Here is a 45973-nt window from a genome sequence, read left to right as displayed (position 1 = left end):
TGACCCAGCTCACCGCTTTCGAGCACACTGAGCCCGACCGCGACCAACGCATCATGCTGGCGCTGGGCCAGGCTGCGCTGGTCGTTGTCGATCTGCGCCTGCGTCGGGGTGCCCGACACACACGGATGCTCGTCATCGGGATTGCACATCCCCGGGGCGGCCCACTTGGCGAAGATCGCCTCATAGATCGCCCGCGCTTGCGGGGTCAACACCGCCTCCAGGCGGCAATTGCCGTCGGGTTGCTGCGGGCCCATGCGCGCCTGGCGCCGGCGCGCGCGTTCGGTGTCATCGGGTTGGGGGCCGTCTTGATCGAGCAGAAACACCAGCCGCGCCGCGGCGTCCTTCAACGGCTTGGGCCCTACCCCGACCGCAATGCGCACCAAATCGGCTTCGACCTGGGCGCGGGTGGCCGCGTCGACCACCGCCGGAATGGCGTTCATGGCCTCCCGAATGACCTTGACGTGTTCAGCGTTGATCGCCCCGTGCGCCTGCGCGATCGCGGTGCAGGCCAGCACCGGGGCCAACGGCTCCCCGGACAACGCCCGCCGCGGCCCCAACGCCGCGGCCTCGTCAAGGCGGCGGCCGGCCTCACCGGTCGAAATCCGCCACCGGGTGGCCAGCACATCACGCCACGACTTGGCGCCCATCTCCTTGGCCGTGGTCTCGGCCTGCAGCCGGGCCAGCAACCCGTGCCCATGAGCGGGCAGTTGGCAGGTCAACGTTTCGACTTCGTCGAGCACCGCCAGCACCTCGGGGCGGGTCAGCGCATCAACAGGCAGCGCGGCCAACGCAGTATGGGCGGCGCGCAGCGCGACGACCACCTGCACCGCATCCGCACTCATCACTCGAACATATGTTCGAATCCTAAGAACTCATCAGTGCAGTTTTGAAGGAAACTCTGAGAAACCCTTGTGGCGCAACGGGTTCAGCTGCTAGCCGGCTAGCCGCCCTGCTCCGCCAGCCACCGGTCAGCGCGGCGCTTCGACGCCCGTGACAGCCAGGCATCCTGGATCAGCTCGGTCAGCTCGGTTTTGCCGATCCTGCGTAAGTCCTTGGCCCGCACCAGAACCGAGGGATGCCCGTCGAACCGGTCGGTGGTGAAAAACGGCGAGTTCGGATCCTGGATGAGCGCCAGCTTGTCACTTTCGGACTCCACCCAGATCATGATCACATCGGCGTACCGCTCACCGGTCTCTGGATCCTCGGCGTCGGGTTGCGGAGTGCGGAAGAACACGAACGACTTGCCACCGACTTGGTAGATCGCGTTTCCCTTGGGCCCTTCGATCCGCGTGACGTGGGGCATCGAACCGGCGATCTCGTGGACGTCGGCGGTGCGGGCCTTGCGGTCAGGCATGGCGCTCCAGGTTGTGCAGCACGACATCCGAGAGGGCGGCATTGTCGACCGTGGCGGTCATGTACGTGCAGAACGGTTGGCGCCGTCGGTCGGTCGGCGAACCCGGGTTGAGCAACCGGAGACCGGTCTTGGCGGTGGTGTCCCACGGGATATGGCTGTGCCCGAACACCAGCACGTCGGTGTCGGGGTACTCCGCGGCCATCCGCGCCTCGCGCCCGGTGGCCGCACCGGTCTCGTGTACAACGGTGAACCGAAGCCCGCCGAGGGTCGCGTCGGCGCGTTCCGGTAGGCGATTGCGCAACTCCGTGCCGTCGTTGTTGCCCCAGCACGCCACCAATCGCTTGGCGCTCGCCTCGAGGTCATCGAGCAACGACGGTTCGACCCAGTCGCCCGCGTGCAGCACGACGTCGGCCTCGCCCACCTCCTGCCATACCCGTCTCGGCAGGTCGCGGGCTCGTCTGGGGATATGGGTGTCGGCGATGAGCAGCAGTCGCACCAGCCCAACCTATCGGTTGGACGCCGGCCGCCATCCCGGCGGAGGGTCCTCTCCCACACGGCCGTCGACAGCCTCCCTGAGCAGATCCGCGTGCCCGGTGTGGCGGCCGTACTCCTCGATCAGATCGCACAGCAGTCGGCGCAGGCTGGCATGCTCGCCATCGGATGATATGACGTGGACCAGTTGATCGAGCCCGCCGTCAGCTAGCGCCGCATCGAGTCTCGCGCGGGACCGTGCCACCGCGTCGTCCCACAACTCGTAGAGATGGTCGGGCGTATCGCCCGCCGCGGAGGTGAATTCCCAGTCGTCGGTGCCGTCCCACGACGACTCCCACGGTTCGCCGAGCGGGTCGCCCTTCAATTTCTGGGCGAACATGTAGTCCTCGTTGATCGCCATATGCTTGAGCAGGCCGCCAAGACTGAGCCCCGAAGCCCCGATGCGCGTTGCAAGGCCGTTTGCATCCAGGTCGTCGGTCTTCCACCGGAATGTCATGCGCAACCGCTCGAGCGCACCGATGAGGTGTTCCACCTCGGTGCCCGCGAGCGGAGGCTCCCATGGGGTGTCGGTCATGTCGACACCGTATGCGGTCAGGCGGGCTTCGTCGGCGCGAAAACCTCGATCACTCCGTTGCTTTCGCGCACCTGGAACTTGGGCAGCGGTGGCGGCGCGACCGGCAACTGGTGCGTGAGGGTCGCGCCTTCCAGCGAGAACGACGTCGAGTGACACGGGCAACGCAACCGGCTATCGGGCGCGTCCAGCCACAGCTTGCAGCCCTGATGCGTGCAGACGCCGGATACCGCTTCCAGCTTGGCGTCGGTGCGGTGAACGAAGCCGTTGACCACCCCGAGGTCGAAGGCCAGCGCGCCGCCCTCGGGAAGATCGCCGGTCTCGCCGATGGCCTGCCACGCTCCCCGATTGGGTTGCAGCTCGCCTTGAGCCTGAAGGGTCGCCTGCTCGGTGACGGTCGGCGCCAACAGGTTGCGGCCGACCACCAATCCTGCCGCCGCCGACGCCGCGGCCACGGAACCGCCGATCACCACTTCGCGGCGCCGTGGAGCCCACCGCGGATGGTCGACGGCCGTTTGCTCTTCTGCCATTTCGGCGGCCAGTCGGCGATGCAGATCGGTGACGAACTCCTCACGGGGCGCATCACTGCCCAACCGTGCGGCCCGCAACTCGATCGCGGTCCTCATCTGCTCGGCTTCGAAGTCATCGGGGCGAGCGTGCTGGGTGCGCTGTCCGCGCAGCAACCCCTCGACGAATCGGCGTACGGTCCGGTTGCTCACGACGTCGCCTCCTCACCGTGCTGCGCCGCCATCCGCAGCGCGCGGTATTGCAACACCTTGGCGTTCGAGACCGTCACCCCCATTTGACTAGCGGCCTCTCGAACCGAAAAGGCCTGCAGGAAGCGCAATTCCAGTATTTTCCGGTAGTTTTCCGGGAGCCGCTGCAGCAACCGACGGACTTTGTCGGGCGCATCGCTGGCGATCAACTCCGGCTCGGGGGCCTCGGACACATCCTCCTCTATCGACGTCACCGGCTTGCCCATCCGTTCGCCCCAATACGACGCCAGCACCGTGCGAGCCGTCATCCGAAGATACTTGCGCACCTCGGGTACGGTCGCCGTAACCCGCAGCGGCTTCAGGGCCGTCATGAAGACTTCCGCGGTCAGGTCCTCGGCGTCTGGCTGGTTGCCGACCTTGCCGTACATCAACCGGTAGACCCAGGTGACGTTGTCGCGGTAGACCGCATCCCAATCCGCGTACACCGCACCCGTCACGGGTTGAAGCCCCGCCACAGGTTGCGGACGGCGCTCCTCACGCTCGCTGCGGATCACTTACGTGGCTACGGCAGGGATGCGGTCGGCGTTCATCCTGGCGTCGAACGAATATGTCCCAGCACCGACAATGAGCAGGAAAACGCTGCCGCACAGCATGGCGATTTCGAGGCGGCCCTCGTGGAAGAAGTCCCAGAAGCCGCCTTCCTTCGGATACAGCGGAGCGTGGCCCCACAGCAGCGGCACTTTGGTGATTCCAAGCGCGCCCAGCATGTCAACAATCATCGGCAGCGTCGCGAGCCGTGTCAGCAGACCGGCAAGAATCATTGCGCCGCAGCCGAGTTCGGCGATGCCATCCAGGTAGGCGAAGAACGTGCCGCCCGGGATGCCTGCCTTGATGAATCGCCCGGGACCGAGTGCGTCGGGCCGCAGGAACTTGAGTACCCCTTCGCCGGCGAAGATCAGGCCGACGTAGAGCCGGATGAGCACCACGGCGCCTGACGCGCGCGTGGCGGTGAACTGGTTCAGCGTCATGCCAACAGATAGCGGCCAGGGTTACACCGTTGCCGAATTGTCAGAAACGCCCAGTTCAGTGCGGTGGGTGGGATACTGACGATCGATGGCCCAGTTGCCGCGGACGCAGTATGCAAAGGGCCCGGGGGGAGACATCGCCTTTCAGGTGGTCGGCGACGGACCGATCGATCTGGTGGTGGTTCCGGGCTGGTTCTCCCACGTCGACATGCTCTGGCATCACTCGGGATCGGCGTCGTTCATCGGGGACTTCGCGTCCTTCTCCCGCGTGATCCTCTACGACAAGCTCGGGACGGGATTGTCGGATCCGATAGACCGCGTGCCGACGCTGGAAAGCCGCATCGACGACTTGCGCGCGGTGATGGATGCCGCGGGCAGTCAGCGTGCGGCGCTGTTCGGCTTCAGTGAGGGCGGTCCGATCGCCATGCTGTTCGCCGCGACGTACCCGGAGAAGGTGCAGGCCTTGGTCCTCTACGGCACCTACGTCAGCGGGTCAGGCGCCGACGACGGTTCGCCGGGCCGAGCGAAGTGGATCAGGTTGATGAACACGATTCGGCCGACGCTCGACCGGTGGGGTGGCGGTCAAACCATCGACTGGGCGGCGCCCAGCCTGCAGCCCAGCTCGCAGTACCGGGCAGGCATGGGCGCGCTGGAACGGGCAGGCATGAGTCCCAAGATGGCCCGACTGACGTTCGAAGCCGTGCTCACCCAGGTCGACGTCACGGATGTGTTGCCGAGCGTGCGCGTGCCGACGCTGGTGTTGCACCGCAGGGACGAGGCGATTCCGGTGGAGTTCGCCCGCGAGATCGCGGCGCAGATTCCGTCCGCGCGGCTGGTCGAACTGGACGGCGTCGACCATCTTCCCGCGGTGGGCGACATCAAGTCCATCACGGGCGAGGTCGAGCAGTTCCTCACCGGGCATCGGCACGCGCCGCCACCCGACCGGGTGCTCGCCACGGTGTTGTTCACCGACATCGTCGATTCGACGCGGCAGGCGGCCGAACTGGGCGACCGAGGCTGGCGTGAGGTGTTGGGGCGGCACGACGAGCTGACTCGCGAGACGCTCGGCTGCTTTCATGGCCGGGCAGTCAAACACACCGGCGACGGATTCCTGGCGACGTTCGACGGCCCCACCCGCGCCGTCCGGTGCGCGACCACACTCGTCGAACGGATGCCGCAGATCGGCATCGAAATCCGCACCGGTTTACACACCGGCGAGTGTGAGGTTCGCGGTGACGACATCGGCGGTATCGCCGTGCACATCGGCGCGCGAATCGCCGCATTGGCTCGAGGACGCGAGGTGTTGGTGTCGCGCACGGTGAAGGATCTAGTCAACGGCTCCGGCATCACGTTCGCAGACCGCGGCACTCACGTGCTGAAGGGCATCCCTGCGGAATGGCAGTTGTATGCACCCGTCGGCGAACACGATCCCGCCGAGACGGCATTCGATCGAAATTGATTGTGTGCAGAAAGATTCAGAGGTGGGAGTAGGCAGACGTACACAGCGAGTTACTACCCGCAGGGCTTCGACATTCCGATCTCCTCGCTGTTCTTGGGGAGCCGTTATCTTCGTCGCCATCGTCGCGTGTTGTCTTGTCACGTGCAAAGCGAACGAGTCGTTGCGCCGACATCTACGAAGGCCCTGCGGAGTTATGGGCGATCCACGCAGTTTCTCGGCCATCGGGAGACAGCTGCGATGAGGAGATGGGTGGCTTCGCGGGAATGAGGGAACGCGAGCAAGAACAACTCTCTTCGCGCAAAATTACAACCCTTTACCGAGATAGACCCCGGCGGCCGAACTATGAAGGAGTTCGACATGTCAAACGATACGTCCTGACGCTCTCGCCCGCTGCGACGAGAAGGTTAACGTATTTGGCACCGCTGGCTTAGCGAAAAGGCGAGGGACGATATGAAACGCATCGCGGCCCTGATCGGGTCATTTCCACTTTGCGCTGCGGTGCTCTTGGCGTGCGGCGGAACAAACGAGTCACCGCCCTCACCTACTCCCGCAAGTCCGAACGCGCAGTACTCAATTCCACGAGTGCCGTCCCCATCGGCGCCAAGTCCCCCCGGCGCTCAAGAGGCCGCCAGTTCGATCGTTATTTCCAACATGGCGTTCGCCGTGCCGTCGTCTGTCAAACCCGGTGAGCAGCTGACCATCGTGAACAAGGACGACCCGAACCACACCGTCACGGCCGACGAGAACAACCTATTCGACATCCGGATATCCGGGGGTGGCGGCATCGAGATGTTCACCGCTCCAGCGACGCCCGGAACCTACCCATTCCACTGTAAGTACCACGCCAACATGCATGGATTGCTGACAGTCCAGTAAGCCGCCCGAAGGCGTCGCAAGGTTCAAGCAGTGCGCCACCCCTCCGATGCGGTGCATGACGTTGCCGAAGAACAAGATCTGCCATTTCCTCCACGTGTTGCATCCCGGCGACATCACCGAGGAGGAGGCCGAGACCATGGCGGCGGTCCTCCAGCGGGCCTATGACCGCAAGTACACAGGCGTCGTCGACATCAGCTCGGCGCGCAGAAGTGGAACGCTTCGACGCTGACCGCGTCCTACTAGTTGTTCGCCCCGCCACCGATGTCCTATGGCGGGGCAGAACTCGTTTTGCTTCAGCGCAATTGGGGGTAGGTATCAGCCCAGCGGGGGTTGTCGAATCTTGGCGGAGGCGGACGACCCCTGCGAGGCGAACGCCGGGCAGCAACCACGATCGTTGAGCGAGCAGCGAAGGCTCGGCGTTCGTCGCCTCGGCCAACCGCTGCTCGATCCAGACTTGCTAGGTGACTCAGCTGCGCCCTGGATGTCACATCGGTCGCGTACCGCCGCGGAACGGGTGCTCGGCATGCGCAGAAGAAACCGAAGCGTGACCTGAGCGAGGGAACATGCCCATCATGTTCGAAGGTGCTGACCCCAAAGCCAGACGGCTGCCCGCGGCCGCATATCAACGCAAAGACCGGGAAGCACTGCCCTGGAAGCGGAGGCCCGCCCGTTGAGGGCCCAAAGCAGAGGCCTGACAATCGCCGCGTCGGGTCCTCGACCAGCGTCCCCGACAGTCAGCGGCGGTCTACCGACCCTGGGTCGGCGGCACCGGTAGCCAGCTTGAATTGTCGGTGCCCGCCGATACCCTCCCGCCATGCGGCCTGCAAGGTCGGGTATTCGTCAATCGCGACGGTGGATTGATGAGCCCTGCGAACATGCGTCGCGCAGTGCGAACAGCGTTGCCAGATGACCTGTCCTGGGTGACTCCGCACAGCTTCCGTCGCACTGTCGCCAGTGTGGTGCGCGACGCGCACGGCCCCGCGGCGGCTCAGCAGCAGTTGAGTCACGCCAAGCTAGCCACCACAGAAGCCCACTATCTGCAGCGCCAGACGAGCGGCCGTGACGTGCGCGAATCGCTCGATAGGTTCGCCGCAGGGGAAAGTGGAGCGGAAAGTTTCAACTGTGGGCGTGTCGCAAATATCGCTTCCCGCATTTCCGCCGGAAGTTGGCGCGCCCGAAGGGATTCGAACCCCTAACCTTCTGATCCGTAGTCAGATGCTCTATCCGTTGAGCTACGGGCGCAGTGTTGTCGAACTTATTCAGTTGTGCGGCCGACGCAGTCAGCCACGGCGGAGGCGAGAGGATTTGAACCTCCGGTCGCCTTTGAGGGCGACAACTCATTAGCAGTGAGCCCCATTCGGCCGCTCTGGCACGCCTCCTGACGTTTACCGCCGATCCGACAGCGTACACAGGGGCCACAGGCGAAGGCAAAGCGCAGGTAAGCCACCCATAAACTGGTCAGGTGACCGCCCGCCTTCGCCCCGAACTCGCCGACCTGCCCGCCTACACTCCGGGTAAGACCGTGCCGGGTGCGATCAAGATCGCAAGCAACGAGACGGTGCACGGTCCGCTGCCCAGCGTGCGGGCCGCGATCGACAAGGCCGCCGACAACATCAACCGCTACCCGGACAACGGGTACGTCGAGCTGAGGGACCGGCTGGCCAAACACGTCGATGTGGCACCCGAACAAGTCTCGGTCGGCTGCGGATCGGTCAGCCTGTGCCAGCAGCTGGTCCAGATCACCTCGACCGTCGGCGACGAAGTGCTGTTCGGCTGGCGCAGCTTCGAGATCTATCCGTTGCAGGTGCGCACCGCGGGCGCGACGCCCGTGCAGGTGCCGCTGACCGACTACACCTACGACCTCGACGCGATGCTCGCCGCGATCACCGACCGCACCCGACTGATCTTCGTGTGCAATCCGAACAATCCAACCAGCACTGTCGTCGACCCCGATGCGCTGGCCCGGTTCGTCGCGGCGGTGCCGTCGCATATCCTCATCGCGCTCGACGAAGCGTACGTGGAGTACATCCGCGACGGGCTGCTGCCCGACAGCTTCGGGCTGGTCCGCAAGCACAGCAATGTCGTTGTGCTGCGCACTTTTTCGAAGGCCTACGGGCTAGCCGGGCTACGAATCGGCTACGCCGTCGGCGACCCTGACATCATTACCGCGCTCGCCAAGGTTTACGTGCCGTTCACCGCGACCAGCATCTCGCAGGCCGCGGCCATCGCCTCACTGGACGCCGCCGACGAACTGCTGGCCCGCACCGACTCGGTTATCGCCGAACGAACCCGCGTCACAACCGCATTGCGCGATGCCGGATACACCGTGCCGAACTCGCAGGCGAACTTCGTCTGGCTGCCGCTGCCAGGACGAGCGCAGCAATTCGCGAACGACTCTGCCAACGACCGCGTTATCGTCCGCCCCTATGGCGACGACGGCGTGCGTGTCACCGTCGCGGCGCCGCATGAGAACGACGCGTTCCTGACCTTCGCCAAAGGCTGGAACAGCTAGCGCGGCGTGCGGCCGGTGTAGGCGACCAACCGATCCATGGCACCGGCGTCGGCGGCCACATCGACCGGATCGTCGAAGCCGGCGTTGCTGCGACCTGCGGGCGTGATGATCGTCTTGGCCAGGCCGAGCACATAGTCGGACAACGAATCCGGCGCGTCCACCTCACGCCCGGTCGCCTTCGCGTAATCCCAAGCGTGGACCAGGAATTCCAGGGACAAGATGCCCGCCATCATCTTGGCGGGCGCCTCCCCCGTCTGGAACGGCACGGTGCCGTCGAGGCCGCGCCTGTGCCACGCGTCCAGAGCGGGCCGCGCTGCCAGGACCACTTGACGTTCGACCGAATCCGAATTGTCACGCTCGGGCATCTCGGCGCCGGCGGCGCCGCCGATCACCGTGATCGAGTTGAGAAGATGGTCCGTCAACTGAGCAACGTTGAACTCGCGGCACGGCGTCTGCTTCGACTCGTCTTCTTTGGCGAGCCCGTGCAGCACGTGTTCCAGCACCGCGAAAGCCTTCTCGGCGCTCCGCAGTTCATCGGTCGGCGGTGAGTCGGGTCCAGGGCGCAAATCGTCGGGCATGCGCCCCACGCTACGACGCTGCACCGCATATCGTTGCCGGGATGAGGACGCTCGTTTTGGTGGCAGGAGCCGCGCTGATGGTCGCCGGCCTGACCGCCGGGTGCCAGCGCACCACGCCCGGCACCGTCGCGATGACCACCGAACCGGGCCCGCCCATCGCATCGCCCACGCAAGCCCCGCAAAGCACCCTGCCCGGCTTGCCCGGCATCCCGTTGCCCAACATCCCATTACCCAACATCCCGTTGCCCGGCTTGCCGGGAAATACCGATGTTCCCGAAGTGCCTGCACCGCCCGATGCGCTCACAATGAAATGCGACGACTTCAACAAGCTCGACGAGGCCACTCGACTCGCCGTGATCCGCGCGATCCTGGCGCAGGAGAACAACCCGCTGGGCCCCAACGGCGAATCGGTCGGGCAGATGCTCGTCGAAGCCGCGTGTCAGTTCCTGCCCTCGGCAACCGTCAGCGAGGTGCTGATGGGTACGCCACCGAGGTGACTGGCTAGCCTCTTCAGTTCATGGGCAAATCCTATGAAGCCGTCACCGTCGACATCGAGAACCACGTCGCTCAGGTGACGCTGGTCGGTCCCGGCAAAGGCAACGCGATGGGACCGGCGTTCTGGGCCGAAATGCCCGACGTGTTCGCCAGCTTGGATGCCGATCGCGACGTGCGGGCGATCGTGTTGACCGGCGCCGGCGATCACTTCAGCTACGGGTTGGACTTGCCAGCGATGGGCGGTTCGCTCTCAGAGGTGCTCGGCGGCGGCGGGTCGGCCAGGCCGAGGGCGGACTTCCACCAGACCATCCTGCGGATGCAGGGCGCGGTCAACGCCGTCGCCGACTGCCGCACCCCGACCATCGCCTCCATCCACGGCTGGTGCATCGGCGGCGGTGTCGACCTGATTTCGGCGGTCGACATCCGCTACGCCAGTGTGGACGCGAAGTTCTCGGTGCGCGAAGTCAAGCTGGCCATCGTCGCCGACGTCGGAAGCCTCGCGCGGTTGCCTCTGATCCTGAACGACGGGCACCTGCGCGAATTGGCGTTGACGGGGAAGGACATCGACAGCCGCCGCGCCGAGAAGATCGGCTTGGTCAACGACGTCTACGCCGACGCCGAGGCTTCGCTGGCCGCGGCCCACGAGACGGCGGCCGAGATAGCTGCCAATCCGCCCCTTGTGGTCAACGGCGTCAAGGACGTGCTCGACCAGCAGCGCATCGCCCGCGTCTCGGAAAGCCTGCGCTACGTCGCGGCATGGAATGCGGCTTTTCTGCCTTCTAAAGATTTGACAGAGGGGCTTCAGGCAATGTTTGAAAAACGCAAACCTGAATTCACTGGCGAATAATTGTCCCACGTTCTACCTGCGAATACACTGAGAACCGTCGTTGAATTAGCCCTGCTAGAAAATATCGTGTTTAGTGTCACTTTCGCGCTCCGTAATTGAATCATTGACCGCGCTGCGTCGTATTGGTGGGTATGACGGATACAACCCATTCCATCTCATTGGACGACATCGCGGGGCGCACCGGCGCCCCGCACATCGCGGGCACCGGCGTGGCTCTGACCACCAACCGGTACGACCAAGAAGAAGTAGCTCGCGTACTCACCAGCGGCCTCGGGCCAGAGTTCGCCCGATTCGCACAAACCAGTGGCGTGCAGACCCGCAGTCTGGCGCTACCGCTGTCCCGCTACCCCGAACTGACCGGATTCACCGAAGCCAACGAGGCCTATATCAAGGTCGCCCTCGAATTGGGCGGTCAGGCCGTGCGTACGGCGCTCGATGCGGCGCACGTCACCCCCAGCGAGGTGGACGCCATCGTGATGGTGTCCAGCACCGGCGTCGCGGTGCCGACCATCGACGCGCGGTTGGCGTCGCGGGTCGGATTCCGGCCGGACATCAAGCGCATCCCGCTGTTCGGGCTCGGCTGCGTGGCGGGCGCGGCGGGAATGGCCCGCGTCCACGACTACCTCCGGGGCTTCCCCGGCCACGTCGCGGTGCTGCTGTCGGTGGAGCTGTGTTCGCTGACGCTGCAGCGCGATGACATGTCGATCCCCGCGCTCATCGGAGCGTGCCTGTTCGGAGACGGCGCAGTCGCCGTCGTCGCCACCGGCGCCGACCGCGTACCGGTGGCCCCGACGGCGTATCCGGGACCATCGGTGCTTGCCACCAGAAGCAGGTTGTTCCCTGACACCGTCGACGTGATGGGGTGGAACGTCAGCTCCAACGGTTTCGGCCTGGTGATGTCCCGCGACGTACCTGAGATGGCCGACAAGTATCTCGGCGATGAGGTCAACAGCTTCCTCGCCGACCACGGGCTGACCACGGACGACATTTCAACGTGGATGTGTCACCCCGGCGGTCCCAAGGTGCTCGATGCGATCGAGCGCGCCGTCGGTTTGCCGCCGGAAGCCGTTGTGCACAGCCGAGAATCCCTGCGCGAGAACGGGAACTTCTCGTCGGCCTCGGTGCTCGACGTCCTTCATCGCACGATCGCGACGCGGCCTGTGGAAGGGTCGCTCGGCGTAATGCTGGCGATGGGGCCGGGATTCAGCTTCGAACTGCTTCTGATGGGCTGGTAGGAAGCGCCATGTACTACCTGTTCATCCTGGCCATCGCGGGGGAGCGACTTGTCGAGCTCGTGGTGTCCCGGCGCAATGCGAACTGGTCATTTGCCAACGGCGGCAAGGAATTCGGCCATCGTCATTATCCGGTGATGGTCGGCATGCACACCTTGCTTCTCATCTCGTGCATCGTCGAGGTCGCGGTGCTGCACCGACCATTCCTGCCATGGTTGGGCTGGCCGATGGTAGGTGTGGTAGCGCTCAGCACCGTCATGCGGTGGTGGTGTGCCGCGTCGCTCGGCAAGCACTGGAATCCGCGGCTGATCGTCATTCCCGGTGCGGTGCTGGTGAATCGCGGGCCGTACCGCTTCCTGCACCATCCCAATTACATGGCGGTGACCGCGGAAGTGGCGGCGCTGCCGCTTGTGCACTCGGCGTGGCTGACCGCGATCGTGTTCACCATCGCGAACGCGCTCGTGCTCAATGTGCGGATCCGGACCGAGAACTCGGCACTGGGTTACGCGTGACCGGCGTCCAGCCCAGTTCCGCCTTCGCCTTGGCGTTGGACAGCGGCAACCAGGTGTCCCCGAACGCAACTGCCCCGTAGGGTGAGACGAGGGCGAACACCCGACGCGGAATCGGCAACGGCCTCGGCCGGTGCAGTTCGGCGGACATCTCGCGAATGTAGTCACCAAACGACTGCGGCCGGTCGTCGACGATGTTGTAGATCTGGCCGCCGCGGCCCTTGTCCACCGCGGCAGCCGTGGCCTTCGCGACGTCGTCGATGTGAATCCACGACACGATCCCCGTGCCGGTCACCGCGGGCATCGCGCAGAGCTTCACCAACCGGGTGAACAGCTCGGTGTGCGGCACCTGGTCGCCGTAGAAGGCGCCGTAGCGCAACACGATTCCTTCGGTGGCGCTGTGCTGGCCGGAAGTCAGCACGGTCCGCTCCATGCCGCGCAGCGCCTCGAGCATGGCTTCCCCGCCGGGTGGCGGCGGACCGGGATACGGGTCGGACTCGTCCATCAAGGGAGGACCGGTCGAGGGATAGCCGTAGGCGAAGATCACCGATTCCGCGACGAACCTGTGCGCCCCTGCGCGCTGGGCCGCGGTCACCAGATTCGGTACGCCCCGACCCCACAGAGCCCGCGCCGGTTCGAAGTCCTTGACTCGCATGGGCCCTCGCTTCGGCAGCGTGGTCAGCAGGCTGATCACCACGTCGGGTCGGATCGCGGCGACGACGGCGTTGATCTGATCGGCGTCGAAGACGTCGGCCACCACCGGCCGTGCACCTGCCTGCTCGATCTGCGAAGTCTTGGCTGCCTGGCGGGTCAGCCCGACGACGTCGTGGCCGCGGGCGATCAACTCCTTCAGCAGCGGACGGCCGGGCACGCTGGTCGCGCCTGCCACCAGCACGCGCATCAGCGCTTCTCTTCGGCGACGCTGGCGCGCAACGCAATTGCCAGGAACGCGGTGGTCACCACTAGAGCCGCGGCCTCCAGCCAGCCGATTGATTCGCCCGCGGCGTGGTGTGGGTCGATGATGTGGCTGAGCGCGTGCAGCGCCCAGTGCACTGTGGCGAACGCAAGGGCAGGTACCCGCCACGACGGCCAGCGCAGCGCGGCAAGCATCATGAGTCCGAGCGGCAACTCGAACGAGGCGTTGTCGAAAATGTAGTGGTCGTTGCGAGCGCCGAAGTTGCCCAACGTGTCGAAGAACGCCCCGGGCGCGACGAGCATGAAGACCCCGAAGACCACCGAGTACAGCCCGAACACAACCAAAACCACGTCGACGTAGCGGGTTCTTGTGCGGATGGGTGTGGTCGTCATAGGTTCACGCTAGATCCTCACTGGCCTCAGTAAGGCACCACTTCGATGACAATTTCGGGTACCAATTCCGGTCCGGCCGGTCCGGAGCTTCTGGTCGAACTCGATCGCGCCGCGCCCGAACCGCTGCACCGCCAGCTCGTCAACGGTCTGCGTGACGCCATCCGCGCGGGTCGCCTGGCGCCGGCGACCAAACTGCCGTCGAGCCGGGTGCTGGCCGCCGACCTCGGCGTCTCGCGTCGGCTTGTCGTTGACGCGTACAGCCAGTTGGCGGCCGAAGGGTTCCTGCTCAGCAGGCATGGTTCCGGCACACGGGTGGCGGCTGTCGAATCCGCCGCCGAAAACAAGCGCGACCCCGGCGAGCGCGCGAGGCCCTACAAGATCGACTTCGCACCCGGATCGCCGGATCTCGGCAGTTTTCCGCGCCATGCCTGGCTGCGGGCGCTGCGACAGGGCCTCGGGGAGATCGAGTCGCATGCGTTGGGCTACGTTGCGCCACAGGGCCTTCGCTTGGCGCGCGTTGCCGTCGCGGACTACCTGCGGCGCACCCGCGGTGTACTCGCGGACCCTGAGCACATCGTGTTGTGCTCGGGCGTGACCCAGGCCATCGCGCTGCTGGCCTCCGCGCTGTCCGACCATACCGTCGCGATGGAGGATCCCGGATTCTGGCTTCATCGAACGGTGTTGCAACACAACGGAATCGATCCGATTCCGGTCTACGTCGACGGCGATGGCCTCGATGTCGAGGCATTGTCGGCGACGGATGCCACCGCGGTGCTGACGACGCCGGCACATCAGTCGCCGACGGGCGTGGTGCTCTCCCCGGCACGACGCACGGCGCTGGTGCAGTGGGCGCGCGCCGGTCACCTCGTCATCGAAGACGACTATGACGCCGAATACCGGTACGACCGCGCTCCGGTCGGCGCGCTACAGGGCATCGCGCCCGACCGGGTGGTGTATGTGGGCTCGACGAGCAAGACGTTGGCACCGGGCCTGCGGATCGGATGGATGGTGTTACCCGCGGATCACGTCGGGGCGGTGACGTTTGCGAAAGGCCTCGCCGACACCGGCAGTTCGGTGATGGATCAGATCGCATTCACCGGACTGCTGACCTCGGGCGGATACGACAGGCATCTGCGGCAGATGCGCCGCCGCTATCTGGCCCGCCGAAATGCGTTGTTAGAGGCGCTGTCTGAGCATCTGCCGGAGGCAACGGTGCTCGGCGCGGCCGCCGGTCTGCACCTGACCGTGCGGTTCCCGGATCGCATCCGGACCGCGGAGTTGGTCGATCGCGCCGCCAGAATGCAGGTCCGTGTCGAGGCGCTGGCACCCTGCTACGCCGACCCCGACTCGGCGCCGCCGGGTCTGATACTCGGCTACGCGAACCTGACGGAGTCTCAAATCATGGCAGGAGTGCAGGCCTTGGCACTGGCCATGAGGTGACATTGACGAATTGTTGCTGACGGGATTTTCGCAAGCGCAAATTTCTGCGGAGCGGTGGCGGAGGGATTTGAACCCCCGGACGGTGTTAGCCGTCTCTCGCTTTCAAGGCGAGTGCATTAGGCCGCTCTGCCACGCCACCGCCGACAAGAGTACGGGGTGGACGTGGTTGCGCCGCAAAATGGGCTAGACGCGGCCGAGCTTGGCCGGCGGCGCGCCCGCCTTCAGCGCGACACTGATCCGCCGACAATTCTCGCCCATCGCGGCGATCTGCGGGCGAGACAATCTGCCGAGGAAATGCGTGCGTACCCCCTGGCCGTAAGTGAGCATGGCCTCGGCCACCGCGGTACGCCCGTCCTCAGTGATCGACGCCAGTACTCCGCGGCCGTCGTCCGGGCTCGCGCCGCGGCGTACCAGACCCTGTAACTCCAGGCGCCGAATCTGCCGGGTCACGCGGCTCGGCAATGACATCAGCGCGTCGGCGAGGTCCCCCATTCGCGCCGACCCCGTCGCGGACTTGTCCAAGATGTCGAGCAGCCGCACGTCGTTCAGGGTCAAGTGATGTGCGTCCACCAGCGACCGGTTCAGGGTCGCATACATTCGCAGCGCTGAGTCGAGGAAGTTTTGCCACGACCTCTGTTCAGCGATATCTAGACCAGGCATATCACTGGCAGTGCGCCCGGCAATCATCCCCTCCATTTCGCTATAGTAAAGCAGGCAAGCATAGCTCCGTAGGGGAAACCTAGACTGTATTCAGTCCGTAGTAGGGTTGAGCCGATGCGTGCGATCGTGGCGGAGTCAGCCGATCAACTCACCTGGCAAGAAATCCCCAGCGTCACCCCTGATACCGGTGAAGTCCTCATCAAGGTTAGTGCGGCAGGGATCAACCGTGCCGACCTGTTGCAGGCCGCCGGCAACTATCCACCCCCTCCCGGGGCCAGTCAGACCCTCGGTCTCGAGGTGTCCGGAACGGTCGCGGAGGTCGGTGACGGGGTCACTCAATGGGCGATCGGGCAACAAGTCTGTGCTTTGCTGGCGGGCGGCGGCTACGCCGAATTCGTCGCTGTCCCGGCCGGCCAGGTGATGCCGATTCCCGGCGACGTGTCACTGCATCACGCCGCCGGATTGCCCGAAGTCTCGTGCACCGTGTGGTCGAACCTGATCATGACCGCGGGCCTGTCGGCCGGCCAGTTGTTGCTGATCCACGGCGGCGCCAGCGGCATCGGCACACACGGCATCCAGGTGGCTCGCGCGCTGGGCGCCAGGGTGGCCGTCACTGCCGGTGCACAGAACAAACTCGACCTGTGCGCAGAACTGGGCGCCGACCTCACCATCAACTATCGCGACGAGGACTTCGTCGAGCGGGTGCGCGATGAGGGCGGCGCCGACGTAATCCTCGACATCATGGGTGCCAAATACCTCGACCGAAACATCGACGCGCTGGCCACCGACGGTCGGTTGGTGATCATCGGCATGCAGGGTGGTGTGAAGGCCGACCTCAACATCGGCAAGCTGCTCGGCAAGCGTGCGGGCGTCATCGCCACGGCGCTTCGGTCACGTCCGGTCAGTGGCCATGGCAGCAAGAGCGACATCGTCACCGAAGTGGTCGCCAACGTCTGGCCGTTGATCGCCGACAGTCAGGTACGTCCGATCATCGGTGCCGAGTTTCCGATCGAAGAAGCCAAGGCCGCGCACGAGCTGTTGGCCTCGGGTGAGGTGTCGGGGAAAATCGTTCTGCGCGTTGAGGATTAGCCGTCGGATCAGCCCAGCGAGGCAAGAGCGCGCACCAGCTGGTCGACCTCGGCGGTCGTCGAGTAGTGCGCCAGCCCGACGGTCACCGCGCCGCCGATGTCGTTGACCCCGATGACATCCAGCACCCGAGAGCTGACATTGGAGATTGCCAGCACGCCGTTGTCGGCCAGCCGCTGCACCACCTTCTCAGCGGGCACGTCGGTGACCGCGAAGCTCAGCACCGGGATGTGAGTTTCCGGTCTGCCGATCACCATCACCGTCGGTAAGGATCGCAGCGAGGTGAGCAGATAGTCGAACACTCGGTTCATGTAGGTCGACGCCGACTGCATCGAGACGGAAAGACGTTGCCGCCGTGACCCCTGCGCGGACTCGTCGAGGCCGGCGAGATACTCGATGCTGGCGACAACGCCTGCAAGCAAGCCGAATTGGTGGGTGCCCACCTCTAGCCGCGCCGGGCCGGTGGCATACGGGTTCAGCGATACCGAGCCGAACGAATTGATCAGTGACGGGTCGCGGAACACCAGCGCGCCGATCGGCGGACCGCCCCATGCCATGGCGTTGACCGCGACCACATCGGCGTCGATCTCGTGGATGTCGATGAGTCGGTACGGCGCGGCGGCGGAGTGATCGACGACCACCAGACCGCCGACCTCGTGCACCAGCTTGGTGACGGGACGCAATTCCGTCACCGTGCCCAACGTCGACGAGGCCGAACTGATCGCGACCAGACGGGTGGGCGCAGAGATCAGGCCCTCCCACTGCCAAGCGGGCAGCTCGCCGGTCTCGATGTCGACTTCTGCCCACTTCACCTTGGCGCCATAGCGGTTCGCGGCGCGCAGCCACGGCGCGATGTTCGCCTCGTCGTCGAGGCGCGTCACCACCACCTCATAGCCGAGACCGACGCGGGACGACGATGCGTCCGCCAGCGAGGTGAGCAGGACCGCGCGGTCGGCGCCCAGCACCACTCCCCGCGGATCGGCGTTGATCAGATCGGCAACCGCCTGGCGTGCGGCGTCCAACAGTGCGGCGCTGCGTCTTGCCGACGGATGTGGCCCCACGGGGGTCGGCATCGAACCGCGGAACGCAGTCGAGACCGCTCTGCCGACGGTGTCAGGGAGAAGCATGCCGTGCTGCGCATCGAAGTGCACCCAGCCATCGCCCAACGAGGGGTGCAGACCGCGCACCCGGGCGACGTCGTATGCCATGCCAGCCCACCTTAGAGCGTCTGTGAGTTCATGAACCGAGACGATTTTTGCGGATGCCCGGCCGCGCCCTGTCGCTGCCCATGCCGTGCCCGGACCGAGTCACCTGGGCAGCCATACTAGTCCAGTGAGCTTGGGGTTCGGAGTGCTAATCGCACTGTCTTTGCTGGTGATCCCCGGCGCAGTCGTGGCACGCGTCAGTCGGCTAACTTGGCCGACGGCCGTCGCGGTCGGCCCGGCCCTGACCTACGGCATTGTGGCATTGGCCATCGTGCCGTTTGGCGCACTTGGCATCCCGTGGAACGGGTGGACGGCGTTGTTTGCTCTGGCCGTCATGACGGGCCTCGCGTACGGTTTGCGGGTCGCGCTGGCCCGTGTTCGCGACGTCGACGCCGAAGCGCGGGCGGCGAGTCGCGGGCCCGCATTGGTGGTGGCCGCAGGTGTGCTGTTAGGCGCCTTCTTGATCGGGTTGGCGGCGGTTCGCGGCATGCCGAACTGGCAGTCGATTCCGAGTAACTGGGATTCGGTCTGGCACGCGAACACCATTCGCTTCATTCTCGACACCGGTCAGGCCTCGCCGACCCACATGGGCGAGCTGCGCAATGTCGAAACACACGAGGCGCTGTACTACCCCTCGACGTTCCACGCGCTGGCCGCAGTGTTCAGTCAACTGTCCGGCGCCGCACCCACGACCGCCTACACGCTGAGCTCACTGGCCGCCTCGATCTGGCTGTTCCCGGTCAGCGCCGCCGCTCTGACGTGGCACCTGTTGCGCGGCCGAACCGATCAGTCACGCGCCGCGGGAGCCGCGGCCGCCGCGGCCGCGCTGTCGGCCTCGTTCACCGCCCTGCCCTACGTCGAGTTCGACGTCGCGTCGATGCCCAATCTCGTCGCATACGGCCTCGCCGCGCCGAGCATGTTGTTGGTGGTCTCAGCGCTGCGCCACCGCGACCGCATTCCTCTCGCGGTGCTGGCCCTGCTGGGGGTGTTCTCGGTGCACATCACGGGCGGCGTGGTGGCGGTCCTGTTCGTCGCGGCGTGGTGGCTTTTCGACGCGTTGTGGCATCCCGTCCGCGGACGCGTCGCCGACTTCGTGAACTTGTTGATCATCGCGGTACCGACGTTGGCGCTGCTGCTGCCGCAATTCCTCGGCGTGCTGCAGGAGGCCGAGATCATCGCGGGGCACGCGTTCGTCACGCACGAAGGCAAGAAGCGGGGCCTGATCGACGCCGTCGTGCAGCACACCCGCCACCTCAACGACTTCCCGATCCAATGGGTGCTGATCATCCTGGCGGCCGTCGGGGCGCTCGTGCTGATCGCGCGGCGAGTGTGGTGGCCGCTGGCGGCGTGGGCGCTGTTGGTGGTGGCGATCGTGCATTCGTCGGCGCCGTTCGGTGGGCCGATCGGCGCGCTCACCGGGAAGTTCAGCGATCTGTTCTACAGCGATCCGCGGCGGCTGTCGGCGGTGATCACGATGCTGCTGGCGGCGGCGGGCGGCATCGGGGTGTTCACACTGGCCTCGGCCGTGGTGGCGGGCGCTCGCAGGGTGATCGCGAGGGGAAGCCCACGGGCCTGGAGCGCGGCGACGGCCGCCATCGTGGCGACCGTCAGCATCGGCATCGGGCTCGCGTATCTACCGCGGGCCCAATTTCTGTTCGGCGAGAAGTACGACCGGGTGATGGTCGACGCGAAGGACCTGCAGGCCTGGTCGTACCTGGCCACCCTGCCGGGAGCCCGTGACACCTTGATCGCCAACGCGAACACCGACGGCACGGCGTGGATGTACGCCGTGGCCAACCTGCACCCGCTGTGGACCCACTACGACTATCCGGTGCAGCAGGGGCCGGGTTACCACCGATTCATCCTGTGGGCCTATGCCGATGACGCCGACAACGATCCACGCGTCGCCGAGGCGGTCAAGGCGCTCAACGTGCGCTACGTGGTCACCAGCACACCGGTCGTCCGCGGGTTCGTGATGCCCGACGGGCTAGTGTCGCTAGATAGGTCACGGTCGTGGGAGAAGATCTACGACAACGGCGAGGCCCGAATCTACGAATGGCGCGGGAACTAGAGGGAACGCAGAGGCAATGACTGCAAACACCGACGACGACAACATCGAGATCATCAGCGGCGATTCCGGCGATGAGGAGAGCGACAACAAGTCGCTGACCGACCTCGTGGAGCAGCCCGCGAAGGTGATGCGCATCGGCACCATGATCAAGCAGCTGCTTGAGGAAGTGCGCGCCGCACCGCTGGACGACGCCAGCCGCAACCGGCTGCGCGAGATCCACCGCACCAGCATTCGCGAACTCGAGGACGGGCTGGCGCCGGAACTGCGTGAGGAGCTCGAACGGCTCACGCTGCCGTTCACCGAAGACGGCGTGCCGTCCGACGCCGAACTGCGTATCGCTCAGGCGCAGCTCGTGGGCTGGCTGGAGGGGTTGTTCCACGGCATTCAGACCGCGCTCTTCGCACAGCAGATGGCCGCCCGGCAGCAGCTGGAGCAGATGCGCGGACAAGGCGCTCTGCCGCCCGGTGTCGCTGTCCCCGGCCAGCGCGGCGGCGGGACCGGTCAGTACCTGTAGCTCGGCGTGGTTCACATCGAGACCCACAACGCGTGGGTGGAGTTCCCGATCTTCGACGCGAAGACGCGCTCGTTGAAGAAGGCGTTTCTCGGCAAGGCCGGCGGCGCTATCGGGCGCAACGAGTCCAACGTCGTGGTCATCGAGGCGTTGCGCGACATCACGATGTCGCTGGAATTGGGCGATCGGGTCGGTCTTGTCGGCCACAACGGCGCCGGGAAGTCGACGCTGCTACGACTGCTGTCGGGAATCTACGAGCCCACCCGCGGGGTGGCCTCGGTCACCGGCCGGGTGGCACCGGTGTTCGACCTCGGCGTCGGCATGGATCCGGAGATCTCGGGTTTCGAGAACATCATCATCCGCGGGTTGTTCCTCGGTCAGACGCGAAAACAGATGCTGGCCAAGGTGGACGAGATAGCGGAGTTCACCGAACTCGGCGATTACCTGTCGATGCCGCTGCGCACCTACTCGACCGGTATGCGGGTGCGGTTGGCGATGGGCGTGGTCACCAGCATCGACCCCGAGATCCTGCTACTCGACGAGGGTATCGGCGCAGTCGATGCCGACTTCCTGAAGAAGGCCCAGACGCGGCTGCAGAGTCTGGTCGAACGATCCGGAATCCTTGTGTTCGCAAGTCATTCCAACGAATTCTTGGCGCGGCTGTGCAAGACCGCGATGTGGATCGACCACGGCACCGTCAAGATGACCGGCGGCATCGAGGAGGTGGTCGGCGCCTACGAGGGGCCGGACGCCGCGCGGCACGTTCGCGAGGTGCTGGAAGAGAACTCCCGTGAGCGGGCGCATGACTGAATTCGTGTGCACCGTGGTGGTCACGCATCGGCGCCCCGACGAACTCGCGAAGTCACTCGAGTCCGTTTCCGCGCAGACGCGGGCACCCGACCATCTCGTGGTGGTGGACAACGACGACGATCCGCGGGTGCGCGAGATCGTGAACGCCCAGCCAATCGCATCGACGTATCTCGGTTCGCGCCGAAACCTCGGCGGCGCAGGCGGGTTCGCATTGGGCATGTTGCATGCGCTCGCGTTGGGCGCCGACTGGGTGTGGCTGGCCGACGACGATGGGCGGCCCGCCGACTCCGAAGTGCTCGGCACTCTGCTGGCGTGTGCTTCGACGTACCGGCTCGCCGAGGTGTCACCGATGGTGTGCGACATGGCGGATCCACAACGGCTGGCTTTCCCCTTGCGCCGAGGACTGGTGTGGCGTCGACGCGCAAGCGAATTGCGCACAGGCACCGAGGATCTGCTTCCGGGGATCGCATCGCTGTTCAACGGCGCGCTGTTCAGGGCATCGACGCTGGAAGCGGTCGGCGTTCCGGATCTTCGGTTGTTCGTGCGTGGCGACGAGGTAGAGGTGCACAGGCGGCTGCTGCGCTCCGGGCTGCCGTTCGGGACCTGCCTGAACGCGGTCTACCTGCATCCGCACGGCAGCGACGAGTTCAAGCCGATTCTCGGCGGCCGAATGCACACGCAGCATCCCGACGACGCGTCGAAGCGGTTCTTCACCTACCGCAACCGTGGCTATCTGATGTCGCAACCGGGGATGCGAAAACTATTGCCACAGGAATGGATCCGGTTCGGCTGGTATTTTCTGGTCTCCCGGCGTGACCCAGCAGGACTGTGGGAGTGGATTCGGCTGCGGCGCCTGGGCCGCCGCGAAAGATTCGAGAGGCCGACACAGTGACGTTCACCGACGCGGCAGCGCAGTCGCGCACGATGAGCCGCGCATGGGGCGATCTCGTCGCGGGCTTCACCAAGCGCGAGTTGTGGCTGCATCTCGGCTGGCAGGACATCAAGCAGCGCTATCGACGTTCGGTGCTGGGCCCGTTCTGGATCACGATCGCGACCGGTACCACCGCCGTCGCGATGGGGTTGCTGTATTCGAAGCTGTTCAAGCTGCCACTCGAGGAGCATCTGCCTTACGTCACGCTGGGCCTGATCATCTGGAATCTGATCAACGCCTCGATCCTCGAGGGTGCCGAGGTGTTCGTCGCCAATGAGGGGTTGATCAAACAACTTCCGACTCCGCTGAGCGTGCACGTCTACCGCTTGGTGTGGCGGCAGATGATCCTGTTCGCCCACAACATCGTCATCTTCGTGATCATCGCGATCATCTATCCGAAGCCTTGGAAATGGACCGACCTGGCGGTCATTCCCGCGCTCGGCCTGATCGTGCTGAATTGCATATGGGTGTCACTGTGTTTCGGCATTCTGGCCACTCGTTACCGGGACATCAGCCCACTGTTGTTCAGCCTCGTGCAGTTGTTGTTCTTCATGACGCCGATCATCTGGAACGAGAAGACGCTGCAGCAGCAGGGCGCCGGCTCCTACGCCAGGATCGTCGAACTCAACCCGCTGCTGCATTACCTCGACATCGTCCGCGCGCCGTTGCTCGGCGCCGATCAGGAGTTGCATCACTGGGTGGTGGTCATTGTGCTGACCGCGATCGGCTGGATCCTTGCCGCGATGGCGATGCGTCAGTACCGGGCGCGCGTGCCGTACTGGGTCTAGACGCGACTCGGTTCCCACGCCGTAGGCCGGGGGATCCATCGGGGAACGTGATGCCGATACTCGTCGTAATCGGCGCCGAAGCGTCGGCGCAGGTGCGGCTCCTCGACGGTCCGGATCGCGATCAGCACGCAGGTGAAGAAGAACGCGAACCAGCCGAACAGCCATGGCGATGCCGTGGCGATCGCGGTGCCGAGTTGAATGCCGAACACACCCGTCATCATCGGGTTGCGGACGTGTCGATACGGGCCGCGGACGACCAGCTTCACCGGTGAGCCGATCGCCAGGGTGCCTTCACCGACGCGGTCGAACAGCACGACCGTCCACACCAACATGGCGACGCCCGCGGCGATCAACAGGCCACCCGCCGTGGCCAGCGCGAGACCTCTGGCAGTGCTCAAGTTCGGCGCATGAACGCCGGCAGCCGCCGCGATGGCCCACGGTATGAAAACCGTCATCATCGCGGGCGCCAGTAACACCGAAAGCAGATGCCGCCACCACAGTCGTCGACGTGCCATCGTCGCTCCTTCTTCAACAGTCGCTGAAGAAGACGCTACTCCTGGCGTCGGACAAACGTCAACAGGCGTTGAAGTACGCTGCTGGCCATGGCGGAGAGCCGGCGAACCGGCCGATGGCGCACGGGCCAGCTGAGCAAGCAGCGCATCCTGGAAGTCGCGCGCGAGCACTTCACACGCGGCTACGAGCAGGCCACCGTGCGCGGAATCGCCAGCGATGCAGGCGTCGACGTCGCGATGGTCTACTACTTCTTCGGCAACAAAGAAGGGTTGTTCACCGCCGCGGTGATCGACATCCCGGAGCATCCTTTGCACCAGCTGCCCAGCCTGCTCGACGACTCCCCGGACGGGATCGGTGCGCGTCTGGTCCGGCGCTTCATCGAGCGCTGGGACGCAGGCGACGCGTTCGAACCGCTGCTTACGGTGTGGCGCTCAGCGGCGGATCAACCGCTGGCGCGCAAGCTACTTCACGACACGTTGGCAGGCCCGGTCGCCGACCGGGTGGCGTCCGAGTTCGGCGTCGACGATGCGGTGCTGCGTGTCGAACTTGTCGCATCGCATTTGATGGGGCTGGCATTCGCGCGCTACCAGTTGCGGATCGAACCGATGGCGTCGGCGGGGATCGACGACCTCGTCGCATGGGTGGGCCCGACGGTGCAGCGGTACCTGACGGGTCCGGCATGTGGGTGAGCCGACCTAGCTCCCAGGCACTTCACAGGATGCTCGGCCGTTGTGCAGGCATGAGTATCCCGCCATACGAACCACCGAAGTCCCCTCCGTCGCCCGGCGTCGGTAACACGCTGCTGTGTCCGAAGTGCGCAGGCGTCATGAAGACCTACGAGCGCAATGGCATCCACCTGGAGCAATGCGACACCTGCCGCGGCATCTTCCTCGACTTCGGCGAGCTCGAGGCGCTCACTCAAATGGAGAACCGGTTCGTGCAGAGCGCGCCGCCACCACCGCCTCCGGTGCAGCACGGCTATGACTACGGCCCGGGCTGGGGCCATCGCGGCAGCAGGCACTACCGCAAGCAGGGCTTCGGCAGGCTGTTCTTCTCCAGCTAGAGCATCCGCTGGCACGCGGCGCGCAGCATCCCGTCGTCGGGGTGATGCGCGGCCGCCTGGATGACCGCCGCGCGTGCGAACGGTTCGAGGACCGGCCACGGGTCACCGTCCGGTACCGCACAGCCACCGGCCCGGCGATATTCCTCCAGGAACTCGACCCAGTCGTCGTCGGGGATGAGCCCTGCGGCCCAGAATCCCGCAGGCCGAGCAAGGTCCCACGCCGGATCGCCGACACCGAGGTCGTCGACGTCGATCAGCACCCACCTTCCCGCGAGCCTGCCCAACTGGCCGAGATGCCAGTCACCATGCACCAGCGTCGACGGCCGATCTGGTGAGCCTGCCCGCCACGCCTGAGGCGGCAGCTCAGCCGCGAGACGCCGGACGACGGCGTCACCGGTGCCACGCAGCATGCGCCGCAGCCGCTGGGGCCAGCCGTGGGGCAGCCGCGCCGTCATGGTTTCGCGGTGCAGCCGTGCCAGCAGTCGGGCCGCCTCTCCCCACGGAGCACCTTCCGGTTGCGGCACAACGGTTTTCACCCTCAGCCAGCGAGTGCGCCACCGAGCGCCCACCCGTTCGGGCGTCACGTCAAGCGGAGATAGCAACGGCTCAGACGCGGCCGCGATGCGGAGCCGGGTGGTCAGAAGACGCGGGTCGGTTCCCGGCCGGTGCAGCTTGTGCACCACGTCGCCGTCGATGACGATCTCCGCGCCGGACCGGGTCTGCACCCCTCGACCATCACATACGGCAAACTGTCGCCGTGAGCGATCGCCCGCCTGCATTTCCGTTCTGGCTGCGGTCGTCGCTGTGTCTGATGGCGTCGGCGGTCTTTTTCGTACTGCTTCTGGCCCTGGCCTACAACATCCGCGAAGGCGGCGATGCGGTGTGGCTAGACGGCGTGGTCGCTCAACACGTGCACCCACACATTGCACCGCACAGGACAGAGCTGGCACTGAAGCTGACCCAGGTGGGATCGCCGATTTTCGTTGTGCCGGCGGCGTTGACGGCGGCGATGATCAGCGCGGTCGTGCGTCGATCGGTCTGGACGGGGATCGTGGTGGTCACCACGGTCGGGTTGGTGGGAATCGGCAGCACTGTCGGCAAGCAGATCATCACGGCCGCCCATCCGCAGGGCCCAGCTCATCTCACCGAGCACACCTTCCCGTCCGGCCACGTCTCCGCGGCCGTGTCGCTGTTCGGCGTCGCGGCGATCGCGTTCGGCACGAAGCCCCGCCACTTTCTCGTCTGGCTGGGCATCGCCGCCGTCGCCGCGGTCGTCGCCGCGACGCGCATCTACCTCGGCGTCCACTGGTTCTCGGACACGTTGGGCGGGGTGTTCCTCGGGTGCAGCGCGGTGTTCGCCGCCGCGGCGTTGTTACCCGCCCGAAAACCTGATCCGCCTTAGTGCTTGGGCAGCGGCAGCCGGGTGGTGACCCCGATGCGGTTCCAGGCGTTGATGGTCAGTGCCATCGCGATCACCTGACCCAGTTCGCGGTCCGAGAAGGCCGCTGCCGCGCGGGCATACACCTCGTCGGAGACATTGCGGCGGGTGAGATCGGTCATTTCCTCCGTCAGCGCCAGTGCCGCCTGCTCCTGCTCGGTGTAGACGCCCTCGGCCTCCTGCCAGGCGGGTAACAGCGTCAACTTCTGCTCGCTGATCCCGCGCTTGCGGGCGTCGGTGCTGTGCATGTCGAGGCAGAACGCGCAGTGGTTCATCTGCGACGCGCGGATCTTGATCAGCTCGGCCAGATCCGGATCGAGGTCCTTCGATGCCGCGGCGTTCAGCGTCACCATCGCCTCGTACACCTCGGGCGATACCCGGTTCAGGTTGATCCTGCGGCTCATCGGCGCGGCGGTTCCAGGCGGATGGTCACGTTGATCCGATTCCACGCGTTGATGGTGACCGCCATCGCGATGACCTGCCCGAGCTCGCGCTCGGTGAAAACCGCTGCGGCCCTTTCATACACCTCATCAGGGACGTGGCCGTTATCGAGTTCGGTGACGGCCTCGGCCAGCGCCAGCGCCGCCCGCTCACGCTCGCTGAACATATCGCCTGCCTCTTCCCAAGCCGCCAGCACGTCGAGCTTCTGGTCGCTCACCCCGTGCTTTCGCGCGTCGCGCATGTGCATGTCAAGGCAGAACGCGCAGTGATTGATCTGCGACGCCCGAATCTTGATCAGCTCACCCAGTTCGGCTTCGACGTCTTTGGAGGCCGCCCTGCTGAGCGCCATCATCGCGTCGTACAACTCCGGCGACGTCTTGTAGATCTTCAGCCGGTTCGGGGGCAGGTTGTCGAGTGTCTCCGATGTTTCCGATGTTGTTGGTATGCCTCCCACGCTAAAACCGAAAGTCCCATCTGCGTGGTTCAATTCCGCTATGGTTTCATGGGCCAATTCCGGCAGCCGTGATCTCCACTTGGACCTTCGGCAAACCATCACCCCCGGCGCCCGCGGCGCGCGAGAACTGCTGATCAACGCCCTGCGAAACGCGGTCCGAACCGGTCGCCTTGCACCCGGCACGATGCTGCCGCCGTCGCGCGACCTGGCTGGCGATCTCGGATTGGCCCGCAACACGGTGGCCCAGGCGTACGCCGAACTGGTCGCCGAGGGGTGGCTGACGTCCCGGCAGGGAGCAGGCACCTGGGTGGTCAACGTCAGAGGCACCGGCACGCCCGCCATCCCTCGTGGCGTTCGGGTCGTCCCGACCCACAACCTGATGGCCGGTTCCCCCGACGTCTCCGAATTCCCCCGCGCGTCATGGCTGGCCGCGACCCGCCGGGCCCTCGGGAGTGCGCCCACGGAAGCGCTGCGGATGGGCGACCCGCGCGGGCGGCCCGAACTCCGCGAAGGTCTCGCCGAATACCTCGCACGGGCCCGCGGCGTGCGCACCTCGGCGGAGTCGATCGTGATCTGCGCCGGTGTCCGGCACGCGGTCGAACTGCTGACGCGGGCCGTCGGCGGATCGATCGCCGTCGAGGCGTATGGGCTGCACATCTTCCGCGACGCCATCGCCGCGCTCGGGGTATCGACCCTGCCGATCGGCCTTGACGAAAACGGCGCAGTCGTAAGCGATCTGGACGCACTCGAGGTCGCGGCCGTACTGCTCACTCCGGCCCACCACAACCCCCACGGCGTTGCTCTGCATCCGTCCCGGCGCACCGCCGTCATCGAGTGGGCGCAGCGCACCGGCGGTTACGTGTTCGACGACGACTACGACGGCGAATTCCGATACGACCGTCAGCCGGTCGGCGCGCTGCAGGCGCTGGGCCCTGACCGCGTCGCATACATGGGATCTGCAAGCAAAAGCCTGGCGCAGACGCTGCGGATCGGTTGGATGGCGCTGCCAGAAGACCTCATCGAGCCGGTGCTCGAAGCCGGGGGCGGTCAACAGTTCTACGTCGACGCGTTGAACCAGCTCACCATGGCCGACTTCATCAGCAGCGGCCAGTACGACCGCCACATCCGCAGGATGCGTACCCGATACCGACGACGCCGCGACGCCCTCGTCGACGCACTGAGCGGCTTCGACGTCGGGATCAGCGGCCTCGCCGCGGGCGTCAACTTGCTGCTGACCCTGCCCGACGGCAGCGAGCACGAGGTGCTGCGCCGCGCCGGGGAGGCCGGAATCGCCCTGCAGGGCTTGTCCCGGATGCGCCATCCGCTGGCGGGTGAGAACGTCCCCGGCCGCGACGGGATCGTCGTCGGTTTCGCCGCACCAGCCGAGCACGCGTTCGCCGCGGCCGTCGAGGCGTTGTGCGCGGTGCTGAGGGCCAGCAGCTTGGCTGGCTAAGCTGCCCGGGTGGCCGAGCCCCTGATGTCCTCCAGCCTGACGCTGAAAACCCAGGTGTGGCGCTTCCTCGTCACCGGCGGCGTCGCAGCGGTCGTCGACTTCGGGCTGTACGTGCTGCTCTACAAGGCGGTAGGCCTGCAGGTCGACGTGGCCAAGGCCATCAGCTTCGTGTTCGGAACCATCACGGCATACCTGATCAACCGCCGCTGGACGTTCCAGGCCGAGCCCAGCGCTACCAGGTTCGTCGCGGTCATGGTGCTCTACGCCGTGACCTTCGCGGTACAGGTCGGACTGAACCACTTCTGCCTTCATCTGTTCGACTACACGGCGTGGGCCGTACCCGTGGCCTTCGTCATCGCCCAGGGCACCGCGACTGTGATCAACTTCATCGTCCAGCGGGCGGTCATTTTCCGGCTGCGCTGAGCCGTGGGCGCCAGGCGGTACCCTCGTCACGATGTTTGAGACCAGGACCCAGCGACTCACCGGCTGGGCTCGCACCGCGCCGAGCGTCGCGCAGGTGCTGTCGACCCCGGACCCCGAGGTGATCGCCGAGGCGGTGTCGCACGCGTCGGACCGTGGTGCCCGCGGCGTCATCGCGCGAGGGCTGGGTCGCTCGTACGGCGACAACGCCCAAAACGGTGGCGGGCTCGTCGTCGACATGACCGCGCTGAACCGCATCCACACCATGGACAGCGACACACACCTGGTGGATGTCGACGCCGGCGTCAATCTGGACCAACTGATGCGCGCGGCGCTGCCGCTCGGACTGTGGGTGCCGGTGCTGCCGGGCACCCGCCAGGTCACCGTCGGGGGCGCGATCGCCTGCGACATCCACGGCAAGAACCACCACAGTGCGGGCAGCTTCGGCAACCACGTTCGGTCGATGGACCTGCTCACCGCCGACGGCGAGATCCGCCAACTCACACCCGACGGTCCCGAGTCGGAGTTGTTCTGGGCGACGGTCGGCGGCAACGGCCTGACGGGCATCATCCTGCGGGCCACCATCTTGATGACGCCCACCGAGACGGCGTACTTCATCGCCGACGGCGACGTGACCTCCGGCCTGGACGAAACCATCGCGTTCCACAGCGACGGCACCGAGGACAACTACACCTATTCATCGGGATGGTTCGACGCGATCAGTGCGCCGCCGAAGCTCGGCCGCGCCGTGATCTCCCGCGGCTCGCTGGCCACCGTCGATCAGCTGCCCAAGAAGCTGCAGAAGAATCCGCTGAAATTCGATGCGCCGCAGTACTTCACGACCCCCGATGTGTTCCCCAGCGGACTCGGCAACAAGCTGATTTTCGGGACCATGACCGAAGTGTGGTACCGCATGGGCAAGACCTATCGCGGCAAGGCCCAGAACCTGACGCAGTTCTATCACCCGCTGGACATGGTCGGCGAGTGGAACCGGGCTTACGGCTCAGCGGGTTTCGGCCAGTACCAGTTCGTGGTGCCGACCGAGGCCGTCGAGGCGTTCAAGGGCATCATGTACGACATCCAGAAGTCGGGTCACTACTCGTTCCTGAATGTGTTCAAGCTCTTCGGGCCCGGCAATCAAGCGGCGCTGAGCTTCCCGATTCCCGGCTGGAATGTCTGTGTCGACTTCCAGATCAAGCCGGGCCTCAATGAGTTCCTGAACGAACTCGACCGTCGCGTGCTGGAGTTCGGCGGCAAGCTGTACACCGCGAAGGACAACCGCACCACGGCCGAGACCTTCCACGCCATGTACCCGCGAATCGACGAGTGGATTGCCGTGCGCCGCAAGGTCGATCCCGACGGTGTGTTCGCATCCGACATGGCCCGACGCTTGGAGCTGCTCTAGATGGTGCTTGACGCCGTAGGCAACCCCCAGACCATTCTGCTGCTCGGCGGCACGTCCGAGATCGGGCTGGCCATCTGCGAGCGCTATCTACGTAACGCGCGTGCCCGCATCGTGCTGGCCGACCTGCCGGATCATCCCGGCAAGGACAAGGCCATCACGGCGATGAAGGAGGCAGGCGCCAAGTCCGTCGAGTGGATCGACTTCGACGGTGTCGACACCGAAAGCCATCCGAAGGTCATCGACGCGGCTTTTTCAGATGAAGCCGGGGGCGGCCCCAGTGACATCGACGTGGCCATCGTGGCGTTCGGCCTGCTTGGCGATGCCGAGGAGCTGTGGCAGAACCAGCGCAAGGCCGTACAGATCGCCGAGATCAACTACACCGCAGCGGTTTCCGTCGGAGTGCTACTCGGTGAAAAGATGAAGGCGCAGGGCTTCGGTCGGATCATCGCGATGAGCTCCGCCGCCGGTCAACGGGTCCGGCGGTCGAACTTCGTCTACGGGTCCACCAAGGCCGGTCTCGACGGCTTTTATCTGGGCCTCGGGGAAGCATTGCGGGAGTTCGGGGTTCGGGTGCTGGTGATCAGGCCCGGACAAGTGCGCACCAGCACGACGATCGCGCACTGGGAGGCGACGGGCAGCAAGGAAGCGCCGTTCACCGTCGACAAGGAGTACGTCGCCGAGTTGGCGGTCACGGCATCGGCCAAGGGCAAGGAACTGGTATGGGCGCCGGGGGCGTTCAGGTACGTGATGATGGTGTTGCGACACATTCCGCGCCCCATCTTCCGCAAGCTCCCCATCTGATGCGCGGCGCGCTGGCCGGGGAGCCGCGCCGGCGGCGACAATGGGCAGTAGCCGGCCAGATGGCGGTGGCGGTCGTCGTGGCGGTGCTCGTTGCGGTGATCTCGCTTACCGCGATTTCGCGGGTCGAGTGGCCTGCCTACAACTCGTCGAACCAATTGCACGCATTGACGACTGTTGGTCAATTCGGTTGCCTCGCGGGGATATTCGCCAGTGGCTGGCTCTGGCGTAGTGGCCGGCAGCTACTGGCCAGAGCCGCGGCCCTTGTCTTCTCGGCCGCCTTCGCGGTGGTCACGTTGGCGATGCCGCTTGGGGCCACCAGACTCTATCTGTTCGGCATCTCGGTCGATCAGCAGTTCCGCACCGAGTATTTGACCAGGCTCGCCGACACGGCAGGTCCACACGACATGACCTATTACGGTCTGCCGCCGTTCTATCCGCCGGGCTGGTTCTGGGTCGGCGGCAGGCTTGCGGCGCTGACCGGCACGCCGGCATGGGAGATGTTCAAGCCGTGGGCGATCGTCTCGATCACGATCGCCGTGGTGCTGGCTGTTGTGTTGTGGGTCAGCATGATCCGCTTCGAGTATGCGCTGATCGTCTCGACCGCCACCACGGCGGCCGCGCTGGCCTACTCGCCGACCGAGCCGTATGCGGCGATCATCGCCGTGTTGCTGCCGCCGGTGTTCGTGCTCGCGTGGTCGGGCCTGCGGGGTGCAACACGAAGCGGCGGGTGGGCGGCCGTCATCGGCACCGGCGTGTTTCTCGGCGTCGCGGCGCTCCTGTACACCCTGTTGTTTCTTTACGCCGCTTTCACGCTGGCCATCATGGGTGTCCTGCTCGCCGCTGGCCGCAGACGTCTGGAACCGGTGCTGCGACTGGTCGTCATCGCGGTGATTTCCGGCGCGATCGCGCTCATCGGCTGGGGCCCGTACCTGATTGCCGCGGTCAACGGGCATCCGGCGGATTCCGGCACTGCGCAACACTATTTGCCGTCGGCGGGCGCGCAACTCGAGTTCCCGATGCTGCACTTCACGTTGCTCGGCGCGCTGTGCATGCTCGGCACGCTGTGGCTGGTGGTCTATGCCCGCACCTCGACCCGTGCCGGTGCATTGGCCATCGCGGTGCTGGCGGTCTACGCCTGGTCGCTGTTGTCGATGCTGACCACCCTGCTGGGCACCACCTTGTTGTCGTTCCGGCTGCAGCCAACGCTGACGATCCTGCTGACGGCGGCGGGCGCGTTCGGGTTCATCGATGTCACCCGCGCGCTTGCCGCCAGGGTCAGGCCGCAGAACTCGCGGCGCGTCGTCGCAGCCGCGGCCACCGTCGGCGCAATCGGCGCGCTGACATTCAGCCAGGACATCCCCGACGTGCTGCGCTCCGACATCGTCGTCGCCTACACCGACACCGACGGCCACGGCCAACGCGCCGACCGCCGGCCGCCAGGCGCCGAGCAGTACTACCGCGAAATCGACGACAAGATCCTGCGGACCACCGGGCTGCCTCGCGACGAGATCGTCGTGCTCACCGCCGACTACAGCTTCCTCTCCTACTACCCCTATTACGGGTTCCAGGGGCTGACGTCGCACTACGCCAATCCGCTCGCGCAGTTCGACCAGCGTGCAAAGGCCATCGAAGGCTGGGCCACGCTGGGCAGCGCCGACGAGTTCATCACCGCCCTGGACAAGCTGCTGTGGAAGCCGCCTACCGTGTTCCTGATGCGCCGGGGCGCCAACGACACCTACATCCTGCGGCTGGCCTCGGACGTCTACCCGAACCAGCCGAACGTCCGCCGCTACCACGTGACCCTCGACAAGAAGCTGTTCGACGACCCGCGCTTCGACGTCTCCACCGTCGGGCCCTTCGTGTTGGCGATCAGGACGGAGCCCGGAAAATGAGCCTCGAAACTGCGGTTATTGAGCGGCTCACTCACACTTTCGCGCAGAAAGCGCAGTCTCGCGGAAGCGTGGAGCCGTGATGGCCACGGAAGCGCCGCCGCACATTGGCCAATTACCATCAAGCCCCGTGACCGCTGCGGGCAACCATCGCACCGCCCGCCTCATTGCGATCGTTGCCGGGCTACTCGGCGCGGCGCTGGCGATCGCCATCCCGCTGCTGCCGATCACGCAGACCACCGCGAAGCTCAACTGGCCGCAGAACGGCGTGCTGTCCAGCGTCAACGCGCCGCTGATCGGATACGTCGCCACGGACCTGACCATCTCGGTGCCCTGCAGCGCGGCTGCAGGTTTGACGGGTCCCGGGAAAACAGTGCTGCTTTCGACCGTGCCTAAGCAGGCGCCCAAGGCCGTCGACCGCGGCCTGTTGATCGAACGGGTCAACAATGACCTGCTCGTCATCGTCCGCAACACTCCTGTGGTCAGTGCGCCGCTGAGCCAGGTGCTCAGCCCCGCCTGCCAACGGCTCACGTTCACCGCGCACGCCGACAAGGTCACCGGCGAATTCGTCGGCCTGGTGAAGGGTCCCGACGCCGACGACGACGCCGGCAAGCCGTTGCGCGGCGAACGCAGCGGGTACGACTTTCGGCCGCAGATCGTCGGCGTCTTCACCGATCTGGCAGGGCCCGCGCCGCCGGGGCTGAGCTTCTCGGCGACGATCGATTCCCGCTACAGCAGTTCGCCGACGCTGCTGAAGATGCTGGCGATGGTCGTCGGTGTCGCGATGACGGTCATCGCGCTCGGCGCGCTGCACGTGCTGGACATCGCCGACGGCAGACGGATCAAGCGTTTCCTTCCGCGGCGCTGGTGGTCGATATCGGGATTGGACGGGTTGGTGGCCGCCGTCCTGGTCTGGTGGCACTTCGTCGGCGCCAACACCTCTGACGACGGCTACATCCTCACCATGGCCCGCGTCTCCGAGCACGCCGGCTACATGGCCAACTACTACCGATGGTTCGGCACGCCGGAAGCACCGTTCGGCTGGTACTACGACCTGCTGGCGCTGTGGGCGCATGTCAGCACGAACAGCGCGTGGGTGAGGTTGCCCACGCTGGTGATGGCGCTGGCGTGCTGGTGGCTGATCAGCCGGGAAGTCATTCCGCGGCTGGGCCGCGCCGTGAAAACCAGCCGAGCGGCGGCGTGGACCGCCGCGGGCATGTTCCTCGCGTTCTGGCTGCCGTTGAACAACGGGCTGCGACCGGAACCCATTATCGCGCTTGGCATCCTGTTGACCTGGTGCTCGGTCGAGCGTGGCGTGGCCACCAACCGGATGCTGCCGGTGGCGATCGCGATCATCATCGGTGCGCTGACGCTGTTCTCCGGGCCGACGGGCATCGCGGCTGTCGGCGCCTTGCTGGTGGCCGTCGGGCCGCTGAAAACGATTGTTGCGCGGCATACTTCGCGATTCGGCTACCTGGCTCTGCTGGCGCCCATCCTGGCCGCCTGCACGGTGACGATCATCCTGATCTTCCGCGACCAGACGCTGATCGGCGAGATCCAGGCCAGCACCTTCAAATCCGCGGTCGGGCCCAGCCTCAGCTGGTTCGACGAACACATCCGCTACGAGCGGCTGTTCACCACCAGTCCCGACGGTTCGGTGGCCCGCCGATTCGCGGTGCTGACGCTGCTGCTGGCATTGGCGGTGTCGGTGGCAATGGCATTGCGCAAGGGCAGGATTCCCGGCACCGCGCTCGGACCGAGTCGGCGCATCGTCGGCATCACGATCATCTCGTTCTTGGCGATGATGTTCACCCCGACCAAGTGGACGCACCACTTCGGGGTGTTCGCCGGGTTGGCTGGTTCGCTGGGCGCACTGGCCGCGGTGGCGGTCACCGCCGCGGCAATGCAGTCCCGGCGCAATCGTGCGATGTTCGCCGCCGCGGTGCTGTTCGTGATGGCGTTGTCGTTCGCGACCGTCAATGGCTGGTGGTACGTCTCCAACTTCGGTGTGCCGTGGTCGAATCAGTTCCCCGAGTGGCATTTCGGCTTCACCACATTCCTGCTCGGCCTGTCCGTGGTGGCCCTGCTGGTGGCGGCGTGGTTCCACTTCGCCGGCCGCGACTCGTCTCGGCCGGCGACGCGTCGATGGCAACGAATTGTGCAGTCTCCGTTGGCGATTGCCACCTGGATCCTGGTGGTGTTCGAGGTGCTGACGTTGACGTTGGGGATGACCGAACAGTTCCCCGCATGGAGTGTCGGTCGATCCAACCTCGAGGCGCTGACCGGCAAGACCTGCGGGCTGGCCAATGATGTGCTGGTCGAGCAGGACCCCAATGCCGGACTGCTGACGCCGATCGACACACCAGTGGGTGAGGCGCTGGGCGCCGTCACCGCGCAAGGCTTCGGCCCCAACGGGATTCCGGCCGACGTTTCCGCCGACCCGGTCATGGAGTCGCCAGGCACCTCGAATTTCGCGGATACCGAAACGGGCACCATGACCGCCAACGAGGCGGGCACCGAGGGCGGTACCACCGCCGCGGCAGGCGTGAACGGATCGAAGGCCCGACTGCCGTACAACCTCGATCCGGCCAGCACCCCGGTGATGGGCAGCTGGCGCGCGGGCACCCAGCAGCCGGCGGCGCTGCGCTCGGCGTGGTACCGGCTGCCGCCCCGAGACCAGGCGGGGCCGCTGCTCGTCATATCGGCGGCAGGCCGCTTCGATCCCGGCGAGGTCGTCGTGCAGTGGGCCGACAGCAACGGGCAGCCCGCAGGTTCGGTCGGGTTCGCCGACGTGGGTTCGGCCCCGGCCTGGCGCAACCTGCGCGCACCGCTTTCGGCGATTCCGCGCGAGGCCACCCAGATCCGGTTGGTGGCCACCGACGACGACCTGAACCCGCTGCACTGGATGGCCGTCACACCGCCGCGGATCCCGCATCTGCGCACCCTGCAGGACGTGGTCGGCTCGCAGGACCCGGTGCTGCTCGACTGGCTCGTCGGCATGGCGTTTCCCTGCCAGCGACCGTTCGATCACCAATACGGCGTCATCGAGGTGCCCAAGTGGCGCATCCTGCCGGACCGGTTCGGCGCGGAGGCCAACTCGCCGGTGATGGACAACCTCGGCGGCGGACCGCTGGGCATCACCGAACTGCTGCTGCGACCGACCACCATGCCGACCTATCTGAAGGACGACTGGTTCCGTGACTGGGGCGCGCTGCAGCAGCTCACGCCCTACTACCCGAACGCGCAACCGGCCCGGCTGGATCTCGGTTCGGCAACTCGCAGCGGACTCTGGAGCCCGGCGCCGCTGCGTCATTAATTCCGTCGCCTACCATCGAGCCTCGTGCCTGCCCACCGCATTGCCCGGCTGATCGCCGTCATCGCAGGCATCTTGGGCGTCGTGTTGTGCGGGCTCACGCCGCTGCTCCCCGTCAACCAGACCACCGCGACGATCACGTGGCCGCAGGCGCCCGGCCCCGACGGGCTGGTCAGCGACGTCACCGCCCCGCTGGTGTCCGGCGCTCCGCAGGCACTCGACATCTCGATCCCCTGCCAGGCGATCGCGACCCTGCCCGCCAGCGGCGGCGTGGTGCTGTCGACCAATCCGTCGGCAGGCATCGAGGCGACCCGCAACGGACTATTCGTCACGGCCAACGCCACCTCCGTGGTCGTCGCCTTCCGTGACTCGGTGGCCGCGGTGGCGCCGAGGGCCGCGGTCGCGTCCGGCGCGTGCCGCACACTGCACGTCTGGGCCAACCCCGGCAGCCTCGGAGCCGACTTCGTCGGCATTCCCGGCGCCACCGGCACGCTGGCCCCTGAGAAGAAGCCCCAAGTGACGGGCGTGTTCACCGACCTCAAGGTGGCCGCTCAACCCGCCTTGTCGGCGCGCATCGACGTGGACACCAGGTTCATCACCTCACCGTCGGCGTTGAAGCTCGCCGTGATGCTGTTGGGCGTCCTGTGCGTGATCGCGTCGATCGTGGCGCTGGGATTACTCGACCGGCGCTCTGGCCGCCGCCTGCGCGCCGCCTGGCGACGGTTCTGGCGGGTGGGCCCGTCGACATGGATCGTCGACATCGGCGTCGTCGGCACGCTGGTGCTCTGGCATCTGATCGGCGCGATCTCCTCCGATGACGGCTACAACCTCACCATCGCCCGGGTGTCCGCCGACGCCGGCTACGCCGCCAACTACTACCGCTTCTTCGGTGCGACGGAGGCGCCGTTCGACTGGTATCAGTCGGTGCTCGCGCACATGGCCGCGATCAGCACGGCAGGCGTGTGGATGCGGGTGCCCGCCACGCTGGCCGCCATCGGCACGTGGCTGATCATCAGCCGCTGGGCGCTGCCGAGGCTGGGCAGGCGCCTGGCAGGCAACCGGGTGGCGGTGTGGACGGCGGGCGCGACGTTCCTGGCGGCCTGGCTGCCGTTCAACAATGGCCTTCGCCCCGAACCGCTGATCGCGTTCGGTGCGATCGCGGCGTGGGCGCTGATCGAGAATGCAATCGCCACCCGCCGGTTGTGGCCCGCCGCCGTCGCGATCGTCATCGCGGTGTTCAGCGTGACGCTGGCACCGCAGGGCCTGATCGCCTTGGCGCCGCTGTTGGTCGGTGCGCGGGCCGTCGCCAAAGTGGTGCGCAGTAGGCGTGTGGTGGACGGACTGGCGGCCCAGTTGGCTCCGCTGGCTGCCGCGTTGTCGCTGATCTTCGTGGTGGTGTTCCGCGACCAGACGCTGGCGACCGTCGCTGAATCGGCCCGCATCAAGTACAAAGTCGGGCCGACCATCCCTTGGTATCAGGACTTTCTGCGCTACTACTTCCTGACCGTCGAGGACAGCGCGGACTCGTCGCTGACCCGACGCTTCGCCGTGCTGGTGCTGTTGGTCTGCTTGTTCGGCATGCTGGCGGTGCTGCTGCGCCGCCGCGGTGTCCCCGGCATGGCGACAGGGCCGGTGTGGCGGTTGGTGGGTGCGACGGCGGTGGGTCTGCTGCTGTTGACGTTCACCCCGACGAAGTGGGCCGTGCAGTTCGGTGCGTTCGCGGGTCTGGCGGGCGCACTCGGCGGGGTGGCGGCGTTCGCGTTCGCGCGGGTCGGGCTGCACAGCCGACGCAACCTGGCGCTGTATGTGACCGCACTGCTGTTCGTATTGGCATGGGCCACATCGGGTATCAACGGCTGGTTCTACGTCGGCAACTACGGGGTGCCGTGGTTCGACAAGCAACCGGTGATCGTCGGGATACCGGTGACCGGCATCTTCCTGGGCCTGGCGATCGTGACAGGCCTGCTGGCCGGCTGGCTGCACTTCAGGATGGACTACACCGGGCACACGCAGGTCGCCAACACCCGACGCAACCGCGTGTTGGCGTCCACCCCGCTGCTCGTCGTGGCGATCATCATGGTGGTGCTGGAAGTGGGTTCGATGGCCAAAGGCGCTGCGCAGCGCTATCCCACCTACACCACGGCCAAGGCCAACATCGACGCTGCCGTCTCTGGCCTTTCCAACAACAGTTGTGCCATGGCCGACGACGTTCTCGTCGAACCCGACGCGAATGCCGGCCTGCTGCAACCTGTTCCGGGGCAGCGGTTCGGCCAGTACGGTCCGCTCGGTGGCGAGAACCCGGTCGGGTTCACGCCCAACGGTGTCAGCGACACGCTGGAGCCCGCCGAGCCTGTCACCGCGAACCCCGGCACCGTGAACTCCCCTGGTTCACCCAACGAGCCCAACATCGGCATCGGGTACGCGGCGGGCACCGGCGGCGGTTACGGGCCCGTGGGAGTCAACGGATCGAACGCCTTTTTGCCGTTCGGCCTGGACCCCAAACGCACCCCGGTCATGGGCAGCTACAACGAGAACACCGTTGCGGCCAAGGTCACTTCGGCGTGGTATCAGCTGCCGCCGCGCACGCCGGACCGTCCGCTGGTGACGGTCGCCGCCGCGGGCGCGATCTGGTATTACGAGGAGGACGGCTCCTTCAACTACGGCCAGTCTCTCAAGCTCGAATGGGGCGTGCACCGGCCCGACGGCAGCTACCAGGCCCTGGGTCAGGTCCAGCCGATCGACATCTTCCCCCAAAAGGCTTGGCGCAACCTGCGTTTCCCGCTTGCCCTGGCACCACCAGAGGCCAACGTCGCACGCATCGTCGCCGACGATCCAAACCTGTCCACCGACCAGTGGTTCGCGTTCACCCCGCCGCGGGTGCCTGTGCTCGAGACCGCGCAACAGCTACTAGGTTCGCACACACCGGTGTTGATGGACATCGCCACCGCGGCGAACTTTCCATGCCAACGCCCGTTCTCCGAACACCTTGGCGTTGCTGAACTTCCGGAGTACCGCATCCTGCCGAACTTCAAGCAAGTGGTGGTGTCGTCGAAACAGTGGCAGTCCGCCGAGGGCGGCGGACCGTTCCTGTTCATCCAGTCGCTGTTGGGCACCAGCACCGTGCCGACCTATCTGCGCAATGACTGGTACCGCGACTGGGGCTGGATCGAGCGGTACAACCGCGTCGTGCCGGAGTCGCAAGCCCCCAATGCGGTGATCGACCAAGGCGCGAAGCGGGTGTTCGGCTGGAGCCGCAGTGGACCGATCAGGGCCTTGCCATGACGGGGGCCATGAGCGACATCAGGGTCGCGCGCTGGACGGCGACGATCGCGGGCCTGATCGGGTTCATCCTCTCGGTCGCCACGCCCCTGCTGCCGGTCGTGCAGACCACCGCGACATTGAACTGGCCGCAGGGCGGCCAGTTGAACAATGTGACGGCACCGCTGATTTCGCAGGTACCGGTGACCATGACCGTGACGGTGCCGTGCGAGGTGATCCGCACCATGGCCCCTGCCGGCGGGACGGTGCTGAGCACCGCGCCGAAGGACGGCAAACAGGCCGCGTTGCAGTCGCTGTTCGTCAACGTCAACCGCCAACGCGTCGACATCACCGACCGCAACGTGGTGGTCGCCAGCGTGCCGCGGGACAAAACGGCAGGCTGTCAGCGCATCGAGATCACCTCGTCGGAGGCGGGCACGTTCGCGACCTTTGTCGGGCTCACCGATCCGAAGACGGGCGCGGACCAGCGGTCGGGGTTCACCGACCCCAACCTGCGCCCCTCGATCGTCGGCATCTTCACCGACCTGACCGGACCCGCACCGCAGGGACTGAGTGCATCGGCCGTCATCGACACCCGGTTCTCCACCAAACCAACGGCTTTGAAGTTGACCGCGATGCTGCTGGCGATCGTCTCGACGATCATCGCGCTGGTCGCGTTGTGGCGACTGGACCGGCTCGACGGTCGCCGGATGCAGCGTTGGCTTCCTCAGCGCTGGCGCACGTTCTCCAGCACCGATGTCGTGGTCATCGGCGGCTTCGTGGTTTGGCACGTGATCGGCGCGAACTCCTCCGACGACGGCTACATCCTCCAGATGGCCCGCGTCGCCGGGCACGCCGGATACATGTCGAACTACTTCCGCTGGTTCGGCAGCCCAGAGGATCCGTTCGGCTGGTACTACAACCTGCTGGCGGTGATGACCGGCGTCAGCGACGCGAGCATCTGGATCAGACTGCCCGATCTGGTCTGCGGAATCGTCTGCTGGCTCTTGCTTTCCCGCGAAGTGCTGCCGCGACTCGGCCCAGCGGTAGCGGCCAGCAAGCCCGCGGTGTGGGCCGCCGGGCTGGTGTTGCTGGGGGCGTGGATGCCGTTCAACAACGGCCTGCGTCCAGAGGGGCAGATCGCCACCGGCGCGCTGATCACCTATGTGCTGATCGAACGGGCGATCATCTCCAGCCGGATGACGCCAGCGGCATTGGCGATCCTGACGGCCGCATTCACGTTGGGCATCCAGCCGACCGGGTTGATCGCGGTCGCCGCGCTGCTGGCCGGCGGCAGGCCGATCCTGCGAATCCTGGTGAAACGACACCGGATCGTCGGCACCTGGCCGCTGGTTGCGCCGCTGCTTGCCGCGGGCACCGTGATCCTCACTGTGGTGTTCGCCGACCAAACGCTGGCGACGGTGCTGGAGGCCACCAGGATTCGCACCGCGATCGGGCCGAGTCAGGCCTGGTACACGGAGAATCTGCGCTACTACTACCTGTTCCTGCCGACGGTCGACGGTTCGCTCTCGCGTCGGTTCGGTTTCTTCTTCACCGCGCTGTCGCTGTTCGCCGCAATGTTCATCATGTTGCGCCGCAAGCGGGTTCCCGGGGTGGCGCGCGGCCCGGTGTGGCGGTTGATGGGCGTCATCTTCGGCACCATGTTCTTTCTGATGTTCACCCCGACCAAATGGGTGCATCACTTCGGTTTGTTCGCCGCGGTGGGCGCGGCGATGGCCGCGGTGGCCACGGTACTGGTGTCGCCTGCCGTGATGCGGTGGTCACGCAACCGGATGGCGTTCCTCGCCGCGGTGTTCTTCACGCTGGCGCTGTGTTTCGCCACCACCAACGGCTGGTGGTACGTGTCGAGTTACGGCGTGCCGTTCAACAACGCGACACCGAAGATCGTCGGGCTCACAGTCAGTTTCATCTTCTTCCTGCTGTTCGCCGTCACCGCCATCTACGCCACTTGGTTGCACTTCGTGGCCCGCGACCACGGCGAGGGCCGCATCGCGCGGGCGCTGACCGCGGCACCGGTCCCCGTTGCGGCGGGGTTCATGGTGCTGGTCTTCGTCGGGTCGATGACAGCAGGCATCGTGCGCCAATACCCGACCTACTCCAACGCGTGGGCGAATCTGCGCGCGTTCACCGGCGGCTGTGGGCTGGCCGACGACGTGCTCGTCGAACCCGATTCCAACGACGGGTTCCTGACCCCGATGCCAGGCAACTACGGTCCGCTCGGCCCGCTCGGAGGCGACAAGCCGGTGGGCTTCATTCCCGGTGGCGTACCGGAAAAGATTGTCGCCGAGACCATTCGGCAGAATCTGCCGCAGCCGGGCACCGACTACGACTGGGATCACCCCATCAAGCTCAAGACGCCCGGCGTCAACGGGTCCACAGTGCCGCTGCCGTACGGCCTCGACCCGGGCCGAGTCCCGCTGGCCGGCACCTACGTCGAGGGGCCGCAGCAGCAGAGCCGGTTGGCCTCGGCGTGGTATCGACTGCCCACGCCTGACAACGCGCATCCGCTGGTGGTCATCACCGCGGCGGGGACCATCACCGGCGACAGCGTCTTCAACGGCCGGACCGAGGCCCAGAAGGTCGAATTGGAGTATGCGCGGCCGGGACCGGACGGCACGCCGGTGCCCGCGGGCAGGCTGGTGCCCTACGACCTCGGCCCGATTCCGTCGTGGCGCAACCTTCGGTTCCCGCGGTCACAGATTCCGGCGGATGCGGTCGCGGTCCGGGTGGTGGCGGAGGATCTGTCACTCACGCCAGGCGATTGGGTCGCGGTGACACCGCCACGGGTGCCGGAGCTGCGGTCGGTCCAGGAGTATGTCGGCTCGACACAGCCGGTGCTGATGGATTGGGCTGTCGGACTTGCCTTCCCGTGCCAGCAGCCAATGCTGCACGCCAACGGGGTGACCGAGATTCCGAAGTTCCGCATCACACCGGACTACAACGCGAAGCGCAAGGACACCGACACCTGGGAAGACGGCCTCAACGGCGGCCTGCTCGGCATCACCGACCTACTGCTGCGCGCGCATGTGATGGCGACGTACCTGTCCAACGACTGGGGACGCGACTGGGGTTCGCTTCGCAAGTTCGAGATGACGCCGGACGCCAAGGCTGCCCAGCCCGCTCAAATCGACTTCGGCACCGCCACCCGTAGCGGGCTCTGGAAACCCGGCAAGATCCGCATCGGAGCCTAGTGGCGCACCAAATCCGGCTCGGCAGCGCGGCCCTGACCCGCGTAGTCGAATCCGGTGTCGAGAGCGGTTTGCGAATCGCGTTGCAGACTGGGTCGTTCAGGTCGACGGGTTGACGGTGCTGGTTGACACCGGCGTCGGCAATGACCGCGAGCCCCGGGATGACACCGTTCGATCATCTGGACACCGACTTCGTCGCATCGCTTCACACGGCGGGCATCGACCCGGCAGCCGTTGACGTCGTCATCGATACGCACCTGCACTCCGACCACGTCGGGTGGAATCCGATGCGCCGTGATGCCGCCTGGGTGCCGACATTTCCCAATGCCCGCTATGTCATGCCCGAAGCCGACTACCGGTCCTTCCATCCGGACAACGCGGCCAACTGGCCCGCGCCGCACACCGAGGCGGAGACGGGTGCTGACAGAGGCGTCTCGGCGGCGGGCCGCGGTGATTCCGGCACCCTACCCGCGCCATGGCGGCGCCACAGCTGGAGTTGCCCGCGATCTGAGCGTCGCCGTCAGCAACCGAGTTGTTCAAAAACGCTGACGGCGTCGTAAATGCTCTGCTACTAGTAATAGCGGCTACTCGATAATTACGCCACGCAGCAAACGATTATTGGCTGCGTTATGTGGTGTTGCGGGGAGGTATTAATGCTGCAGTCAAGAGAAGTACCACAAACGCCTCACGTGAAACTGAAACCTGCTCGCACTTTCGATCAGGCCGCCGTCGAAGCCGCGATATTCGACTTGCTGGTGGCACTTGGCGAGGATCCCTACCGCGATGGCCTGCGGGATACTCCGGCCCGTGTCGCCCGCGCCTACCGCGAGACGTTCGCCGGCCTGTATGCCGAGCCCGACGACGTGTTGACCACGATGTTCGACGAACAACACGGCGAACTCGTGCTAGTCAAGCAAATTCCGATGTACTCCACATGTGAACATCACCTGGTTTCTTTCCACGGAGTCGCCCATGTTGGCTATCTTCCCGGCGACGACGGCATGGTCACCGGATTGTCGAAAATCGCGCGCTTAGTGGACTTGTACGCCAGGCGGCCTCAGGTCCAGGAACGGCTCACTGGGCAAATTGCCGACAGCTTCATGCGCAAAATGAACCCCCGCGGCGTCATTGTCATCGTCGAGGCCGAACACCTGTGCATGGCGATGCGCGGCGTCCGGAAACCAGGGGCCGTGACGACCACCTCCGCGGTGCGCGGTCAGTTCGCCACCGATCCGGCGTCGCGTGCCGAGGCTCTGCACCTGCTGCTTCGCCAGTGATCTCATGACCTGCGCGCCGACAGAGAGCCCCCCGCTCCGGGCGATGCGGGCAGTGTGGTCGATGATGGTCGGCTTCTTCCTCATCGTCGTCGACTCGACCGTGGTCACGGTCGCCAACCCGGTCATCAAACAACAATTCAGCGCCTCCTATGACGCGGTGATCTGGGTGACGAGCGCCTACCTGTCGGCTTTCGCGGTGTTGATGCTGCTCGGCGGACGGCTCGGAGATCGGTTCGGACCGAAGAACGTGTACCTGGCCGGCCTTGCCGTGTTCACCGCGGCGTCGGTTTGGTGCGGCACGGCCGGATCCATCGGGCTGCTGATCGGAGGACGGGTCGCCCAGGGGGTAGGCGCCGCGCTGATGACACCGCAGACCTTGTCGGCGATCACCCGGACCTTTCCACCCGAACGGCGCGGCATCGCGATGAGCATCTGGGGCGCCACCGCAGGGATCGGGATGTTCGTCGGCCCCTTGGCCGGCGGCGCCCTCGTGGATTCGTTGGGCTGGCGGTGGATTTTCCTCGTCAACGCCCCGCTCGGCCTCATCGGCCTCGGTCTGGCCGCGCGGGCGGTCCCTGCGATACCCGGTCGACCTCACCGGCTGGACCCGTTCGGTGTGGCATTGTCCGGCGTCGGCATCTGCCTGATCGTGTTCGGATTGCAGGAGGGACAGCACCACGGTTGGGCGTCGTGGATTTGGGGCGTGATCGCCTGCGGCCTTGCCGTGATCGTCGTGTTCATCTTCTGGCAGCGCGTCGGGCACCATGAACCGCTGATTCCGCTGACGTTGTTTTCTCACCGCGACTTCGGCTTGGCCAGTGCCGGCGTCGCGATGATCAGCTTCACGGCCATCGCGTGTGCCATTCCGCTGATGTTCTACCTGCAAGAGGTGGGCGGACTCCCGCCGATCCGTTCGGCACTTGTCACCGCGCCGATGGCGATCGCGACCGGGGTACTGGCCCCCGTCGTCGGACGCCTTGTCGACCGCGTGCCGGTTCGCCCGATCATTGGACTCGGCTTCGCGATACTCACCATCGCCTTGCTCTGGCTTGCGGCGGAAATGACCCCCGGCACGCCGCCATGGCAGTTGATGCTACCCCTGGCCATGATGGGCGCCGCAGGTGCAATGGTGTGGGAACCGTTGGCAGTCGCGGCATCTCGGACGTTGCCGGCCGAGCTTGCGGGTGCGGGCTCAGGCGTCTACAACACGGTCCGGCAGATCGGGGCCGTGCTCGGTAGCGCCTGCATCGCCGCGCTGATGGCCTCGATGTCCCTCAGAGAATCGATGATCTTGCCGGCCGTTGTCGCGGCGCTGGGCGCGATCACCGCAGTGTTTCTCGTCGGCCACCGGTCACCCGAAGCCAGCGTGGTGACACACCCACCCGGAAGAAATGTGAGCGCCGCACTATGACCGCTGTTGCCGGCAAGTCCTATTCGGCTTCGTATGAGACTGAGACGCTCACCGACGACGCACTCCGCGACATCTTCGCCTACCCCGAAGACCTCAGCCGACCGAGATTCCGCGCGAATTTCATTGCCAGCATTGACGGCGCGGTGACACTC

Annotated in this window: 46 protein-coding genes, 3 tRNA genes and 1 pseudogene (1 of these 50 only partly in view); 31 read left to right on the top strand and 19 right to left on the bottom strand. The window is 65.9% G+C overall.

Annotation, left to right across the window (positions count from 1 at the left end; all coding sequences use genetic code 11):
* From ACGFK1_RS28840 to ACGFK1_RS28810, 7 genes are all read right to left on the bottom strand, one after another.
* Positions 1-842: DUF222 domain-containing protein (locus tag ACGFK1_RS28840; RefSeq protein WP_393437760.1), on the bottom strand; the 842-nt coding region annotated here is incomplete at its 3' end.
* A gap of 98 nt (positions 843-940) precedes the next feature.
* A complete protein-coding gene (locus ACGFK1_RS28835) occupies positions 941-1354 on the bottom strand; it encodes an MmcQ/YjbR family DNA-binding protein (RefSeq protein ID WP_393437757.1) in 414 nt (137 codons plus the stop codon).
* Entirely contained in the window at positions 1347-1850 is a 504-nt protein-coding gene (locus ACGFK1_RS28830) for a metallophosphoesterase family protein (RefSeq protein ID WP_393437755.1), read from the bottom strand. Before ACGFK1_RS28830 ends, ACGFK1_RS28835 begins: the two co-directional genes overlap by 8 nt.
* A gap of 9 nt (positions 1851-1859) precedes the next feature.
* The gene (locus tag ACGFK1_RS28825; protein WP_393437752.1) at positions 1860-2420 is read right to left on the bottom strand and encodes a DUF664 domain-containing protein; all 561 of its coding nucleotides are present in this window, start codon (positions 2418-2420) and stop codon (positions 1860-1862) included.
* A gap of 17 nt (positions 2421-2437) precedes the next feature.
* The gene (locus ACGFK1_RS28820; protein ID WP_393437749.1) at positions 2438-3136 is read right to left on the bottom strand and encodes a Rieske (2Fe-2S) protein; all 699 of its coding nucleotides are present in this window, start codon (positions 3134-3136) and stop codon (positions 2438-2440) included.
* On the bottom strand, positions 3133-3684 hold the full coding sequence (locus ACGFK1_RS28815; protein ID WP_393437782.1) for an RNA polymerase sigma factor: 552 nt from the start codon (positions 3682-3684) through the stop codon (positions 3133-3135). Before ACGFK1_RS28815 ends, ACGFK1_RS28820 begins: the two co-directional genes overlap by 4 nt.
* Positions 3685-3687: 3 nt before the next feature.
* Positions 3688-4161, bottom strand: a complete 474-nt coding sequence (locus ACGFK1_RS28810; RefSeq protein ID WP_393437746.1) for a DoxX family protein — start codon at positions 4159-4161, stop codon at positions 3688-3690.
* Positions 4162-4246: 85 nt separating this feature from the next.
* Here ACGFK1_RS28810 and ACGFK1_RS28805 point away from each other — a divergent pair, with 85 nt between their 5' ends.
* From ACGFK1_RS28805 to ACGFK1_RS28790, 4 genes and pseudogenes are all read left to right on the top strand, one after another.
* The gene (locus ACGFK1_RS28805; RefSeq protein WP_393437743.1) at positions 4247-5617 is read left to right on the top strand and encodes an adenylate/guanylate cyclase domain-containing protein; all 1371 of its coding nucleotides are present in this window, start codon (positions 4247-4249) and stop codon (positions 5615-5617) included.
* A gap of 450 nt (positions 5618-6067) precedes the next feature.
* The gene (locus tag ACGFK1_RS28800; protein WP_393437740.1) at positions 6068-6493 is read left to right on the top strand and encodes a cupredoxin domain-containing protein; all 426 of its coding nucleotides are present in this window, start codon (positions 6068-6070) and stop codon (positions 6491-6493) included.
* Positions 6494-6548: 55 nt separating this feature from the next.
* On the top strand, positions 6549-6722 hold the full coding sequence (locus ACGFK1_RS28795; protein ID WP_393437737.1) for a hypothetical protein: 174 nt from the start codon (positions 6549-6551) through the stop codon (positions 6720-6722).
* Between the two features lie 589 nt (positions 6723-7311).
* Positions 7312-7689, top strand: a pseudogene (locus tag ACGFK1_RS28790) (site-specific integrase); the annotation flags it as partial.
* On the opposite strand, the gene ACGFK1_RS28785 reads toward ACGFK1_RS28790, so the two are convergent.
* Positions 7660-7735, bottom strand: a tRNA-Arg gene (locus ACGFK1_RS28785). The pseudogene ACGFK1_RS28790 and the gene ACGFK1_RS28785 sit on opposite strands and share 30 nt — an antisense overlap.
* Positions 7736-7783: 48 nt before the next feature.
* A tRNA-Ser gene (locus tag ACGFK1_RS28780) sits at positions 7784-7872 on the bottom strand.
* Positions 7873-7955: 83 nt separating this feature from the next.
* On the opposite strand from ACGFK1_RS28780, the gene hisC reads away from it, so the two are divergent.
* On the top strand, positions 7956-9005 hold the full coding sequence (gene hisC / locus ACGFK1_RS28775; RefSeq protein WP_393437734.1) for a histidinol-phosphate transaminase: 1050 nt from the start codon (positions 7956-7958) through the stop codon (positions 9003-9005).
* Here hisC and ACGFK1_RS28770 read toward each other — a convergent pair.
* The gene (locus ACGFK1_RS28770; RefSeq protein ID WP_393437731.1) at positions 9002-9583 is read right to left on the bottom strand and encodes a TIGR03086 family metal-binding protein; all 582 of its coding nucleotides are present in this window, start codon (positions 9581-9583) and stop codon (positions 9002-9004) included. The genes hisC and ACGFK1_RS28770 overlap by 4 nt on opposite strands.
* 41 nt (positions 9584-9624) lie before the next feature.
* On the opposite strand from ACGFK1_RS28770, the gene ACGFK1_RS28765 reads away from it, so the two are divergent.
* The 4 genes from ACGFK1_RS28765 to ACGFK1_RS28750 all read left to right on the top strand — a co-directional run bounded on the left by ACGFK1_RS28765 (position 9625) and on the right by ACGFK1_RS28750 (position 12669).
* Positions 9625-10080: a hypothetical protein gene (locus ACGFK1_RS28765; RefSeq protein WP_393437729.1), complete on the top strand. Its 456-nt coding sequence runs from the start codon at positions 9625-9627 to the stop codon at positions 10078-10080.
* Between the two features lie 20 nt (positions 10081-10100).
* Complete coding sequence (locus tag ACGFK1_RS28760; RefSeq protein ID WP_393437726.1) at positions 10101-10925, top strand: crotonase/enoyl-CoA hydratase family protein; 825 nt, start codon at positions 10101-10103, stop codon at positions 10923-10925.
* 131 nt (positions 10926-11056) lie between these two features.
* Positions 11057-12160 (top strand): type III polyketide synthase, encoded by a 1104-nt coding sequence (locus tag ACGFK1_RS28755; protein WP_393437723.1) that lies wholly within the window; start codon positions 11057-11059, stop codon positions 12158-12160.
* An 8-nt stretch (positions 12161-12168) separates the two neighbouring features.
* The gene (locus ACGFK1_RS28750; RefSeq protein WP_393437720.1) at positions 12169-12669 is read left to right on the top strand and encodes an isoprenylcysteine carboxyl methyltransferase family protein; all 501 of its coding nucleotides are present in this window, start codon (positions 12169-12171) and stop codon (positions 12667-12669) included.
* On the opposite strand, the gene ACGFK1_RS28745 is transcribed toward ACGFK1_RS28750, so the two are convergent.
* A complete protein-coding gene (locus ACGFK1_RS28745; RefSeq protein ID WP_393437717.1) occupies positions 12623-13567 on the bottom strand; it encodes an NAD-dependent epimerase/dehydratase family protein in 945 nt (314 codons plus the stop codon). The genes ACGFK1_RS28750 and ACGFK1_RS28745 overlap by 47 nt on opposite strands.
* Positions 13567-13974 carry a hypothetical protein gene (locus tag ACGFK1_RS28740; protein ID WP_393437714.1) on the bottom strand — a complete coding sequence of 136 codons (408 nt, stop codon included), beginning with the start codon at positions 13972-13974 and terminating at the stop codon, positions 13567-13569. Before ACGFK1_RS28740 ends, ACGFK1_RS28745 begins: the two co-directional genes overlap by 1 nt.
* Before the next feature lie 45 nt (positions 13975-14019).
* Here ACGFK1_RS28740 and ACGFK1_RS28735 point away from each other — a divergent pair, with 45 nt between their 5' ends.
* Positions 14020-15414 (top strand): PLP-dependent aminotransferase family protein, encoded by a 1395-nt coding sequence (locus ACGFK1_RS28735; RefSeq protein ID WP_393437711.1) that lies wholly within the window; start codon positions 14020-14022, stop codon positions 15412-15414.
* Positions 15415-15466: 52 nt separating this feature from the next.
* Here the strand turns inward: ACGFK1_RS28735 and ACGFK1_RS28730 are convergent.
* Together ACGFK1_RS28730 and ACGFK1_RS28725 are read right to left on the bottom strand one after the other, a co-directional pair.
* Positions 15467-15553: transfer RNA gene (locus tag ACGFK1_RS28730), tRNA-Ser, on the bottom strand.
* A gap of 44 nt (positions 15554-15597) precedes the next feature.
* Positions 15598-16110, bottom strand: a complete 513-nt coding sequence (locus ACGFK1_RS28725) for a MarR family winged helix-turn-helix transcriptional regulator (RefSeq protein WP_393437709.1) — start codon at positions 16108-16110, stop codon at positions 15598-15600.
* Between the two features lie 78 nt (positions 16111-16188).
* Here ACGFK1_RS28725 and ACGFK1_RS28720 point away from each other — a divergent pair, with 78 nt between their 5' ends.
* A complete protein-coding gene (locus ACGFK1_RS28720) occupies positions 16189-17163 on the top strand; it encodes an NAD(P)H-quinone oxidoreductase (RefSeq protein WP_393437706.1) in 975 nt (324 codons plus the stop codon).
* Between the two features lie 8 nt (positions 17164-17171).
* Here the strand turns inward: ACGFK1_RS28720 and ACGFK1_RS28715 are convergent, their stop codons facing one another.
* Positions 17172-18368, bottom strand: coding sequence for a cysteine desulfurase-like protein (locus ACGFK1_RS28715; RefSeq protein ID WP_393437703.1), 1197 nt, complete (start codon positions 18366-18368; stop codon positions 17172-17174).
* Positions 18369-18492: 124 nt separating this feature from the next.
* Between ACGFK1_RS28715 and ACGFK1_RS28710 the strand changes: the two genes are divergently transcribed.
* From ACGFK1_RS28710 to ACGFK1_RS28690, 5 genes are read left to right on the top strand one after another with little or no spacing between them, the layout of a single operon-like run.
* Positions 18493-20436 carry a DUF6541 family protein gene (locus tag ACGFK1_RS28710; RefSeq protein ID WP_393437700.1) on the top strand — a complete coding sequence of 648 codons (1944 nt, stop codon included), beginning with the start codon at positions 18493-18495 and terminating at the stop codon, positions 20434-20436.
* Between the two features lie 16 nt (positions 20437-20452).
* Positions 20453-20950, top strand: coding sequence for a bacterial proteasome activator family protein (locus ACGFK1_RS28705; RefSeq protein WP_393437698.1), 498 nt, complete (start codon positions 20453-20455; stop codon positions 20948-20950).
* 6 nt (positions 20951-20956) lie between these two features.
* Positions 20957-21757 carry an ABC transporter ATP-binding protein gene (locus ACGFK1_RS28700; protein WP_393437695.1) on the top strand — a complete coding sequence of 267 codons (801 nt, stop codon included), beginning with the start codon at positions 20957-20959 and terminating at the stop codon, positions 21755-21757.
* Complete coding sequence (locus tag ACGFK1_RS28695; RefSeq protein WP_393437692.1) at positions 21750-22649, top strand: glycosyltransferase; 900 nt, start codon at positions 21750-21752, stop codon at positions 22647-22649. The genes ACGFK1_RS28700 and ACGFK1_RS28695 overlap by 8 nt, the downstream gene beginning before the upstream one ends.
* Complete coding sequence (locus ACGFK1_RS28690) at positions 22646-23476, top strand: ABC transporter permease (protein WP_393437689.1); 831 nt, start codon at positions 22646-22648, stop codon at positions 23474-23476. The genes ACGFK1_RS28695 and ACGFK1_RS28690 overlap by 4 nt, the downstream gene beginning before the upstream one ends.
* On the opposite strand, the gene ACGFK1_RS28685 is transcribed toward ACGFK1_RS28690, so the two are convergent.
* Positions 23473-23991: a methyltransferase family protein gene (locus ACGFK1_RS28685; RefSeq protein WP_393437686.1), complete on the bottom strand. Its 519-nt coding sequence runs from the start codon at positions 23989-23991 to the stop codon at positions 23473-23475. The genes ACGFK1_RS28690 and ACGFK1_RS28685 overlap by 4 nt on opposite strands.
* A gap of 87 nt (positions 23992-24078) precedes the next feature.
* Here ACGFK1_RS28685 and ACGFK1_RS28680 point away from each other — a divergent pair, with 87 nt between their 5' ends.
* Together ACGFK1_RS28680 and ACGFK1_RS28675 are read left to right on the top strand one after the other, a co-directional pair.
* On the top strand, positions 24079-24678 hold the full coding sequence (locus tag ACGFK1_RS28680; RefSeq protein WP_393437683.1) for a TetR family transcriptional regulator: 600 nt from the start codon (positions 24079-24081) through the stop codon (positions 24676-24678).
* Positions 24627-25052, top strand: a complete 426-nt coding sequence (locus ACGFK1_RS28675) for a zf-TFIIB domain-containing protein (protein ID WP_393437680.1) — start codon at positions 24627-24629, stop codon at positions 25050-25052. Before ACGFK1_RS28680 ends, ACGFK1_RS28675 begins: the two co-directional genes overlap by 52 nt.
* Here the strand turns inward: ACGFK1_RS28675 and ACGFK1_RS28670 are convergent.
* The gene (locus ACGFK1_RS28670) at positions 25049-25777 is read right to left on the bottom strand and encodes a phosphotransferase family protein (RefSeq protein WP_393437677.1); all 729 of its coding nucleotides are present in this window, start codon (positions 25775-25777) and stop codon (positions 25049-25051) included. The two genes, ACGFK1_RS28675 and ACGFK1_RS28670, sit on opposite strands and share 4 nt — an antisense overlap.
* Before the next feature lie 32 nt (positions 25778-25809).
* On the opposite strand from ACGFK1_RS28670, the gene ACGFK1_RS28665 reads away from it, so the two are divergent.
* Positions 25810-26454, top strand: a complete 645-nt coding sequence (locus tag ACGFK1_RS28665; protein ID WP_393437675.1) for a phosphatase PAP2 family protein — start codon at positions 25810-25812, stop codon at positions 26452-26454.
* On the opposite strand, the gene ACGFK1_RS28660 is transcribed toward ACGFK1_RS28665, so the two are convergent.
* Positions 26451-26894, bottom strand: coding sequence for a carboxymuconolactone decarboxylase family protein (locus ACGFK1_RS28660; protein ID WP_393437672.1), 444 nt, complete (start codon positions 26892-26894; stop codon positions 26451-26453). The genes ACGFK1_RS28665 and ACGFK1_RS28660 overlap by 4 nt on opposite strands.
* Complete coding sequence (locus ACGFK1_RS28655; RefSeq protein ID WP_393437669.1) at positions 26891-27385, bottom strand: carboxymuconolactone decarboxylase family protein; 495 nt, start codon at positions 27383-27385, stop codon at positions 26891-26893. Before ACGFK1_RS28655 ends, ACGFK1_RS28660 begins: the two co-directional genes overlap by 4 nt.
* Before the next feature lie 40 nt (positions 27386-27425).
* Here ACGFK1_RS28655 and ACGFK1_RS28650 point away from each other — a divergent pair, with 40 nt between their 5' ends.
* The 12 genes from ACGFK1_RS28650 to ACGFK1_RS28595 all read left to right on the top strand — a co-directional run.
* Positions 27426-28838: a PLP-dependent aminotransferase family protein gene (locus ACGFK1_RS28650; RefSeq protein WP_393437666.1), complete on the top strand. Its 1413-nt coding sequence runs from the start codon at positions 27426-27428 to the stop codon at positions 28836-28838.
* Between the two features lie 24 nt (positions 28839-28862).
* Positions 28863-29261, top strand: coding sequence for a GtrA family protein (locus ACGFK1_RS28645; RefSeq protein ID WP_393437780.1), 399 nt, complete (start codon positions 28863-28865; stop codon positions 29259-29261).
* A gap of 31 nt (positions 29262-29292) precedes the next feature.
* Positions 29293-30663, top strand: a complete 1371-nt coding sequence (locus ACGFK1_RS28640; protein ID WP_393437664.1) for an FAD-binding protein — start codon at positions 29293-29295, stop codon at positions 30661-30663.
* On the top strand, positions 30664-31464 hold the full coding sequence (locus ACGFK1_RS28635) for a decaprenylphospho-beta-D-erythro-pentofuranosid-2-ulose 2-reductase (RefSeq protein WP_393437661.1): 801 nt from the start codon (positions 30664-30666) through the stop codon (positions 31462-31464). It begins immediately after the preceding gene.
* Entirely contained in the window at positions 31464-33356 is a 1893-nt protein-coding gene (locus tag ACGFK1_RS28630) for a galactan 5-O-arabinofuranosyltransferase (protein WP_393437659.1), read from the top strand. The genes ACGFK1_RS28635 and ACGFK1_RS28630 overlap by 1 nt, the downstream gene beginning before the upstream one ends.
* Before the next feature lie 79 nt (positions 33357-33435).
* The gene (locus tag ACGFK1_RS28625) at positions 33436-36669 is read left to right on the top strand and encodes an arabinosyltransferase domain-containing protein (protein ID WP_393437656.1); all 3234 of its coding nucleotides are present in this window, start codon (positions 33436-33438) and stop codon (positions 36667-36669) included.
* Between the two features lie 24 nt (positions 36670-36693).
* Complete coding sequence (locus ACGFK1_RS28620; protein ID WP_393437654.1) at positions 36694-39948, top strand: arabinosyltransferase domain-containing protein; 3255 nt, start codon at positions 36694-36696, stop codon at positions 39946-39948.
* A complete protein-coding gene (locus tag ACGFK1_RS28615) occupies positions 39945-43136 on the top strand; it encodes an arabinosyltransferase domain-containing protein (RefSeq protein WP_393437651.1) in 3192 nt (1063 codons plus the stop codon). The genes ACGFK1_RS28620 and ACGFK1_RS28615 overlap by 4 nt, the downstream gene beginning before the upstream one ends.
* A gap of 140 nt (positions 43137-43276) precedes the next feature.
* Entirely contained in the window at positions 43277-43693 is a 417-nt protein-coding gene (locus ACGFK1_RS28610; RefSeq protein ID WP_393437648.1) for an MBL fold metallo-hydrolase, read from the top strand.
* Between the two features lie 93 nt (positions 43694-43786).
* Complete coding sequence (gene folE / locus ACGFK1_RS28605; protein ID WP_393437645.1) at positions 43787-44410, top strand: GTP cyclohydrolase I FolE; 624 nt, start codon at positions 43787-43789, stop codon at positions 44408-44410.
* A 43-nt stretch (positions 44411-44453) separates the two neighbouring features.
* Complete coding sequence (locus tag ACGFK1_RS28600) at positions 44454-45821, top strand: DHA2 family efflux MFS transporter permease subunit (RefSeq protein ID WP_393437643.1); 1368 nt, start codon at positions 44454-44456, stop codon at positions 45819-45821.
* Positions 45818-45973 carry the beginning of a dihydrofolate reductase family protein gene (locus tag ACGFK1_RS28595; protein ID WP_393437640.1) on the top strand. Its footprint extends 597 nt past the window's final position, so 156 of the gene's 753 nt are visible here — the first part of the coding sequence; the start codon lies at positions 45818-45820; the stop codon falls past the right edge of the window. The genes ACGFK1_RS28600 and ACGFK1_RS28595 overlap by 4 nt, the downstream gene beginning before the upstream one ends.

Source organism: Mycobacterium sp. NPDC048908, assembly GCF_043197955.1.
Lineage (GTDB): Bacteria > Actinomycetota > Actinomycetes > Mycobacteriales > Mycobacteriaceae > Mycobacterium.
Note: the sequence above shows the minus strand (reverse complement) of the source record. Positions and strands in the feature narration are given on the sequence as shown.

Excerpts from the sequence above, each read along its gene's own strand:
- ACGFK1_RS28645 (WP_393437780.1), top strand. The coding sequence starts at position 28,863 with ATGTCCTCCAGCCTGACGCTGAAAACCCAGGTGTGGCGCTTCCTCGTC.
- ACGFK1_RS28805 (WP_393437743.1), top strand. The coding sequence starts at position 4,247 with ATGGCCCAGTTGCCGCGGACGCAGTATGCAAAGGGCCCGGGGGGAGAC.
- ACGFK1_RS28715 (WP_393437703.1), bottom strand. The coding sequence starts at position 18,368 with ATGGCATACGACGTCGCCCGGGTGCGCGGTCTGCACCCCTCGTTGGGC.
- ACGFK1_RS28740 (WP_393437714.1), bottom strand. The coding sequence starts at position 13,974 with ATGACGACCACACCCATCCGCACAAGAACCCGCTACGTCGACGTGGTT.
- ACGFK1_RS28675 (WP_393437680.1), top strand. The coding sequence starts at position 24,627 with ATGGGTGGGCCCGACGGTGCAGCGGTACCTGACGGGTCCGGCATGTGG.
- ACGFK1_RS28610 (WP_393437648.1), top strand. The coding sequence starts at position 43,277 with ATGACCGCGAGCCCCGGGATGACACCGTTCGATCATCTGGACACCGAC.
- ACGFK1_RS28635 (WP_393437661.1), top strand. The coding sequence starts at position 30,664 with ATGGTGCTTGACGCCGTAGGCAACCCCCAGACCATTCTGCTGCTCGGC.
- ACGFK1_RS28680 (WP_393437683.1), top strand. The coding sequence starts at position 24,079 with ATGGCGGAGAGCCGGCGAACCGGCCGATGGCGCACGGGCCAGCTGAGC.
- ACGFK1_RS28650 (WP_393437666.1), top strand. The coding sequence starts at position 27,426 with ATGGTTTCATGGGCCAATTCCGGCAGCCGTGATCTCCACTTGGACCTT.
- ACGFK1_RS28705 (WP_393437698.1), top strand. The coding sequence starts at position 20,453 with ATGACTGCAAACACCGACGACGACAACATCGAGATCATCAGCGGCGAT.
- ACGFK1_RS28745 (WP_393437717.1), bottom strand. The coding sequence starts at position 13,567 with ATGCGCGTGCTGGTGGCAGGCGCGACCAGCGTGCCCGGCCGTCCGCTG.
- ACGFK1_RS28640 (WP_393437664.1), top strand. The coding sequence starts at position 29,293 with ATGTTTGAGACCAGGACCCAGCGACTCACCGGCTGGGCTCGCACCGCG.
- ACGFK1_RS28750 (WP_393437720.1), top strand. The coding sequence starts at position 12,169 with ATGTACTACCTGTTCATCCTGGCCATCGCGGGGGAGCGACTTGTCGAG.
- ACGFK1_RS28825 (WP_393437752.1), bottom strand. The coding sequence starts at position 2,420 with ATGACCGACACCCCATGGGAGCCTCCGCTCGCGGGCACCGAGGTGGAA.
- ACGFK1_RS28660 (WP_393437672.1), bottom strand. The coding sequence starts at position 26,894 with ATGAGCCGCAGGATCAACCTGAACCGGGTATCGCCCGAGGTGTACGAG.
- ACGFK1_RS28800 (WP_393437740.1), top strand. The coding sequence starts at position 6,068 with ATGAAACGCATCGCGGCCCTGATCGGGTCATTTCCACTTTGCGCTGCG.
- ACGFK1_RS28810 (WP_393437746.1), bottom strand. The coding sequence starts at position 4,161 with ATGACGCTGAACCAGTTCACCGCCACGCGCGCGTCAGGCGCCGTGGTG.
- ACGFK1_RS28625 (WP_393437656.1), top strand. The coding sequence starts at position 33,436 with ATGGCCACGGAAGCGCCGCCGCACATTGGCCAATTACCATCAAGCCCC.
- ACGFK1_RS28735 (WP_393437711.1), top strand. The coding sequence starts at position 14,020 with ATGACAATTTCGGGTACCAATTCCGGTCCGGCCGGTCCGGAGCTTCTG.
- ACGFK1_RS28760 (WP_393437726.1), top strand. The coding sequence starts at position 10,101 with ATGGGCAAATCCTATGAAGCCGTCACCGTCGACATCGAGAACCACGTC.
- folE (WP_393437645.1), top strand. The coding sequence starts at position 43,787 with ATGCTGCAGTCAAGAGAAGTACCACAAACGCCTCACGTGAAACTGAAA.
- ACGFK1_RS28720 (WP_393437706.1), top strand. The coding sequence starts at position 16,189 with ATGCGTGCGATCGTGGCGGAGTCAGCCGATCAACTCACCTGGCAAGAA.
- ACGFK1_RS28765 (WP_393437729.1), top strand. The coding sequence starts at position 9,625 with ATGAGGACGCTCGTTTTGGTGGCAGGAGCCGCGCTGATGGTCGCCGGC.
- ACGFK1_RS28770 (WP_393437731.1), bottom strand. The coding sequence starts at position 9,583 with ATGCCCGACGATTTGCGCCCTGGACCCGACTCACCGCCGACCGATGAA.
- ACGFK1_RS28615 (WP_393437651.1), top strand. The coding sequence starts at position 39,945 with ATGACGGGGGCCATGAGCGACATCAGGGTCGCGCGCTGGACGGCGACG.
- ACGFK1_RS28755 (WP_393437723.1), top strand. The coding sequence starts at position 11,057 with ATGACGGATACAACCCATTCCATCTCATTGGACGACATCGCGGGGCGC.
- ACGFK1_RS28630 (WP_393437659.1), top strand. The coding sequence starts at position 31,464 with ATGCGCGGCGCGCTGGCCGGGGAGCCGCGCCGGCGGCGACAATGGGCA.
- ACGFK1_RS28725 (WP_393437709.1), bottom strand. The coding sequence starts at position 16,110 with ATGGAGGGGATGATTGCCGGGCGCACTGCCAGTGATATGCCTGGTCTA.
- ACGFK1_RS28795 (WP_393437737.1), top strand. The coding sequence starts at position 6,549 with ATGACGTTGCCGAAGAACAAGATCTGCCATTTCCTCCACGTGTTGCAT.
- ACGFK1_RS28685 (WP_393437686.1), bottom strand. The coding sequence starts at position 23,991 with ATGGCACGTCGACGACTGTGGTGGCGGCATCTGCTTTCGGTGTTACTG.
- ACGFK1_RS28600 (WP_393437643.1), top strand. The coding sequence starts at position 44,454 with ATGCGGGCAGTGTGGTCGATGATGGTCGGCTTCTTCCTCATCGTCGTC.
- ACGFK1_RS28695 (WP_393437692.1), top strand. The coding sequence starts at position 21,750 with ATGACTGAATTCGTGTGCACCGTGGTGGTCACGCATCGGCGCCCCGAC.
- ACGFK1_RS28835 (WP_393437757.1), bottom strand. The coding sequence starts at position 1,354 with ATGCCTGACCGCAAGGCCCGCACCGCCGACGTCCACGAGATCGCCGGT.